Below are 57,671 nucleotides of genomic sequence, written 5' to 3' on the forward strand. Positions count from 1 at the left end.
AAAAAGTAAAATGAATAAAGATAATTTTTAAGCGGCACCGCCGTCTTTTTTTGTTGAGGAAATTAAATTTTTTGGTGGAATATTTAAATGCTTTCAGCAGACTGTTTCAACCAATCGGCTACGCCTCTTGGGAAACAGGTTGCATCACACCTACTAAGACTCACTACGTTCGTCAAGTTAGGTGTAGACGTATAGCATGAGATATAATCATTATTAATTAGCAATTTTAAAATTATTTCATTTGTTTAGGCTATACCCTCGGAGGTTATACCCGTTCGACTCACTACGTTCGCTCAGGGTGACTGCAGTTGGAAGATTTTTTGTAAAAAATAATTGCAAAGACTAGGTTAAATATAGGTCAGATCCTTCGACTCGGAAATAAATTCCTCGCTCAGGATGACTATTATTAGGTATATGCCCATAGAGGTTCAATGAATTAATACGTTTTGTTTTTCAGAGTCTTCGGATTAGTGGAGAGAATGTAGTATCAAAGTTAATGGAAGCTGGTAGCTTCCGCTACGAGGATAATTTGTAGGCAATATTGTCACACGCCTGACGGCTGAATTTAATTGTACCCACATTGCAAATTAAATAAATATTAATTCCAACAAAAAAGAACAGTCGAAACTGCTCTTTTAATCTTTCTTATAAAAATCTAAAATCTATCTTTTAAATCCCTAAACTTCTTAAATTCTTCCAAACTTTTTGCCATAAGAAATGGATTTATTTCTTTTTCTTTTCCAATTGTAGTTGGTAGTGTACAACCGCCTTTTGCAACCACATCTCTTGCTAATTCTAGTTCTTCTTCCACTCTTTTATTTTCTCCAAGGCTTAGTACAAATTCCAAATTTGAAACTGTGTATTCGTGGGCTGGGTAGACTTTTGTATCATCGGGAAGTTTTCTAAATCTCTCCATGGTTTCATAGGCAGATTTATAATCTCCTGTGAAGACTCTCCCTACTCCTGCTGAAAATAATGAATCGCCGCAAAATAGATTTCCATCGACTAAATAAGAAACATGATCTTCTGTGTGACCGTTAGATTTTATAATTTCAATCCTCATGCCCATGATTTCGATGTAGTCTCCATCCCCTACTACTTCGTCTTCTGTGCAAAGATTTTTAACTTCTGAAGGTCCATAGACCACCGGGTTATATTTTTCTTTTAAAATTTTTACTCCACCGGTGTGGTCCCCATGCTTATGGGTTAGTAGTATGGCTTTTAATTTTAGATTTTCCTTTTCAATTTTTGAAACTACTTCTTCAGCCATCGATGGATCTACAACTAATAATTCCCCATCCTTTTCAATGGTCCAGATGTAGTTGTCATCTAAAGCTTTTAAATATCCAATCATTTAAATATCTTTAGCCTATCTTCAACATTGCCACGATCTTTTGGTTCTGGTTCTTCTAAGATTTGTCCAAATGGCATCTGTCCCACCAAGATCCAATCTTTTAGCACGTCAAACATCTCTTTAACCACATCGTCTATAACTGGATTGTAGTGTTGGATGCTTGCGCCAATTCCAAGATTTCTAAGCTCAGTCCAAATATTTATTTGAAGCATTCCATTTGCAACGTGGCTCCATTCATCAAATCTATCGCTGTATGCCGGAAATTGTTCCTTTAGGCTTTCAACTTTTTGTTTATCTATAAAGTATAGAACTGTTCCGTAACCTTTCTTAAATGAATCGATCTTTTCTCTTGGAACTTTGCCACCAAACGCATCATAAATCGCATCCCATAGTCTGTCTTGATACTCTCCAAGAGCAAGCACCACTGATTGTGATTTATTGTTAAAGGAATCTGGAACTTGGTTTACCACTTCTTTTACAAGATTTATAACTTCTTCTTGTGACACCGGGATATCCTTGCCAATACTATAATAACTTCTTCTCTTCTTTAATCCTTCGTGCATTTTTTCCTTCCTTTCTCAATTAAAAATTTCTTTACAATAATTTTTTACCCTTAAATTTTTTATTAAAACTTTGGCGATATTTTGTAAAAATGTAAATTTGCTTAAACAAAAAAAGCCGCCGAAGCGACTTAACTTTATAATTTTAAATTTTAAAATCTCTTTATCTTATTTTTGTATCTCAGATATTTCTTGCCATACCTAGTTTGCAATGCTCTTTCTTCTTTCAAAGTTTGTGAGATTACAAGAAGCACCGTCACTATAAATAAAAATATAAATGAAAGCCTGGTCGTGGTCACAAGATGTCCCGCTGTGATTAACATAAGTGCTTTGTAAAGCGGATTTCTATTTATTGTGTATGCGTCCTCTCCGTCAAACTCCTTCATCTTGTCAGCGTTTGGACCTCTCATGCTGTCCTTTATGGTTGCAACTACATAGATTGTTAGGAGAAGTCCATAAACATATAGAAAAATTCCTGGGTACTTCATAATATTTCTATTTAAATATCCTGGCACCGGTCTTACTAAGTCCACTACTAAAAGATTTATATTGGCAATAAATATTAGGATGAAGTAGAGTTTGTTCCTCTTTATATCTACTAACTCGCCTGTCCTTTTTAAATCTTCGCCAATCTCTTTTCTTATTGCAAATAGCATTATTAAATATAGTATAAATGCGGATATTGGTACGTACTTCATATGCTCTTCCTATATATTCTATAAGTTATGTCTATTGTTGCTCCGAATTTTTCTATATCATTTTGCATCTTTTTGTTGTAGTCCCAAATGGTTGAGCCTTCTAGATATCTATAACCTTTTTTCGCAGCATTTTTAAAAGATTTAAAATACATGGCTGAGGTCACACCCTTATCTCTGTATTCAGGTATTACAAAAAGCACAAAAACTCTAAGTCTTTTTATTGATTTTCTTCTTAGTAAAAATTTTATTCCTTCTAAAATTCCAAGTTTACCTTTGAAATCCTTAAGTATTTCATTGTAATCTGGTAGGGCTAATGTAAATCCTATCGGCTCGCCTTCGTTATTTCTAGCAATCATGATGAGATCTTCATCTGCATAAGGTTTTATGGCATTTACTATATTTGTTATTTCTTCTTTACTAATTGGACTGAAGTCTTCCCATTCTTCTGGCATTCCCTTTTCAAGAACTTGGTAAACAGATTCCGTCTCTCTTTTAAGATTGTTCTTCATGTCTGCCGTGTAAACCTTGTATCCGTATCTCTCTTCAATCTTAGGTAGAAGCACTTCAAGCTTTGCAACTTTGTCTTCTAGATCATTAATCTCTGCTCTGTATGCGTAGACATCGTGGTACTTTTCAAATCCAAACTCTGTGAAATGATCGTTGTAGTATGGCGGATTGTACTTGTTCATTATGGATGGCATCCTATCAAAATTGTCGATGATAAATCCTCTATTGTCATCCCCTCCTGGAAGAGCAACCGGTCCCTTTGCTGTGTCCATTCCTTGAGATTTAAAAAACTCAACCGCCCTATCCAAAAGTTTTTTTGAAACTTCTAAATTATCTACTGCTTCATATTCTGCAATATATCCAACTTTTAATCCGTTATAATCATTTAATTTTGTGTCTACAAATGCAATTAGCCTTCCTAGGCAATCTTCATTTTCATCTGTAGCCATAATGGTTATGTATGGAAACATACCGAGGTCATTATTTTGCCCTTTTATATATTTTAAATAATCTTTCTTTATCGGATAGACAAAGTACGGATTATCTCCATAGACTTTTTCATAGATTCCGTAGAATTTTTCAAAGTCGTCCTTAGTTTTTACTTCTTTTATCTGTATCATTTAATTCCCTCTGTAAAAAAATGGAGCTACTGAAGGGGCTCGAACCCTTGGCCTGTGCGTTACGAGTGCACTGCTCTACCAACTGAGCTACAGTAGCATAAGGGGATTCTCCCCCTATAATCATTTAAATATTACCATATCGGAGCTTATAATATCAAGAACCGACATGGTAACAATTATCATAAAATTTTAATCTAGAACTTCTATATTTTTAACTACCACATCTTCTACAGGTTTATCCATAAATCCTGTTTCAGTGTTAGCAATCGCATCAACTATATCCATTCCTTCAACTACTTGACCAAATACTGTATGCTTTCCATCTAACCAGTATGCTCCACCTAGTTCTGAATAAGCCTTTACAACTTCGTCAGGAAATCCACCCTTTTCTCCAAGTTCTTTCATCTGTCCGATGATATCTTCCGTAATCTTTGGTCCTTGTACGATGAAGAACTGGCTTCCATTTGTAGATGGCCCTGCGTTTGCCATAGAAAGAGCTCCTCTAATATTTCTAAAGTCGATGCTAAATTCATCTTTAAATGGTTTGTCCCAGATGGATTCACCGCCACGTCCTGTACCTTCTGGATCTCCACCTTGAATCATAAAATCTTTTATAACTCTGTGAAAAATTGTATTGTCATAGTAACCATTCTTTGCATGGGTCAAGAAATTTTCAACCGCAAGTGGTGCTGCTTCTTCTAGCATCTTAACCTTGATATCTCCAAGATTTGTGTGAATTATCGCGAATTTATCTTCTTTATTTATTTCTAATTGTTTCATATTTTCTCCTTATTAATTTTCACTTATATAGTTTGCCATATTTTCTGTAAATTCATTGGTCCTTCTGTTATATACTTCATACCCAATGAGTAAGAATATTCCTTTTAAGATGGAGCTTAGACTCATTGCTGCCCAGATTCCACCTACCATGTAGATTGGCATAAGAAATTTTGCCATTGGAATTCTAAACACGTTGAACACTAGCCCCACCAGTGCAGGATACTTAGTAAGTCCAAGACCACTCATCATTCCTGTGGTTCCTATTTCCAAAGTCATAAACAATTCCGATGGAGAGATGACCATGAGGTACAATGCTCCTATTCTTATGGCTTCTTTGTCAATTGGAATGAAGAATGTGAATAGTTCTTCCGCCTTTGTAAATAGGAGTATCGTTGCAAATCCTCCGATTAAAGAAATTATAACGAGACCTTTTCTTCTAGCTTCTTTTAATCTGTCAAACTTCTTTGCACCGTAATTTTGTCCGAAGAATGCAGCAAAGGCACTGGCAAATCCTTCACTACTCATCCACGCGATACTCTCTATCTGAGATCCTATTGAATAGGCAGCTATCGCCGCAGCTCCATAGCTTGCGATGTAGATGTTTAAGTAGAGACTTACCAAGGCGTGAATTATAGATTGAGCACAGGCTGGCACTCCAAGTTTTAAAACTCCTTTTACATAGTTAAAAGATACTTTTGAAAAGTATTTAATCCTTACGAATATTTCTTGTCCCTTTATTCCCGCATACATAGTTAGGAAAAATCCAACTGCTTGTGCAAGTACCGTTGCAAGGGCGGCACCTTTAACTCCCATCTTAGGAAATGGTCCGATTCCAAAGATTAAGATCGGATCTAGTACTATATTTATAATTAAGGAAACGATTGAAACTATAAAAGGCGTTACCGAGTTTCCCTTTGCAAGAAATGATGCATGAAGCACCGGATTTGCAAATAAAAATATAAGTCCAATAGTAACTATTACAAAATAATCTATTGCAAGAAGTTTTACACTCTCTTCCAAATGGAATATATCTACCAGATTTTCTTTAAATATCAAATAAAATGCTGTGATTAGGACGCAGATGATTAAATTTACAGTGGCAGAAGCCTTGAACACTTCCTTTGCTTCTCTTTCATTGCCCCTCCCGTAGGCTTGACTTAGTCCAACTGAGACTCCAGTCTTCCCGACGAGCATAAGCGAATTGGCAATCCAAACAAAAAAACCACAGGTTCCGACTGCTGCTACGGCATCTGTGGAAAGTTTACCTAGCCAAATCAAATCGATAAATGAATATGCCATCTGTATAAATGCCGTTCCCATAAGTGGCAAGGACATCTTGATCAGGGTTCTATAGATCGGTCCATTTAGCAGGTCTATCTTTTTTTTCATCTATTCACCTTCAAATGGATTGGTGTCTCCTTGATCAGTTATAATAATCGGTCCATCCTTTGTAATTGCAAGTTGATGTTCGTATTGGGCGGAGAGTTTTCCGTCTCTCGTTCTAGCAGTCCAACCGTTCTTGTCTATCTTTAAATTAAATGTGCCTTCGTTTATCATCGGCTCAATGGTAAACACCATTCCTTCTTGGATTCTAAGTCCACGACCAGCTTCTCCATAGTGGAGCACCTGTGGATCTTCGTGCATAGTCTTGCCAATGCCGTGACCGACAAACTCTCTTACCACAGAGAATCCTTCTCCCTCTGCGTAGCTTTGAATTGCATGTCCAATATCTCCAAGTCTATTTCCAACCTTTGCTTCTTTTATTCCAAGGTACAAGCATTTTAGGGTTGTGTCCATTAGATGTCTAGCTTCTTCGCTTATATCTCCAACTGCATAGGTCCATGCTGAGTCTGCAAGAGATCCATTTAAGTTTACAACCATATCTATGGTTACAATATCTCCATCTTTAAGTACGTACTCAGTTGGGAATCCATGACAGATTTCGTCGTTTACTGATGCACAGGTTGCATACGGAAATCCTTCGTAACCTTTTTGTTCTGCTGTTGCTCCAAATTCTTTTAAAATACTTTCTACATAGGCGTCGATTTCAAGTGTTGTGACTCCCTCTTTAATAAATGTTCTAAGTCTTCTGTGGACTTCTGCTAGGACCTTGCCAGCTTCGATCATGCCTAAAACATCTTTTTTTGTGTATATATTAACCAATTAAATCCTCCTCTTCTAAAATTTTCTTCATATCTATATCATTTTTTGCAAAGTCCAAAATCTTTTCGTTGAGTTCTATGGACTTTTTAATTGCAACTACAGCTTCTGCTCTTTTGCCAAGCTTTTCGTAAGAACATCCAAGATTGTAGTATAAATTTTCTGAATCTGGGTTTTCTTCTATTCCTTCCAAAAGTATTTCAATCGCACTTTTATAATCCTTCTTTGAAATATATATTGCAGACATATTTAGGTAGATGTCATCTTCTGTAGATTCGTCCAGCGCCTTTTTATATTCTTCAAGTGCTTCTTCAGGTTTTCCCATCTTGTATAGGACCACCCCTCTGTTGTAGAGTGCTCTGAAATAAGATGGACAAATTTCAAGAGACTTGTCTATATACTTAAGCGCCGTGTCATATTCACTTCTCTCTTCATAGAAAGAACCGAGATCGTTGTAAGAAACATAGTCATAATGATCTAGCTCGATGCATCTAAAGAGACATTCCATTGCGTCGTCCTTCTTTCCCATTCTATCTAAAATATGGGCGAGGTAGTAGTACGCTCTGTCATAGGTTTCATCCTTTGAGATTGCAAGTTCATAATATTTCTTTGCCATGTCCAAATCATTTTTAAGATCGTAGTAAACAGCGATCCCATAGTAAGAACCTGGGAGACTGTCGTCGATTTCTATAATCTTCTTAAAAGTTGCTAGTGCCTTTTCGTTTTCGCCTTCGATTAAATAGATGTCTGCGATTTCAAAATATGAATCTGTAAGCTCCTTTTTAGTCTTTGCAAACTCCAAAGATTTTATATATGCCTCTTGTGCTTTTATATATTCAGATTTAAGCAAAAATTCATTTGCCATGATTATATAGTTGTTATACTTTTGTTTCATAATGTCACCAAAACTATTATAACACAAAGGCTACAACTGGTAATAATATCGTAGCATAAAGATTGTTAAATTTTTTTCTAAGATTTGCTGTAAACACTTAAAACGATACTCCATCTATGGTAAAATAAAGATGGTGAGAAAATGAGTAGGTACCTAAGTGCAGATATTTATTACAAAGAAAAGTATCATGAGAAAGTAGCAAGGCTATCTCTAAGTTCTGGACTTAGCTGTCCAAATAGAGATGGAACTTTAGGAAATACTGGTTGTATCTTCTGTTCAAAGCTTGGTGCCGGTGACTTTGCAGCAAACTCTAAAGACTCTATAAAAGATCAAATAGAATCTCAAATAGAATTTTTAAAGAAGAAATGGAACGCAAAAAAATATATAGCATATTTTCAAAGTTTCACAAACACTTATGGAGATGTGGACTACCTTCGCAAGATTTTTTACGAAGCCATAGAATATCCCGGAGTGGTTGGACTTACGATTGCAACTAGAGCCGACTGTTTAAGCGACGAAATTTTAGAACTTCTAGATGAATTAAATAAAGTTACGGATCTAAATATTGAACTTGGACTTCAAACTGTAAACGAGAAGACCATCGAATATATTAAGAGAGGCTACTCTCATAAAACTTTCGATAAAAATGTAAGGAAGTTAATAAATTTGGGTATAGATGTTACAACTCACGTAATCTTCGGGCTTCCCGGTGAAGATGAGACGGATTTTATGAATACTATCGACTACGTAAATGAAATTCATCCTCTAGGAATAAAGATTCATTCTTTCTACATAGAAAGAGGTTCCAATATATACGAAGAATACGTAAGAGGCGAAGTGTCTACCATAGATATGGATACTTATGTAAGATCTGTAGTCAACGCTATCTGCAGATTAAAAAGGGATATTGTACTATTTAGAATAACGGGAGATCCAGTTAAATCTCTCCTAGTTGAACCTAAATGGTGTCAGGACAAACTAAAAGTAATCGCCACTATTAACAAAACCCTAAAGAATTTAGGTGTACCACTTTTGAAATTGGAGGAGAAATGAAAATTAAAAAGGTAATCTTATCACTAGCACTAATGCTTGTACTCACTGCCTGTGGAAAAACAGACAACGCAAACAAAGATACAGGCGCAGGTGAGAACGACACTGTAAGAGTCGCAATTCAAACTGAACTCGACGGACTTAACCCAACTAAGATAACTGCAGGAGATACAGAAACAGTCCTAGATCAAATCTTCGACGGACTATTTGACACAGATAAAGACGGTAAATTAGTTGGAGATCTAGCAGAATCTTATGAAGTTTCTGATGACGGTCTTGTGTACACTTTTAAATTAAAACAAGGTGTAAAATTCCACAACGGAAAAGATTTCAAGGCAGAAGACGTAGTCTATACTTATGATCTACAAGCAGGACTTACTTCTAAGGAACCTCTTTCAACTAAGTTCGAAATTATTAAGAGCGTAGAAGCAGAAGATGACTACACAGTTAAAGTAACCTTAAAAGAAAGACAAAATTCATTTATATATCTTACTTTGAAGGCTATTCTTCCAAAGGGATACGAAGATCAAGATACAAACCCTGTGGGAACTGGACCATATAAATTTGTATCCTATGTACCTGGAGAAATTTTAAAACTAGAAAGATTCGACGACTATCACAACAAAGATCACATTGCAAAGATCAAAAACTTAGAAATAATTAGAATGAAAGACTCTCAAACTATGTTAATGGCTCTTCAAAATGGAGAAATCGACGTAACTCCTGGTCTATCTTCTGAAGAAGCAGATCAAGTAAAGGACTATGCAAACATCATCGAAGGACCACAAAACTTAGTTCAAACCTTTGCTTTAAATAATGACTTCGGTCCACTTAAGGACCCTAAGGTAAGAGAAGCTCTTAACATGGCAATAGATAGAGATGAACTTATAAAGACAGTAGCAGGCGGAAGAGCTGCAAAAGTATTTTCTAACTTCTCCCCTGCACTTCCAAAGTACTATAACGACTTGGGAGAATATTACAAATCAGACAAAGAAGCTGCTAAGGCACTTCTAAAAGAAGCAGGATACGAAAATGGATTCGATCTTGTATGTAAAGTTCCATCAGATTATAAATTCCACGTTGACACAGCAGAATTTATCGCATCAGAACTTAGACAAGTTGGAGTAAACATGATCATCGGACCAATTGAATTTTCAACTTGGTTAGACAAAGTTTATAAAGGAAGAGAATTCGAAGCAACTATCATAGGATTTATCGGATATCTTGACCCTAACCAAATCCTAGAAAGATACACATCAGATAACAAATCCAACTTCATCAATTTCAAATCAGCTAAGTTTGATGAAGAAATGAACCTTGCAAACACTGCAAAAGATGAAAACGAAGTAATAGAACACTACAAAAATGCTCAAAAGGCTCTAGTAGAAGATAATGCTTCAGTATTTTTACAAGACCCTAATATTATATTAGCAATGAGGAAAGGACTTAGTGGACTTGAACTATATCCTATTCAAAAGAGAAACTTTGAGGATCTACAGTTCACTAAATAAAAAAGATGAAAATATTTGTAAACAAGCTCATCTCCGTAATATTAACCCTATTCTTGGTAAGCATCATGATATTTTTGGTATTTCAAGTGCTACCTGGAAATCCAGCGGAAATAATACTTGGAGTTGAAGCTGACGAAGCACAAATTCAAAAACTTGAAAAAGAACTGGGCATAGATAAACCTATGCCTGTAAGATATTTGGAATGGATAAAAGGACTTGCCCGTTTGGATATGGGCAAGTCTCTTAAATATGGAGTCAGTGTCAAGGATCTCTTCGTCAAGAGATTTCCTGTCACACTATTTTTAACTCTCTATTCACTATTTCTAACTGTGGCAATAGGAATTCCCCTTGGAATTTGGATAGCCTCGAAGGAGAACACCTGGTACGGAACACTGGCAAGTTGGATTACTCAACTGGGCATATCAATACCAAGCTTTTGGCTGGCATTTATGCTCATAATGGTATTTTCACTTAAACTCAAATGGTTTCCAACCTTTGGTTACAACGCAATGGGTGGAAGTTTCTTGGATAAACTTCACAAGTTTTTCCTCCCTTCCCTAGCGATATCTCTTTCAAATATTGCTACCATCGTTAGATATTTAAAGAGTTCCATTTTAGATCAAGTAAGGCGTGACTATGTGAGGACCGCTAGAGTTAAAGGACTTAAAATAAATAAGATTCTATACAGACACGTCCTTCGTAATGCACTTATACCTGTAATTACAATTCTTGGAATCATCCTTACATCAAGTATCGGTGGCTCCATAGTAATCGAAAATGTATTTGCTCTACCTGGACTTGGTTCCCTTATAGTAGAGAGTGTATCCAGTCGTGACTTCCCACTTATCCAATCTGTCGTAGTTGCCATCGCCTCTATGGTTATCCTGATAAATTTCTTTGTCGACATACTCTATAGAGTCATAGACCCAAGAATCAGAGGTGAATGATGAAGACGAATAAATTTGGAATCAAACTGGGAAAGATCATCATAATATTTTTTGCCGTAGTGTTTGTAGTAAGTTTCTTCTGGACTCCCCACAACCCTTATGAAATAAATTCTGATATAAAGTTCACCCCGCCGAACTCAACCTACCTCTTCGGTACGGACAATTTCGGTAGAGATATTCTATCTAGACTTATGGTGGGCACCCACTCAGCCTTCTTACTATCAGTAGGAGCTGTCAGTGTCGCATTTATAATCGGACTTTTAATCGGTGGATTTAGCGGATACTTAGGTGGCAAAGTGGACGAAGTGCTCATGAGAATAATAGATGCCCTTATGGCTTTTCCAGGAATACTTTTTGCAATCATGTTAGTTTCAGTATTTGGACCCGGAATCGAAAACACGATAATTGCTCTTGGTATCATGGGAGTTCCATACTTTTCAAGGGTTACTCGTTCAGGATTTTTGCAAGTTAAGAAGAGAGACTACGTTCGTGGTGCAAAGGCAAAGGGAGCAAACGGCTTTCACATCGCCATACACCACATAATTTTAAATATAAAAAACCAACTTACCGTTGCGATAACCCTCGCAATCAGTTCGACGATTATTTCAGAAGCGGGACTAAGTTACTTGGGACTTGGAATAAAACCTCCTACTCCTTCCTGGGGCAGGATGCTTAAAGAAGCCCAAAGCTACTTCAACCAAGCTCCATGGTACTTCTATTCAACTGGGATTATTCTATCCCTAATGGTATTTGGATTTACATTACTTGGAGATGCCCTTCGCGACAAGAGATTTAAGGAAAAGAAAAAATGATGAAGAAACTATTAGAAATAAAAGATTTGACTGTGGGATTTGATTTCCAAGGTGAAGTTAAAAATGCAGTCAATCATGTATCTTTTGACATTTATGAAGATGATTTCGTCGGACTTGTTGGAGAAAGTGGCTGTGGTAAATCTGTAACAGCTCAAACAATTTTGGGCATCCAACATCCAAACGCCAAGATTATTTCAGGAGAAGTTAATTTAAAAGATGAAAACCTCCTTAATTTTACAGAAGATGAGTGGATGAAGTACAGAGGTAGAAGTATTTCAATGATCTTCCAAGAGCCGATGACCGCACTAAATCCACTTATGCGTGTTGGAAGTCAAATAGAAGAAGTTCTTAAGATTCACTACGATTTTGATAAGAATAAAAGACGCGAACTGGTATATAAAACCATGGAAAACGCAGGACTAAGAGATGTAAAGAAACTCTACAATATGTATCCTCACGAACTTTCTGGAGGAATGCAACAGAGAATCATGATCTGCGTAGCACTTATAGCAAACCCAAGAATATTAATAGCAGATGAACCAACCACAGCTCTAGATGCGACGATACAGATGCAAATTTTAAGTCTCTTTAAAGAAATCGAACAGATCTACCACGGCGGAATATTATTTATAACCCACGATCTTACATTGGTATCTAGAATCTGTAAGAGAGTACTCGTAATGTATGCAGGAAGAATCGTGGAATCAGGTCCTGTGGATGTCATCATAGATAATCCGATGCATCCATATACAAAGGGACTTTTAAAAGCGATTCCGTCCTATAAAAAGAGAAACGAAAAACTTTACAATATTCCAGGACAAGTGCCAGCCCTAAGGGAAAGAAAGAACGAATGTTGTCCGTTTTATGATAGATGCGAGCATAGTATGGATATATGTAAAGAGTCCTTCCCAGGACCGACAGAAGACTCTGGAAGAATCGTCTATTGTCACCTATACGGAGGTAACAATGGCTGAAATATTAAGAATAGACAATCTCACAAAAGAATATAAAATAAAGAAGGATAGCATCTTTGAACCGACGAAATATTTTAAAGCATTGGACGATGTGAGTCTAACTGTAAATAGAAACGAAATCTTCGGCTTGGTTGGAGAAAGTGGCTCCGGAAAAAGCACCCTAGGCAAGGCAATACTCAAATTAATAAAACCAACTTCTGGCAAGATTTATTTTGAAGGAAAAGATATAGAAACCTTTGATAAAAAAGAACTCTTCGACTATAGAAGAAAGGTTCAAATGGTATTCCAAGATCCATATTCATCACTTAATCCTCAGAAGAAGATAGGTTGGTCGCTAATGGAGATACTTGATATTCAAAAGATTGGGACAAAACAAGAGAGAATCAAAATGGCAGAAAAAATCCTAGAAGACGTGGAGATGAGACCATCAGTTATGGAACAGTATCCAAACGAACTCTCAGGAGGACAGAGACAGAGAATCTCTATCGCATCAGCGTTAATCGTAGAGCCAGAACTCGTGGTAATTGACGAAGGAGTAAGCGCCCTTGACGTATCAGTGCAAGCCCAAGTTTTAAATCTTTTAAATGAACTTCAAGAAAAATATAATTTCACTTGTATATTTATATCCCACGATTTAAACGTAATCGAATACCTCTGCGATAGAATCGCCGTGCTCCACAATGGAGTATTGCAAGAAGTCTTTAACGCAGAAGAATTATTTGAAGAAGGACGAGCCGAATATACAAAGAAGTTGTTTGAATCGGTAAAGATGAAACTGAGATAAGTAAATAAAGTATAAAAAAAGCAACCTGGATAATTTCTTTGGTTGCTTCATTTTTTTTGCTCACTAATTTTATTAGTAAAACGAGAATAGGCATGTGCTAATCGATAAGCATTAAATATATAATAGTTGCGCAAATAATATTATTAAATTAATGATAAATCTTTCGAATAATCTAATACCAATATGTCTTACAATCTATTGTTCTAGATAATATTTTATAATCTACCATGTATCTTCTTAATAGCGCATAATCAATATAGAAATTTTTTAATTTCTCATTAATTTCTTTTTCAGTATATTGTACGTTTTTTTCAAAGGTTAAATTAGCTATATAATTAAATAATTCTATCTTGTCTTTTTCTTTCTTCGGAATTTTTTGAATTTTATTATCTTTTATCCATTTGTTTATGTTTTGTGTATCCATGCCTTGTCTCCTTCTTAAATTCATACTCCCTAAGACCTGTCATTGCGAAATTATATAACTCTGGAACATAAATTCTTGCGTAAAGCTTAATAAGCGAAGCTATACAGCTATCATTTAAACCCGATAGAGCTGGAATTTCTTCTAATAGTTTTTTCTTAATACTAATAAAATCAATATAATCATCTTTATTTCTAGCAATTTCAAAAAATATATCTAATAATTTATCATGCTCTTCCCATGTCAAATATTGGCTCAAACTAAATACTGCTGGAAAGATTGGGTTTAGCATACTATGACCTAAATACTCAGAAATCTCAAAAATTGCATGAACTATTAACTTTGGATCATAAGTGAAACCTTCCACCATTCTCTCATATATAATATCTCTATCTGGCAAACTTTTCATTCTATATCTTCTCACTTCCTAGATCACTAAATCAATGACGGTTTTAATTGCAACTTTAAATACTTTTTTTGATATCCATGATGGAATGCTACGGTCTTCAATTTTAGAATTTGTGCGATTAAATTCACTATTAATAGTTAACTTTTGATTGATAACATAATCACTATTACAACTAGCAAAGCCTATATTTGGAAAACTTGTAGTTCCTAGCAAAATTAAAGATAATAATATAATAATAATATAATAATTAATCTTTTTTTATATTTTTCCACCATGATTTAAATTATATTGTTATTAGTTTTAATTGTCAATTGTTCTATGTAAATGGACTATTTTAAAAAATCATAATAAATATTATTAAATATCCTATACATAACCTGACCATATTCTATCTCCTTCAAATTTTCTTTTACGAGTATGGCAGTCGAGTTCTACAAATCAGCCTTCATTTCATTCGGCTTCTTTGGAACTCTTTGCACGAAACCTGCTGCGAAATCAAAGATTTCGTCTAAGGCTTCGAGGCTACAATTATCCTCCCAACTACAGTCACCCTGAGCGAGAAACCGAAGGTTTCGAGTCGAATGGGTATAAGCTATTTTTAACCAAGTTTGGGCAAGTGAAATAATATTTTAATTTTTGATGCTCTACGTTGAGCATGGGAAATAAAATAAAATTTCATGCTATCCGGATAGCATTTAAATCTCCCACGAAGAAATAATTAAATTACATAAAAATAGATGCTCTACGTTCTACACCTAACTTGATAATCATTGTGAGTCTTAGTAGGTGTGCCGGAACTATTTCCCAAGAGGCAGAGCCGATTGGTTGAAACAGTCTGCTAGAGCATCTAAAAATAATATATTCAAGTAAAACTATTGAAATTTAATAATCCAAACTGAACCTTATTCATGGAGAGATCCTTCGAATCGAAACCTTCGGTTTCTCCCTCAGGATGACTCGGTGAGTGTTATCCTAAAAAATGTTTTTTTGCAAAGGTCATATCTTGTACAAGTTCCAATGTTCCTAGATATTCTCCTTTTTCATCTCTTACTGCGATGTAATTTACAAATAGTGTTCTTCCTGCTTTTTCCATCCAGATTGGGACGTTGTCCTTTCTTCCATTTCTAAAATCATCGATGATTGCATTTACAATCGCTTGTACCTTTGGCGGATGGCAGGTCATGACATTTCTATCGATTGCCATCTTCGGTCTCTTCATCAACTTTTCTCCCTCGTTGAAATATTTGTTGATGTTATTTTTATCTACGAAGGTTATTTCTGCTGGTATTGAATTTAAAACAGAATTTAATTCATTGATATTCATATGTCCGCCTGATAGGTACACTTCATTTTCAATCTTTAGTTTAAATTCTTCTTTAGCTTCTTCAGCTTCATCCCAGATTTCATTTACTCCAAAGGCGATGTCATAGTCCTTCATATCTTTGTAAATTCCTATCCAATCCTCTTTTTTAAAATGAACCGCACAGTTTGGGAATAGAATCTTTTCTTCTTTGTAGATCATCTCTTCGATTCTCGTAAGAAGTGTTTTAAATCTTTCTATATTTTCTTCTGCCTTATCCTTGTTTGAAAGAAGTTTCTTCAGTTCTGCTCTGATTTCGTCATCATGGGTCCACATTACATTGGATGGTCCTACTATTCCAAATCCAGCTTCGAGATGAGGATATAGGAGATCTCCCTTTTTTGCATAGTGGATGCTTAAATTTCTCATTTCAAGAAATGCATCGTAGTAATTTTCTTTCTTTTCAAGGGCAACTTTTGCTTTTTCAATTAATTTTCCTAGGGCTTCATTTTCAAGATGGAATATATTTAGCGGATGACCTTTGGTGTTTACTAGTTCTTCTGCAATTTCAAACTTCTTTTCAAATAATCCTGTATCGATTTTATTTTCCGTATTTTTTATTAGGTCCATGCTTTTACTAGGATCTTCGTCTTCCTTGTGAAATAAGGCTGAGTGTATGTCGCAAAGTTTTTGTATTTCTGAAACAGGAGTTCCTTCTCTTATAAGGCTTTCTTCCGCTGCCATGATTTCTGTGGCATCTACTCCTTCGAAATTCTTTTTAAAATCTTCCCTTACAGCTTCCAAGTCTTCTCCTGCACCTAGTCTTTTTAAGTAGGATTTGATCAAATCAATTCTTTCTTCTCTGTTCATTTTCTTCTCCTTTCATTTATTTCTATCTCTTAATGATAATTTTACCCAATTAGAAAATATTTTTGCGTTGTTTTAACAACGAATTAAAAAATAATATTCTTGTCTATAATTTTAAATTTATTCTTTTTAAATTCTAAGATCCCTTCTTTTTGCATCTTTGAAAGCTCGTTTGACATGGCAGATCTGTCCACAGATAGGTAGTCAGCCAACTGTTGACGATTATATGGAATGGAAAACGAAAGTGAGTTCTCCTTCTTCACCCATTCCGAAAAGAATGAGAGCAGCTTACCCCTAATGGTTTTAGGTCCTGTGTGGAGAATTTTCCTTGAGAGATTTAAATTTTTAAAAGAAGCTATTCGTATTAGATTAAGTATTAGTTGGTCGTGAAAATTGCAAGATTTCTCACAGGTTTTAAATATTTCATTGGTCCTTAAAAATAAAATTTCAGATTTTTCATTTGCATACACATTTATCATCAGTGGCTCATCATTTAATATTGAATAGGTCTCTGCAAATATTCCTCCAGGCGAAATCACACCAAGCACCGTGTTGTTACCCCAAAGGTCTGCTCTTTCCACTACGACACTGCCAGTTATAACTATTCCCATGTACTCTGTTTTTTCCCCTTCTCTAAGTATAATCTCACCTTTTTTAAAAGTTTTCCTATAGTTATTGATACATTTAAGAAGAAGATCTACTTCATTTTCTTCTATATTTTTAAAAATTTTGGACTTTAAAATTATTTCTTTCATTCTCTAACCTTTTTTATTTTTGTTGTTTTAACAACGGAACTATCTTTAAAATAATTATATTCTATAAATAAGTTATTTAAAAGGTAAATTTTAGGAGGTAATTATGAATAATCAAATGTTTTGTTTTCAATGTGAACAGACTTCTCGTTCACAAGCTTGTACCGGATGTGCTGGTGTATGCGGAAAATCAGCTACCGTTGCAAACTTGCAAGATAAATTAACAGGAGCGCTTATAGGTCTTGCTCAAAGTGCAAAAAACACTGGACTACCAAGAAAAGAAACCTGCAAAATTATTTTGGAAGGGCTTTTCACTACTGTAACAAATGTAAATTTCAACGATGATACCGTAAAGGAAATGATAGATAAAGTTCTAGAAGAAAGAAAAAGCATCGTCCCACACTGTTCCAAATGCGATAAAACTTTTGGAGAATACGATGATTACGACCTTAATAGACTTTGGTCTACAGATGAAGATATCCGTTCTTTGAAGTCTTTAATTCTCTTTGGTATTCGTGGCATGGCTGCCTATGCATACCACGCAATGATCTTAGGTTATAGTGATGACGAAGTGGACGAATTCTTAGTACGAGCACTTGACGTAATTGGTAATGAAGATTTAAAAATGGATGAACTACTTCCAATAGTTTTAGAAGTTGGTAAGGTAAATTTAAAATGTATGGAACTTTTAGATAAGGCAAACACAGAAACTTTTGGAAATCCAACTCCAACAGAAGTGAGTCTAGAAGTAGAAAAAGGACCATTTATAGTTATCACTGGTCACGATCTATACGATTTAAAACTTCTTTTAGAACAAACAGAAGGTAAGGGAATAAATATCTACACCCATGGAGAAATGCTTCCTGCCCATGGCTATCCAGAACTAAAGAAATACTCCCACCTAAAGGGAAATTTCGGAACTGCATGGCAAAATCAACAAAAGGAATTTGATAATATTCCTGCACCGATACTATTCACAACAAACTGCCTAATGCCACCAAAAGAATCTTACAAGGACAGAGTCTTTACAACAGAAGTAGTTTCTTTCCCTGAGCTTACCCATATAGGTGAAGAAAAAGATTTTACACCAGTTATAGAAAAAGCTCTTGAACTAGGTGGATATACTGAAAATAAAGAATTCACTGGTATAAATGGTGGAAAAAGTGTAACCACAGGTTTTGGCCACAATACAGTTTTAAGTATTGCAGACAAGGTAGTTGACGCTGTAAAGAGTGGGCATATCTCTCATTTCTTCCTTGTAGGTGGTTGCGACGGAGCACGCCCTGGAAGAAATTATTATACAGAGTTTGTAGAAAAAGCTCCTAAAGATTCAGTGATTTTAACCCTTGCTTGCGGAAAGTATCGTTTCAATGATTTAAATTTAGGAGATATCGATGGAATACCAAGACTACTTGATGTTGGACAATGTAACGATGCCTATGGCGCAATCAAAATTGCTCTAGCCCTAGCAGATGCATTTAACTGTGGAGTAAATGAACTTCCTCTTTCCATGATTTTATCTTGGTATGAACAAAAGGCGGTATGTATCCTACTAACACTTCTATATCTCGGAATTAAAAATATAAAACTAGGACCAACACTTCCAGCATTTCTTTCAGAAAATGTACTAAACTACTTGGTAGAAAATTATAATATTTCACCTACTGGAAGCGTTGAAGATGATCTAAAAGCGTCTCTAAATTAATATAAGCCCTTAGGGGCTTTTTTTATTTTTAAAATTATATTCTAAAATTTTTCAAAATTTAAAATTATTTTCCGACTTATTCGTTTCATAAAAAAAAGAACCTTTCGGTTCTTAAATTTATTTTTTAAATTATATTCCTAAGAATGCTTCTGCCATTAAAAAGTATACCATTAGTGCCAATGAGTCTATGATGGTTGTAATCAGTGCTGACGCCATGATTGCAGGGTCTAGATTTACTTTCTTAGCAAGTATTGGAAGAAGCGCTCCTAGTAGTTTTGAAAATAGCACTGTAAATAGTATTGTTACTGATACCATTCCCGCTAGAAGTGGTCCATTTGATGTAAATAGCCAAATCCTAAAAAAGTTTGCAAGGCCAAGGGTTGCTCCTGCTATCATTCCAACTCTGATTTCTTTCCATATTACTTTTAATCCGTCTCCAAAACCGATTTCTCCTGTTGCCATGGCACGGATAACTACCGTAGAAGCTTGTGATCCTGCATTACCGCCTGTGTCTGTTATCATTGGAATAAATGATGACAAGACTACGTACTGTGCGATAAGTGCGTCGAATCTTCCTATGATTGCTGTGGTTGCTGTCGCTGAAATCATAAGTATTAAAAGCCAAGGAATTCTATTCTTAGCAAGTTGCCATGCGCTTTGATCCAGGTATTCATCGTCAGATGGTGCTACCGCTGCCATCTTGTGAAAGTCTTCTGTAGCCTCTGCTTCAACTATGTCCAAAATATCGTCAAATGTTATAATTCCGCATAATCTATGTTCATTATCTACTACCGGAAGTGCTAGGTAACCATATCTTGTGAAGATGTCTGCTACTTCTTCTTGGTCGTCCTGTGTAGTTACGAAGATGACGTCTTCTTCCATTATATTTTTAATAATTTGTGTTTCATCTGATGTTACTATCGTTCTTAAAGATACAAAACCGATTAGCATCTTGTATTCATTTTCAACGTAACATGTGTAGATGGTTTCCTTATCTATTCCAACTTTTTTGATATAGTCAAGAGCTTCCTTAACTGTCATCTCTGGCTTTAAGGATACATACTCTATGGTCATTATAGATCCAGCTGAATCTTCAGGGTATCTTAAAAAGTCGTTTATTAGTTTACGCCTATCTGCCGGTGCTTTTTTAAGAACCTTGGTAACTACGTTAGCTGGCATCTCTTCTATAACGTCGACCATATCATCGAAGTATAGTTCATCTAGGATTGAGTGAAGCTCTTCATCTGTAATAGAGTTTATAATTCTCTTTTTGTTGTACATTTCCATGTAGGAAAATACGTCGGAGCCCATATCCTTTGGAAGCATTCTAAATACTAAAAGCATCTGTTTATCTTCTAAGTCCTCTATTACTTCTGCAATATCGACTACGTTCATTTCAGATACTACTTGTTTTAATTCTTTTAAGTTTTTTTCTTCTATTAATTTTAGAAAATATTCTCTTAATTCAACATATTCTTGATAATCCATATTTCACCCGACCTTTCCTATCTATTTTAACAGAGTTTAGAAATTAATAAAAGGCTTGATATAAACCAAGCCTTTTTATTAATATTAATTTTATTTTATTTATTTGATTTTAGCAAGTGCTTGATCAAGGTCAGCGATTAGATCGTCAACATTTTCAAGACCTACTGAAAGTCTAACCATACCGTCTGTTATACCAGCTTTTGCTCTTTCTTCAGCTGTGTATGGGCTGTGAGTCATAGTTGCTGGATGTTGGATTAGAGTTTCACAGTCACCTAGTGAAACAGCTAATGTACAAAGTTTAACAGAGTTCATAAGAGTTCTTCCTGCTTCGATTCCGCCTTTAAGTTCGAATGAAATCATAGCGCCTGGAAGTCTCATTTGTTTCTTAGCAAGATCATAGAACTTAAATGATTTAAGTCCTGGGTATTGGATAGAAGCTACTTGTTCATGTTTTTCTAAGAATTCTGCGATCTTCATTGCGTTTTCGCAGTGTCTTTCCATTCTTAGGTGAAGAGTTTTAAGTCCTCTGTTGATTAGGTATGCCTCAAATGGGCTTAGTACAGCTCCTGTCATATCTTTTAGACCAACTAGTCTTGCTTGTGCAACTAGTTCAGCAGATCCTACAACGAATCCGGCGATAACGTCTCCGTGTCCGTTTAGATACTTAGTTGCTGAGTGAACTACTAAATCTGCTCCTAGTGAAAGTGGTTTTTGAATATATGGAGTACAGTAAGTGTTATCTACTATAACCATTCTTCCTTCTTTTTCATGAGCGATCTTAGATATTGCTTCGATATCGCAGATGTCCATGTTAGGGTTTGCAGGAGTTTCTAGATAAACTATTCTAGTGTTGTCTCTTATTTTAGATTTTACTTCGTCTAGGTCAGCCATGTTTATAAATTCAACATCGATTCCTAGTCTAGTAAGTCCATGTTCTAAGAAAGCAAATGTACATCCATAAAGAGTCTTAGATGCTAGTATATGGTCTCCAGCTTTGATAAATGGCCAGATCGCTGATGTAATAGCGCCCATTCCAGATGCAGTTGATAGAGCAGCTTCTGCTCCTTCAAGTAGTGCAACTTTGTTTTCTACCATTGAGTTGGTTGGGTTTCCAAGTCTTGAATAGATGTATCCATCTTCTTCAAGTGCAAATCTTCTTCCACCTTGTTCAGCTGAATCAAATATAAAAGTTGATGTAGCGTAGATTGGAGTAGCAAGTGCGCCGTATTGATCATGTACAGTGCCTCCGTGAATTGCTTGTGTTCCTACTCCCATTTTCATTAGTTCGTCTCTTGTGTTCATTTTTTCCTCCTAAAATTAAGCTAATTTTGCATCTTTTGGGGCAATGCCCTTGTCTATAAATTCTTTTGCTTTTGACTGTGGCATATCATATTCATAGTTCCATTTATCTTTAGGTTCTGTAAATGGAATGTAAACAGAGATTATAGCCACAATCGCAAGTATAAATTGATACCATAAGAATGGCATGATTTGGAAGGTACTTACTGCGCCTTCAGTTAATTTTGCTGCTATAAGAAGTTGAGCTCCGTAAGGGATAAATCCTTGCATTACGCAAGAGAAAGTATCAAGAAGTGAAGCTGATCTTCTAGGGTCCATCTTATATTCGTTTGAGAATTCTTTTGCAACAGGACCAGCGATGATGATTGCTACAGTGTTGTTTGCAACCGCTGCATCAAGAGCACTGATTAGTACTGCAGTACCAACTTCAGCTGATTTAGGTCCCTTTAAGAATTTCTTAGTCTTTTGAATTATCCATTCAATACCACCTTCGTTTCTAACCATGTAAGCTAGACCACCAGTTAACATTGAAAGTAAGAATATTTCAAATACTCCAGAGAATCCTGTATAAATATGTCCAGGAAGTTCAAGAAGAGTAAATGAATGTGTAGCAATACCAATAATACCAGAAAGTAAAATACCTGAGGTAAGTACTAAGAATACGTTGAATCCAAGTAGAGCTGAAACAAGTACAACTATATATGGAATAACTTTTACAAATGAGTATTCGTAAGGTCCGCCTTGGGTAACTACTTCAGGTTTACCAAAGATAAGAAGTAGTACAAATGTGATTATAGCTGCAGGAAGAGCTAGTTTAAAGTTCATCTTAAACTTATCTCTCATTTCAACGTTTTGGGTACGTGTAGCAGCGATAGTAGTATCAGAAATAACTGATAGGTTATCCCCAAACATAGAACCTCCAACTAGAGCTCCTATAGTAAGTGGCATGCTTAGTCCACCTTGGGTAGCAAGTCCAACTGCGATTGGACACATGGTAGTGATGGTACCTACGGATGTTCCAGTTGCAAGAGAAATAAGTGCTGCCATAAGGAATATACCAGCAGTTAAAAGTTGTGGAGGTATGATACTCATACCTAGGTTTACAGTACTTTCAACTCCGCCCATTGCTCCAGATACTGTAGCAAAAGCTCCTGCAAGTATGTAGATGATACACATGATTATAATGTTTTCATCTCCACATCCTTTAACGAAGTTTGAGAATTTAGAATCGATAGATCCTTTAAACATTATAAATGCGAATATAATACCAACTAGCACTGAAATAGGTGCTGGTACTACATAGAAAGCCATCGGAACTTCTTTGTAATTTAAGTAAAGTCCTACGCCAAGGTAGAAAAGTACGAAAATTAGAAAAGGTATCAAGGCTTTGCCATTAGGTCTTACTTTTTTGTTTTCCATTTTTTCCTCCTTAAATAAAGAAATAATTTTGTCCATCTGAATTTATTATACAACGAAGAAATAGTTTTCACAATATTATTTTATAAATAAATTATCCGATAACCATATTACTTCTCTTTTATACTAAATCACAATCCCTAATTTGCGTTATTTTATTATAATAATAAATATTATAAATTTTTATTCTTAAACTCTAGCTATTTGCTGTCTTTTATTAGTTTAAAGTCTGATATATTTCTATATCTGTTAATTAAATCTTACTATTTTTGTGATTTTTAGCTTTTTTTATTTATTTGTTATTGCAATAATATTATGATATTTCCAATTAACTTTGGCATTTTTTATATATGAATATGATATCCTTTTCATAAATTTGTTTAAAAATTTTTTTATTTTTAAAGATTATTTCTTATAAAAATTTTAACGTTTTATTTCCCCATATAATGATTTAAACTATTATTAATAGTATAAATATTATTCGAGGTGTTATTTTGGAATCAACTTTGTTAATTTTATTTTGTTATATATTATGGGGACTTTTGTCCATATATTGGTCCCTATTTTCAAATATTGATCCGATTGCGGTTCTATGTTTTAGGATTACCTGGTCCTTGGTATTTTGCTTTTTAGTTCTTCTCATTAAAAGAGAAATAAAGGATATAAAAAGCGTTATAAATGACAAAAGACAGATGTTTTTTCTATAACGAAGAGTTTACAAAACTCCACGCCTATATGTTTCTATTCGTTGGGCTTAGCGTAGGTATATTTTTATTCGACAGTCTAAAGACTTTGAAGAAAGAAAAATTAAAAAAAAAAAAAAATACAAGCCTAGTTATAGACTTGTATAGAAACTGTCCCCTTTTTAGAGACTAGTTTTTTTATTTTATTAAAATGATTTTTTAAGGATTTCAAGTACTGCTTCTTCTGAAAGTTCTACAAATCCTCTGATATTTCTTCTCTTATGTTCTATGGTCATCTTTGCCATTTCTTCTAGTTTATCTTCTGTTACTCCTGTATCTCTTAAGTGCATTGGAATATCTAGTGATTCAAAGAATTTATATAGGGCAAGTATTCCAAGTTCTGCTGCTTTCTTGTCATCTCTTTCTTCTACTTCAAATACTTCTCTTGCAAATCTTGCAATCTTAGGTGTGGTTTCTTCATTCATGCAATATTCGAGCCATCTTGGTGTGATGATTGCAAGTCCTACCCCGTGAGTGATATCAAAGTATGCTGATACTTCATGTTCAATTGGATGCACTGACCAGTCTGCAGATTTACCTGTTGAAAGTAGTCCGTTTATTGCCCAGGTTGATGCCCACATCAAGTTTGCTCTTGCTTCATAATTTTCTGGTTCGTCCATTGCACGTCTTCCGTAATTAACGCAGGTTTTTAAGATTGCTTCTGCAACGCCGTCTTGGAAGTAACAGTCATCCAAGGTGAAGTAGTTTTCCATGGTGTGGCTCATGATATCTGCTGTTCCTGCAGCTGTGTGATACTTTGGAACTGTGAATGTATATTTAGGATTCATAAGAGCAAACTTTGGAAGTACATGGGAATTTGCAAAGGCAAGTTTTTCCTTGGTTTCTAAATTTGTTATTACTGCGCTGTCATCCATTTCTGATCCTGTTGCTGATAGGGTAAGCACAACTCCTATTGGTAGTGCTTCTTCTATCTTCGCTTTACCAGTTAGTATATTCCATGGGTCGCAGTCCAATTTATATCCTCCAGCGATTAATTTTGCACAGTCGATGGTTGATCCTCCGCCCACTGCTAAAATGAAGCTGATATTATGTTCTCTTACTAATCTTATTCCTTCTCTTGCAGACTCTACCCTTGGGTTTGGTTCGATTCCCGCAAGTTCAAAGTATTCGATTCCGTCCTTCTTTAGTTCTCCTACGATATCGTCGTAGATACCATTTTTCTTTATGGACCCAGTTCCGTAACAAAGCAGAACCTTGTTTCCATATTTTTTAATTTCTCTTCCTAGATTTTCAAGTTGATCTTCACCGAATAAAATCTTTGTCTTTACGTCGAAAATAAAATCTTTCATAATTCCTCCCTATTGTTCTTTTATTCTCTTGTATCTCTCTATATTTTCATCGCTTAAAAATTCATAAGCGTTATTTATTTTTTGGAACATTTCCTTGGCTCCCTCTTCCTTATTTAAATCGGGATGATACTTCTTTGCAAGCTGTCTGTACTTTAATTTTATTTCGTACTTATCTGCGTCTGTATTCAAACCAAGAATTCTAATGGCTTCTTCGTAGGACTGTTTAAATCCAATGCCCGTATAGTTTTGTCCACTACTATTTTGATTTCCACCATAATTTCCTTGATAGTTTCCTTGATTATAGTAGTAACCGCCTCTATTAAATGCGTCGAAAAATCCTCCTTCTCCGAAGAGATCTTCAAAATTTATATCGTCGCCAAAGGTATAGTAGGTTCCGCCAAATGAAGAATTAAATCTCTCTTCAAATTCTTTTTCTCTTTCTTCCTGTTCCCTCTGTCTTCTAAGTCTTTCAAGTTCTTCGATATGCGCCTTATATTTTTTGCCGTAGTCAGAAATCTTGTCAAAGGTCCTCTTCTTTCCAAGTAGGTAGTAATCTGCCCTGTCGTAGAAATATTCCGTCGCCATGTACTGAATATATTTTAAGTAACTTACGCCTTTTACTCCCAAGATCGGCACCACCAATGATAGAAATATGATGGTCATGATGTACTTATTTCTTGTGACCGAATATAAAACTATAGGATTTAAAAGGAAGAATATAAGTAGACATCCTCCTCCCAAGAATAGGGCCGCTAACATCTGTTTAATTCCATTAAAAAATGATGTGGCAAGTTCAACCATAAATATAATTATATTTAAAAATACTTCTATAAATTTGCCGACGCCATTTAATATATGTCCTAAAATCTTCTTCATTTTCACCTCATTTCATCCTTCAAAAACTTTTCTATATCTCTTCTATCTTCTTCGACTAGGTCGTAGTTTCCTGCCAAGAATTCCAAATGGTGTGTAAGCTCATGGCAGAAAGTCTTTCTAAGTTCTTCTTTTAGAGCTTCCCTCGGCAAGAATCCATACATCTGCATAAATGATCCGTAGAAGATTGCAATCTGTCTTCCAGTGGCATCTATTTTGTAAAGTCCTAGCACCAGCATGGTTTTATTTATATCCTGTGGATGGTACATTATCCCTTCTTCCAGCACTATTCCACCGTTTAAATGGTCAAAATACTTTTCCGGGATATCTTCTACTATCTCTTCTAAAAGTTCTTCAACTTCATCTATTCTACTTAGATCCAACTTTTAAACCTCCGTTTTTAAGACCGACAACATTTATATTTAATTTCAAATATTCTTTAAGAATCTTTATAATTTCATCGGTTACTTCTTCCCCTGGCACCAGTATTGGACTTCCAGGTGGATATGGAATTACAAAGGAAGTGGATATCATTCCCTCTGTATCTTCTAATTTTACCCATTTTGATTCTTTTCTAAAAATTTCGCAAGGTTTATTTACAATTTTTTCTCTGTAGGAAAAGTCGATGGATCTTGGATAATCATTTTTGTAATTAGAATTTTTAAAAGCTTGTTCTAATTTTCCTATGGAAACTTCATCGTCTGAGGCAGTTATTATAAATACAGCACAAAATGGTGTCGCCATCTCCGCCCTTACTCCATAATCTTTTATCGCTCTTTCGATTTCATACCCAGAAATATCTTCCTTTGAAACAACGAGCCTCGTCGGATCAAATCCATCCCCTTCTAAAAATTCAAAGCCTTCCTTCTTTAAATTTTCTTTTAAAGTTTTAAGCCTTTTTATATTTTTATCTAGTCTTTTACCTCCATCTTTCTCCATAAAATCCAAGGATTCTTCCATGGAAATAAGCATAAGGTACGATGGAGAGGTGGACTGCAAAAGTCTCATGGTCTTCTCTAGTAATTCAACTGAAACTCTATCTGTATACACATGCATAAATGCCGATCCAGTTAAAGAAGGCAAGGTCTTGTGAGCGGACTCTATGGCTATGTCGCAGCAGTCCTTTGCAGAGAGTTTAGAAAGTTCCGGTAAGAAATTTAAATGTGCCCCGTGAGCTTCATCCACTATTAAAATAGTACCGCAATTTTTGCACATTTTAAATATTTCTTTTAACGGAAGTACCTTCCCAAAATAGTTTGGACTTGTAACTACCAAGACTCTATATTTTCTCGTCTCTAATTTTTCTTTTAAATCGTCTAGGTCGATTCCCACAGGCACATTGAATCTCTTATCTATTACAGGATGAATATAGGTTGGCTCAAGTTCTGATAAAATTATTGCGTTATACACTGACTTGTGACAAGTTCTCTCCACCAATATTTTATCCCCTTTATCCAAAGTTGCCATTATCGCAGACATTATTCCAAGGCTTGACCCTTGTGTTAGGTAGTAGGATTTTTTGCTTCCATAGATTTTTTTAAGTTCCTCCATGGATTTTAAAATTGCACCACTAGGTTCTAATAGGTTGTCCGTTTCATCCAGTTCTGTCACATCGTAATTAAATTTTAAATAATTAAATTCTCTTCCCTTATGACCAGGGGTTGAAAATGATATATCTTTCGATACGGATTTTACACTATCAAATATAAATTTATTCATACTTCCTCCAATACTATTATAACAGGAATTGTTATGGTAAAATACATTTGAGGAGGTAATTATGGCGTCAATATATACTCATGATAGATTTGGAAGACAAGTCGTTAAAATCATGCCGGAGATAACCTGTGGGCTGACAAACAGAATACTTTTTCAGTTTGGAAATCAAGGACCGGATCTCTTTTTCTTTAATTTAGGTTTAAAAATAAACGGCAAGAATCCTGGAACTGCTATTCACGACCAGCCTTTTAAGGATTACTTGGATAGAAATAAAGAATATGTAAAATCTTTAAATAGATGTTCCGATGAATTCTATTACTTTGCAGGTTCAATCTGCCATTTTATTCTAGATAGCTACATACATCCAGCGGTGGAAGCAAATGTAACTAGTTCATATTCCCATATGGATATTGAGATAGAGCTAGATAGACACTATATGTTAGAAGATGGAAGAAACCCTCACAAATTTAATATGTCTACGATTATTCCCCAGCCAACTATAGCTCCAAAGGTAGTGCATGTCTATGATTCCTACGGAGTAAAGTTAAAAGATGTCTACGACAGCATTGCCGGTTTTAAAAAATATAGAAAACTATTCCATACCGGAACGAATATAAAAGAATTTTTCTTAAAATCAGTTATGGTATTAAGCGGCAAAAAAGAATTTACAGGACAGCTCATTACCCACAAAGTTCGACCTCAGTCAAAAGAAGTAAATAAAGTTTTAGTTGGAAAGTTTGACGAGGCACTTGAAAACGCACCGCGACTTATAAAGAATGCCTTAGACTACATCTACAACGACGGCGAACTCGATCCTCAATTTTTAAAAGATTATATGGGAGAAATTAAATGAAACTTACGAAAAGTGAACGCAACTGGATTTTGTATGATGTCGGTAACTCTGCATTCATACTCCTATTTACAACCATAATTCCAATTATGTTTAACTCTCTAGCTAAAGGACATCTAAAAGATTCCACCTACCTAGCCTACTGGGGTTATGCAGTTACTATTAGCACCATACTTACAGCCCTTGTGGGTCCATACTTCGGAGCATTAGCGGACAAATTTTCACTTAGAAAGAGATTCTTTATAGTATTTATGACCCTCGGAGCTTTGGGATGTTTTTTATTTCCATTTACTGATTCTTGGATGGTTTTCTTAGCACTTGTAATTATTTCCAAAGTAGGTTTCAATGGATCATTGGTATTTTATGATTCAATGCTAATAGATATAACTTCAGAAGATAGGATGGACAATGTTTCATCCCTCGGATTTGCATACGGATACATAGGCTCTGTAATTCCATTTGTAATATCAATTTTAATATCTGTAAAACACGAAGCCTTGGGCATAGGCATGGATCTAGCTATGAAGATGGTATTTACCATAAATGCCCTTTGGTGGATACTATTCACCCTACCTCTACTAAAAGTATACAGACAAAAATATGTGAGAACTGAAGAAGAAACAGATAAGATGCATCTGCTCCAAACCTTTGAAAAAATAAGAGGGGACAGAAAAATATATATGTTTTTATTTGCATTCTTATTCTATATAGATGGAGTCTACACAATAATTTCAATGGCAACAGCCTACGGAACTTCCCTTGGACTAAGCTCCAACGGATTAATCCTTGCACTTTTAGTTACCCAACTGGTAGCTTTCCCATGTGCCATCTACTTCGGTAAGATTTCTAAAAAATATGAAACTGGAGTTTTAATTAAAATATGTATATTTGCATACCTATTAATTTCTATATATGCAATATTTTTAAATAATATAGTTCAATTTTGGATCCTAGCAGTAAGCGTTGGAATGTTCCAAGGAGCTATTCAAGCCCTATCCCGTTCCTACTATGCAAAGATAATTCCAAAGGAAAACTCTGGAGAGTACTTCGGAATCTACGATGTATTTGGAAAAGGTGCGGCAATCATAGGTACACTAGTAGTATCACTTGTGACACAGGCAACAGGAAACCAACATCTTTCAATATCCACCCTATCCATTATGTTTTTAATAGGAATTGTATTATTCTTTAAGACGGATAAAATAGAAAGCAAAAATTAAATTAAAAAAAGTAAATATCAAAAAAGTATAAAAGGGACCTATCCTGGTCCCTTTTATGTATCTGGAAAGAAAAAAGATGATTGGGTTCTTTACAAACCCAAAATCATTTTATCATCTTAAATCTATCTTTTCAATACCAAATCAACAATTTAGCGTGAAATAATTTTATTTTTCACAAAGTTATTTGGATATTTTTAAATATTATTAAAATTTTAGAACTTTTCCATGTGAATCTTAGATTTAATATCTATTTCTTCTCTTCTTCTTACTCTTTCATCACCAGTCCCAATTGGAATTATGGTAAGCACTTTGTAATCCTTTGGCACTCCAAACTCTTCTTTAAAAAATTCTTGGTACTCTCTTCCATCTTGAGTTTCCCCTTCCCTTACGTTTACCCAGCAAGTAGAAAGTCCATTGTCAACTGCACAAAGTCCAATATAAGAAGAAACAATTGCACATTCTTCCACCCAATTTCTAACTGTATCTGCATTTGTCATAACTAATATGCACATTGGCGCATCTTTTAGATATTGAGTTCCAAACATTTCCATGTCAGCGAGTTTCTTAAGGTTTTCCTTCTCGGTTACGATTACAAATTCCACAGGACGAGAAGATGCATAGGAAGGACCCATAATTGATAGAGAAAGTATCTCTTCTATGGTTTCCATGCTTGGTAGTTCTGGTTTATATTTTCTAATACTTCTTCTCGCTTTTATTATTTCTTTTAACATTTTACCCTCCTAAAATATTTCTTAATACCTATAATATACCCAATTCTAAAATTAATTTCCTTTTTATTATCAAATTTATTTAAAAAATAAAATATAGTTTAATGAATACAAATCTCTTCTAACACATTTTTATAATAGAGTGATATTTTATTTATCCGTTATAAAAAATACTTGTTAAAAAATTAAAAATAATATAGAATTAAATTAGAAAAGCTTTTCACATTAGCATTTTACTATGTTTGTTTAAAGCTTTACACTGACATGTGAGGTGATTAATTGGCAGATTTGAAACCAAAAGGCAATAGAATAAAAATTATTACAGGTCATTTTGGTTCTGGTAAGACTGAATTTTCTATCAACTACTGTCTATTTTTAAAAAAATATTATGAAAAAGTGGCAGCAATAGACTTAGACATAATCAACATGTATTTTAGGATTAGAGAGAAGACTGAGTTCCTAGAAAATAATGGAGTAGAAGTCTACGGTTCAATCATGAAAAAGATGCAGGCTCTAGATATTCCTGCTGTGGATCCGCAGATTTTAATGCCCCTTGAGAGAGAAGAATATCAAGTTGTAATGGATATTGGAGGCAACCCAAAAGGCTCCTTATCCCTAGGTAGGTACAGAGAGCTTCTACATAGATCAGGCTACGATAACTATTTCATCATAAATAGAAATAGACCTGAGACTGCTGAAGTTTCAGACATTATTGCTTTTATTAAAAGTACAGAGGCTCATTCTCAAACGAGAATAAATGGACTTATCAATACAACTCATATGCTAAAAGATACTACCGTAGACGATGTACTTTACGGTCAAGAAATAGTCGAAGAAGTTTCAAAACTTTTAAATATTCCAGTTGTCTACACAGCTTGTATAAGACCTGTTGCAGAACAACTTGAAAAAGAAAATTCGATTAAAAACGAAATTTTTCCAATCGACTTATATTTCAGAGACGATTGGATGATTTGAGGAGGAAAAAATGGCAAAAGGTAGAGTAGAATTCAATGAATCAAGATGCAAAGGCTGCGGTCTTTGCGTAATTGCGTGCCCAAAAAACGTAATTGAAATCGATCCACACAAGATCAATGGTAAGGGTTATAGCCCTGCAACAGCTGCAAGACCAGAGGACTGTATTGCTTGTCAAAACTGCGCAATAACTTGTCCTGATTCAGTTATTTCAGTAATTAAAATAGGTTAGGGATGGTGATAAAATGACAAAGGTATTAATGAAAGGTAATGAAGCTGTAGGTGCAGCTGCTATAAAAGCTGGTTGCAAATACTTCTTTGGATATCCAATTACACCACAATCAGAAGTTCCAGAGTACTTATCAAGAGAACTTCCAAAAATTGGAGGTTGTTTCTTACAAGCAGAATCAGAAGTTGCTGCTATAAACATGCTTTACGGAGCATCAGGAGCAGGTGCAAGAGTTATGACTTCATCTTCTTCTCCTGGAATCGCACTTAAACAAGAAGGAATTTCTTACATGTGTGGAGCTGAACTTCCAGCACTTATAGTAAACATGATGAGAGGTGGTCCAGGACTTGGATCTATCCAACCATCACAAACCGACTATTTCCAATCTACTAGAGGTGGAGGAAATGGTGACTACAGAACAATCGTACTTAGCCCATCTACTGTTCAAGAAATGGTAGATTTAGTTATGCTTGGATTTGACCTTGCTGATAAGTACAGAAACCCAGTTGTTTTAATGGGTGACGGTGTTATCGGTCAAATGATGGAACCTGTTGAATTTAAAGAAAGAACAGAAGAAGAACCAGCAAAACCTTGGGCAGCTACAGGTAGAGGAACTAGAAAAGAAAACAATATTATAAACTCAATCTATCTATCTGCAGATGAACTAGAAGTACACAACCATCATCTAATTGAAAAATATAAAACTATCGAAGAAAACGAAACAAGAGTTGAAGAAGTAGGTCTTGAAGAAGGCGTTGAACTTGTACTCTCTGCTTATGGTACTTCTGCAAGAATTTGTAAATCAGCTATGGGAATCCTTGAAAAGAAAGGATACAAAGTAGGACTTATAAGACCTATTACCTGCTGGCCATATCCATATAGTTCATTCAAAAAAATTCCAGAATCTTGTAAAGATATTCTAGTTGTAGAAATGAACCACGGACAAATGACAGACGATGTTAAGATCGCTACAGAAGGTCGTCAAAACATCCACTTCTTCTGCAGACTAGGCGGAAATATTCCAACAGCTGAAGAAGTAGCAGAAGCTGCACTTAAAGTATTGGAGGCTAAATAAATGAAGAAACCAGTATTAAAAGAAAATGAAACTTGTCTATACACATACTCAGAAGGCTTAACTGACGAAGTATTCCACTACTGCCCAGGATGTACTCATGGTATCATCCACAAATTAGTAGCAGAATGTCTAGTTGAAATGGGTCTTCAAGACAAAGCTATAGGCGTATGCCCAGTAGGTTGTTCAGTACTTGCTTATAAGTACTTCAACTGCGATATGTATGAAGCTGCTCACGGTAGAGCTCCAGCAGTTGCAACCGGTGCAAAGAGAGTTCATCCAGATAAATTTGTATTCACCTATCAAGGCGACGGAGACTTGGCTTCTATAGGTACAGCTGAAATCGTACACGCTGCTCATAGAGGAGAAAAGATCTCAACAATATTTGTAAACAACGCAATCTACGGTATGACAGGAGGACAAATGGCTCCTACTACTCTTATCGGTCAAGTAACCACCACTTCCCCATACGGACGTGATGAAGACTGGTCAGGTAAGCCACTTAGAATCTCTGAAATGCTTGCAACCATAGACGGAGCAAAATTTGTAGAAAGAGTTTCAGTTGATACTCCTGCAAATATCAGACGTGCAAAACGCGCAATCAAAGAATGTTTCCAACTACAACTTGATAATAAAGGCTTTGGTATTGTCGAAGTCCTATCTACTTGTCCTACTAACTGGGGACTTCCTCCAGTAGAATCACTTCAATGGTTAAGAGACAATATGATTCCATATTATCCACTTGGTAATTTTAGAAGAGGTGAATAAAATGACAAGAAAAATAGTAATGGCAGGATTTGGTGGTCAAGGTGTAATGGCAATGGGACAACTTATTTCCTATGCCGGCATGCTTGAAGGTAAACACGTATCTTGGTATCCATCTTACGGACCAGAAATGCGTGGAGGAGCTGCAAACTGCTCAGTAGTAGTATCTGAAGACCCTGTAGGATCTCCAATCATAGCAGTAGCAGACGATGTAATAGTAATGAACGAACCATCTCTTTCATTGTTTGAATCACATGTAAGACCTGGCGGAAATTTATTTATAAATTCATCACTAGTAAAAAAAGAAACCACAAGAACTGATATAGAAGTTCACAAAATTCCAGTAAACGACATCGCAATAGATTTAGGTAACGCAAGAGTTGCAAACATGGTTATGCTTGGTGCATATCTAAATATAACTAAGCTTGTAAAAGTAGAATCTGTAATCCAAGCATTTACAAAAGTTTACGGAGACAAGAAGAAGAAACTTATTCCAATAAATGAAAAAGCTATCGAAGCAGGTGGAAATGCAGCAGGCAAAGAATATGTAACTGCAGCTGAAAATAAAGTTGAATCTAAGACTCCAGAACACTACAAACACCTAAAGGGTGGCGAAGAAGAAATGAAGATTAATTATCTAAACGACGTTAGACAAATGGATAAGGCTCAAGAAGAAAAGATCTTCTCTTCTGAACTTAATATAGTTAAACAAGCAATTCTTAACGAAGTAGAAAGTATCAACTACTTCAAAATGTCTTCTGAACAACTAATTGGTGAATCTAAGGAAATATTTTTATCACTTGCTCATCAATCAGAAGAACATGTTGACTATCTAAACAAATTAAAAAATAATATAGAAAAGAATGAAGCAACTGTAATAGAAAAAGTTAAATCTTCTCTTGAAGGTAAAGCCTTTGAATGGGGCAAAGTTAATCCAGAAAATGCAACCATGGTACTATCAGTATTTAACCTTGGAATGAACATTAAGAAGGTTAACATCAAATTCTATGAAAAGGCAGCTGCAAGATCAGAAGTACCTGAAGCAAAAGGACTTTACAAAGAACTTGCATACTGGGAAAACTTCCAATTAACACAAATCGCTAAACAATACGAAGAACTTAAGAACGAATGGTGGTCTGACCAATCATACGCTCCATTCTAAACTTATTAATTTAATAATTGGGAACTTTAAACGCGAAAGCTGATGACTTCTACTTAAATGTAGAGCATCAGCTTTTTTTGTGCTATTATAATAATGAATTTAGTTGAAAGATTATTAATTACTTATACTCTAGAATAGCTTAAACTAAAAATAATTTATACAAAATAATTTAAAAATGAAAAAATAAGGAGAAAAAATGTTAAATTCAATCGCATATATTTTTATCCTAGGATGTATACTTTCCTACTTTATGAAAAAGATAAAACTTCCCGCTCTTTTCGGGATGCTTATAACCGGGATGATCCTAGGACCATTTGCACTAAATATTCTCGACGAAAAGATTCTAAATATTTCTGCAGAGCTTAGAAGAATCGCCCTAATAATCATCCTTGCAAGGGCTGGATTTACCCTGGATATCTCCGATCTTAAAAAAGTTGGTCGTCCTGCAGTACTACTTTCATTTGTACCGGCAAGTTTCGAAATCATGGCAATGGCAATATTTGCTCCACTACTTCTAAAAATTGATTTAATAGACGCACTTATAATGGGAGCTGTCGTTGCAGCGGTAAGCCCCGCAGTGGTGGTTCCAAAGATGATATATCTAATGGAAAATGGATATGGCAAGAAGAATTCCATTCCTCAAATGATTATGGCGGGCGCATCGGTTGATGATATATTTGTAATCGTTCTATTCACATCATTTGTCTCCATTGCAAAAGGTGGAAATGTAGATATAATGAGCTTTGTAAATATTCCTATTTCCATAGCAACTGGGATAATTTTAGGTTACGCAGTCGGAAAACTTTATGGGATATTTTTAAAGAAAATTAAGATGGAACACACCATCCAAACTATGATTACCCTATCCATTGCATTCTTACTTGCATCCACCGAAGAAGTTCAAAATATAATTCCAATCTCTGGACTAATTGCAGTAATGGCACTAGGAATTGGAACACAAAATACCAACTTCGAAGCCGCAGCAGAAATTTCAAGCGGTTTTAGGTCCCTATGGTCCGGAGCAGAAATACTTCTCTTCGTACTAGTAGGAGCGGAAGTAAATCTTGGATATGCTTTAAAACTAGGGCCTATTGCACTAGTTACAATTATTTTATGTCTAATGATTAGAATGGTTGGAGTCTATGTTTCTGTCCTAGGAACCAAACTTAACCGTGGTGAAAGAATTTTTTCTATGCTTGCTTACACTCCAAAGGCAACGGTGCAAGCTGCAATAGGAGCAATTCCTCTTGCCATGGGACTTAAATGTGGACCGCAGGTATTAACTGTGGCAGTCCTTGCAATACTATTTACCGCACCATTTGGCGCATTTATGATCGACAGATATAAATATTTACTAAAATAAAAATAGAGCAGTTTCCTGCTCTATTTTTGTGTTGATAATTTTTATTCTTCTATAGAAATCTTGGTTGCACCTTGGATGTTTATATTTGTATTATAGTACTTTGTAAGCGCTTTTATCATATATTCTACATCCATAACTCCAGCAGTTTCATAATTTGAATGCATTGCAAGTTGTGGTAGTCCAATATCTACAGCATGAAGTGACACTTGTGTGTTTGAAAGATTACCTAGAGTTGATCCACCTTGCATATTGCTTCTGTTTGCAAAATGTTGAACCGGAACTTCTGAAAGTGCACAGATCTTTTTAAATACAGCTTGTGAAAAAGCATCTGAAGTGTATTTTTGATTTGCAGCTTCTTTTATTACGATTCCTTTGTTCATGAAGGCTTTGTTTCCATCGTCGGTTAACTCTGGATGGTTTGGATGAACTGCGTGGGCGTTATCCGCACTTACTAAGAATGATTTAGCAACCGCTCTTAGATAGTCTTCTTCAGAATATTCAAGGGCTGAATTGATTCTTCTTAGTGTGTCTTTTAAGAATGTACTCATCGCTCCTTGTTTTGTGTTTGATCCAACTTCTTCGTTGTCGAAACAAGCATATACATTTACTGCCACATCGTTTGATGCTGCTATAAATGCTTTAAGTGATGTGAAGGCACATTCCAAGTCATCAAGCTTTGGTGAAGATACAAATTCATCTTTATATCCCCATACTTTTCCTTCTTGTCTGTTTACAAGGAATAGATCCTTTGAAATAATTTGATTTTCTTTTACTCCAAGTTCTTCTGCGATCATCTTGTTGTAGTCGCCTTTTTTCATTGCTCCTGTTGTGAAAAGTGGAAGTAAATCAACTTGTCTATTGAATTTATATCCGCTATTTACTTCTCTATTCATGTGGATTGCAACATCTGGAATAATTAAAATATCCTTGTCTATATATAGAAGTTTTGAAACTATTTCATTATTTTCTTCTACCAAGACTCTTCCAGCTAATGTGAGAGGTTTATCTAGCCATGTCCAGTCTATTGGACCGCCATATACTTCTACATTTAGTTTTATATAATCTCCAGGTCCTTCAAGTTCTGCTACGCTTTTAATTTTAAATGTTGGTGAGTCAGAGTGTGAAGCCACTAATTGGTAGTGGTAGTCTGAAATATTCTTTCCTACTTTGAAAGCTAAGATACTTGAATCGTTTCTAGTGGTGTAGTAGTTTTTGCCTTTTTCAAGATTCCAGCTTTCGCCTTCTTTTAATTCTACAAAATTTTCTTTATCAAGGTATGATTTTACAGTATCTACTGTGTGAAACATACTTGAGCTTTTTTTAATAAATTCTAATAATTCTTTTGAACTTTCTATATAGTTCATGATTCCTCCTTTTTAGAATTTAGTTTAATCTCTTGTCTTCTCTTGCTCTTATTATTGGTAGTATAACTCCTAGTCCAAGAAGAATAACTGGTGTACAGATGTTAAGCACAAGTTGGAATGGATCGTCTGAGATGATTCCTAGAGCACAACAGAATGCTGTAACTATGAAACACCAGATACCGAAGAACAATGCGGCTCCATTGTTTTTCATAAACTTAAATTCTCTATCAAACTTATCATTTTTCTTTCTAAGGGCAATATATGCCAAGAATACCCACAAATAACGAAGTGGCATCGTAACTGAGTTAAGTTTAGTTAACTGTCTTAATACTGTCGCTGCTCCTGGTACCAAGATTTGTGCAAGGATAATTGATCCAGAAAGCACAACTACAAGTTTGATACCATTGATATATGCACCATACTTGTTTTTCTTTAGAAGTCTTCTTGGAATAAATTGGTTTGTTCTTTCATCATCAAGTAGCATTCTAAGTGGAGCATCGATACTTACAACAAGTACTGCGAATTGTCCAATTAGGTTACATAGTGCATATATAATTAGAATTGCGTTACCAACTCCATAGTATTCTCCCAATTTTTGGAATGCCCAATAAGATCCATTAGCTGCATAAGAGTCAAATGTTGCTTGGTCAGCATTTATAACGCTAGGGTCAAACATCATTCCCATTGCAATAGTTCCGAAAATTGCAGAAACAACTACCATTATAGCAGCAAATATCATTGCTTTAGGGAAATTTTTTGCTGGATTACCATCTACCTTGTTTACATAAGGGCTTAACTTTTCAATTCCGCCTACAGCAAATACAAGTATTGATAAACTTGTGAAATATTTCATATCAAATGTAGGAATCAAATTAGTTAAAGACCAATCCATCTTTAAGTATCCGCCGTTAGGGTTAAGAGTTGGTGCTGCTAGCATAAGAAGTATATATAAAATACCCATTACAAACATACTAGAACCAGCGATAGCTGCTAAATTTTTAAGCGGATTAAGTCCTCTACTTGCTACCCAACAGAAGAATAAAAATACGCAAAGTGTTGCTAACTGAATATAAAGTGTTGGTATTGTGTCATATGCTTCTGCGCTTTGAAAGAACATCCAACCCATAGCCTTTAATCCACCAGAACCTTTTGAAGCTATATAAGTAATATGTACAGCCCAATAAGTCCATCCTGCGTAGTATGCGATCTTGTCTGTGGTAGTTGCTCTCATCCATGAAGTAACTCCTCCACCTTCGTTTTTAAATGCGGAACCAAGTTCTCCAACCATAAGTGCGTATGGAATAAAATAAAACGCGAACATTAGGATCCATGAAAATATTACTTGAATACCGTTAAAGAATACGAAACCATTAGTAACGTTTCCAAATCCCCATAAAGTAGAGAATACCATAAAGCATAGTATCTGCCACTTAATTTTCTTTTCTGAATCTTGCATCTTGTGCATCCTCCTAAAATTATTTTGTTAATTTTATTTTATCTAAAATATGATTTAATGTCTATAATTTTTGTAAAAAAATGAAAATGTTTTTATAAATCTTTTATTTATATTTATTTGGTCTTTTAAATATAAAAAAAATATTTTTACAAAATTTAAAATCGCAATTCTTTGGCTATATAACTAATAATTTTCACTGAGGAATATTTAAAACAAAATAAAATCTAATCAAAATTTATAAATAAAAAAAAATGGATGAGACCTTTTCGAGAAAAGGTTGTCATCCATTTAAAGCTCTATTAAGATAAATTAATTTAAATTTTAAATAGCTATTTTTTTGAAACCGTGTCCTTGTATTTCCGCAGTTTCTGATACAGACATAAATGCTTTTGGATCTACAAGTTTTACATAATTCTTTAGTTTTACAAGTTCCATTGAGGTACAGATACAGTAGATTATTTTTAACTTCTTGAATTGGTATGCTCCTTCTCCGTCGATAAGGGTAACTCCTCTTCCAAGTTTCGCTTGAATCATCTCTGTTACTTCGTCCCATTTTGAACTTATTATAAGTACTTGTTTCTGTTTACCTACACCTAGGTGAATCTTGTCAACCAAAGTATATCCAATTATAAACGCAATAAGTGTATATAGTGCTTTGTCGATTGAAAATACAAATGCGGATATTGCTATTACTATTCCATTAAGAGCAAGTAGTCCTGAGCCTATGTTTACGTTCCAGTACTTCTTTGCTATTGCACCTAGAATATCGAATCCTCCTGTGGAGGTCCCATATCTAAAGGTGATTCCATTTCCAATTCCTGAGAATATTCCTCCGAATATACTTGCCAAGATTAAATCATGTGTAACTGCAAATCCCTTTGGAAGTATTGCGGTCCACATTGCAATGTATAGAGATGTAAATACTGTAGAAAGTATAGTAAAGAATATAAATTCTCTTGATAGTAGGAATACTCCTATTATTAAAAGAGGAAGATTAAGCGCAAATACCAATATGGATAGTGGTATTCCTGTCGCGTGTTCTATTAGTATACTCATTCCGTTTACTCCGGCAGCTATCATTTGGTTTGGTCTTATAAACATAACTATGGAAATGGTTATGAATAGACAACCGATGAGTACCGCCATGAATTTTTCAAAAAATGTTTGTTTGAAAATCATTTTTTCAATCGATTTAAAATTTAAATGTTTTTCCATGCTAACCTCGTATTTTATCATTTTCCATTGCAATTCTAAGATTGTTGGAGAGTGATGCAATCTCTATACCTTCTGCTACAAATCTCTTAACTATTTCTTTTCTAAGCCTTGAAACTGTTTCAAAGTTTAAATCCACATTCGCCGTCCAAATGGTAACTCTTAGGTTTACTCCATATTCAGATAGCTCATTTATAAATACGGTGGTGAAATGACTTCCCACCCTTTCGTCTATTGGTCTAATGTCCAGTACGTCCTTGTCACTTTCTACACATTCTACAATTATTTCCATAGCTCTATCTATATCCGCTGTGTATGCAATGGTTATATCTAAAAATCCACCGGATATCGGATCAACTATGTGGGAGTTTTCCAAGACTTCCTTATTCATCACTGAGTTTGGTACTATAAGTCTAGAGTTTGTAAATGTCCTAATAGTTGTATGTCTTAGAGAAATATCTTCTATATATCCAACTATCTTCATGTTTACAAAATTGATTCTATCTCCAACTTCAAATGGTCTGAATACTGAAATCATAAATCCAGCTATCAAATCTTCTAAACTCTTTTGAAATGCAAATGCAAGCACCGCCACAATGAGAGATGAACTCATTAGTATGGATCCTGCCATGCTTTGGAAGGTCTGAGAAAGATTACCAATCTTAAAGATCATAACGAGAATTATAAATCCTTTTATAAGTGTATTTAAAAAGTTATATGAGATCTTGCCAGTCTTTCTAAACTTCTTAAATATATAATCGGTTATCTTTATCGCTAATAATCCTATTAGAATTGTGAGTGCTATGACAGTTATATCCATCATCATAGGACTCATCTTCGATGTAATTGGCTCCGCAGCTTTTTCTATTGGCTCTTTTATCTTGTCTATTTGATCATTCATTTTTTCACCAACTTATAAAAAATTGTACAACGTCCTTCTTTAACTTTCAAGATATGCACGTCACCATGTTATTAAGGAGCTTAGATTACTTGCTAAATTTGGCAATTATATCTTCTAGAGATAGTTCTTCTTGATCTCCTGTCTCCATATTTTTAAGTCCAAAGACGTTGGATTCTAATTCATTTTCTCCTATTACTAGGGCGTACTTAATATCTAGTGCGTCTGCATATTTAAACTTCTTGCCCATCTTACCAGATTCTGTGTAGATGGTGGTGCTGATGCCTGCCTTTTGAAGTTTAGCTAAAATTTCTATAGATTTTTCGATGGTGCTTTCCATTGGTATGATTATGATGTCAGATACCTTGTTACCTTTCTTCTTGATTAGATCAAGTTCTTGCATCTTTGAGAAGAGTCTAGTAAGTCCTATGGACATACCAACTCCTGGCATAAGGTTTGTGGTGTAGTATCCAGCTAGATTGTCATACCTTCCTCCTGATGATACTGAACCGAGTTCTCTGTGATCATCTAGGAATGTTTCATAGACTGTTCCTGTGTAGTAATCGAGACCCCTTGCAATCTTTAGATCAATCTTGAAATAGTCGTCATCAACTCCGTAGGCTCTCATGTATTTAACTACAGCTTCTAACTCTTCTACTCCTTGTTTGAAATCTTCGTTATCGCAGTCTAGTTTTTTAAGGGCGTCTAGAATTTCTTCCTTGGTGCCGTCTATTCCTATAAATGAAATTAGTTTTTCGATATTTTCTGAACTCATTCCAATCTTATCAAGCTCTTCTTTTACATTGTCCACGCCAATCTTATCAAGTTTATCCACGATTCTCATCACTTCTTCTGAAGATTTAACTTCTAAGCTTTTGAAGAATCCATTTAGAATCTTTCTATTGTTTATGTGTATTGTGAACTTTCCAAAGTCGAATTCTCTAAAGATTGAATAGATAACAGCAGGACATTCCGCATCGTTTACAAGAGATATCTTTCCATTTCCAATGATGTCTATGTCACATTGGTAGAACTCTCTGTACCTTCCCTTTTGCGCTCTTTCTCCTCTATAAACCTTGCCTACTTGGTATCTTTTAAATGGAAAGTGTAAGTCTGAAAAATGTTCTACCGTATATCTTGCTAGTGGAACTGTAAGGTCGAACCTCATGGCGATATCTGTGGTTCCTTTGGTAAATTCATAGACTTGCTTTTCAGTTTCTCCGCCGCCCTTTGCAAGAAGTACCTCTGCCTTTTCAAGTACTGGAGTATCGATTGGCAAAAATCCGTATTTTTCAAAATTCTTTTTGATTATATCTAATAAATTATTGAATACTACTTGGTCCTTTGGCAAAAGTTCCATAAATCCAGGTAGTGTAGATGGTTTTACAATAGTCATTTTTCCTCCCTTATATTATAAGTTTTCCAACATTGTATAAATATGCCGATATCCTTTCAAGGGATGTTAGGCATTTGTCGAAGAGCAGTCCACTTTCTGGATCGCATTCTCCGTTTTTCATTCTTTCTATATGAGTGTTTCTATAATTTGTAACGAATCCGTCCACCCTGTTGGTGAAAAATCTTAGTCTATTTATTCTTTCTGCATATGTGATATCTTCGCCGATTGTATTAAACATAGTGTTTATAGAGTTTTGGATAGATTCCATTTCCTTGACTGCCTTTTCTGTATAACTTAGCTTTCTTTCGTCGGTTGCCTTTGCAATATCTGCTGCAGCTTTTATATGGTCCCCAATTCTTTCGATATCTCTTACGATTCGCATATATCCTGTGAAATTCCCTGCCATGTTCTCATCCATTTGAAGGGATAGACAGTCGATAATATGCTTAGTAATCTTTGAATTTAAGAAATTTAATATATCTTCGTTGTGGAAGATTAAATCATATTTCTTGTGATCGAAATTAACTAGAAGTTCCATCGCCATTTTAAAATTGTCCTTCGCAATGGCTAGCATTCTGTTGGTTTCTGCTCTAATGTCTGTGATTTCTACTGATGCATCTGTAACAGCTCTTCTAGGATTGATATATTGAAGCGCCATTTCTTCTTGTTCCTTGTCATCCCCGCTGACAACCATAGTTGCAAGCTTAGCTAAATGTCTTGAAAACGGAAGAAGTATTAACGTAGCCATAATATTAAAGAATGTGTGCATATTTGCAATCTGTGCCGCTGGTAAATTTCTAGATATACTTTCGATAAATGTATCAATCGGAACTACAAATGAAATTAAAACAAATATAATAGTTCCTATAAAGTTAAATAGTACGTGAACTGCTGCAGTTCTTTGGGCGTTCTTAGAAGTTCCAATTGCTGATAGAACAGAGGTTATACAAGTTCCTATGTTAAATCCACAGATGATGTACATAGATCCTGTAAGTCCTATTAGTCCTTCGTTGGCAATGGCTTGTAAGATACCAAGGCTGGCTGCAGATGATTGGATAAGTCCTGTTACAAGTGCACCTACTAAGATTCCTATTATTGGATTTGACATGGTAATCATAAGTTGTCTAAAACCTTCATACTCTCTAAGAGGTGCCATGGCTGTACTCATGAGTTCCATCCCCATAAAAAGAAATCCTAGACCTAGGATTACTTGTCCTAAATATTTAACAGAATTTTTACTCACAAATCGGTTTAAAATAAATCCTATAAATGCAAATATTGGTGCAACCGCTGTAATATTTAAAGCAACCAGTTGTCCAGTTATAGTAGTACCGATATTGGCTCCCATAATAACTCCAACCGCTTGTTGAAGTGTCATAAGACCTGCGTTTACAAATCCAACTACCATTACAGTAGTACCTGATGATGATTGTATTGCCGCAGTTACAACGATACCTACGAGAAGTCCTCTAAAGATTGACTTAGTCATCCCTTCTATTATCTTGTGAAGTCTATCCCCTGCTACCAGTTCTAGACCATTACTCATAAGATCCATGCCATATAGGAAGCATGCAAGTCCTCCGAGAAGGGCGAAAAAATGAGTGATATCCAATTTAATCCTCCATTACAAATTGTTTATAAGTTCTTTAACATCTTTCTTATCTATCTTTAACTTGGTTACAGCTACATCATAGGCAGCATCGTCACCAAAATCTTTTTTGACCTTCTTTAGATATTCGATATCTTCATCGCTTAAATTGTGTACCAAGATTCCATCCATTATTGTTTTTGCACATCTGATATCCATATCGTACTTGTCCATGAGAAACTTGACCCCATTTACAGGACCTAAATCTCTACTTAATCTCTTTAAATATTCGAGATCCTCATCTGAAACAGCGTTTATCGCTTCTTCACATTTTTTCAGTTTTTTTTCGTCTTTTGCATTGCCTTCAACAACCATATGTCTTCTAAATAATATGAGAAGCATCACCACCGAAAGGGCGATGGTTATAAAGAGCAAACTTAAAATAAAAGTAGGCATTTAATCTCCTTTATCTTGTAAAAATTACCCCACTGTGATACTGTAAGTATCGAAGGAGGAGCTATGGCAACAAGAGTAAATTTTTATAATTTATTAGTAGATCTTTCAGAATATACAGTCCGTGCTTCCGATATGTTAAGGCGCAGCCTTATAGATTTCCAATACGAAAACGTAAAGTACCTAGTGATGGAAATTCATGAAATCGAAAATGATGCGGATAAAGTCTACCACCAAATTCAAAAACAAGTTGAAAAACAGTATATACTTCCACTTAACAAGGAAGATATTCTCCATCTCGGTCATTCCATCGATGCTGTAATCGACGACATAGAAGATATCCTGATGGCGATCTATATGTATGACATCAAAGAGATAACAACGTCCACATATACTTTTGTAGATATAATCGTCGACTGTTCCAATAGCATCGTTCTACTTATAAACAGCCTGAAGACCGCAAAAAAATATTCGGACATAGAAGATTTAATTAAACATATAAGAAAACTTGAAGATAGAGCCGACAATGTATATATAGAGTCTACTCAAAATATATTTTCAAACCTTGAGGCAAAAGATATTTTAAAGCATAACACATTAAGTCTAAAACTTGAGTCCTGTGTCGACACATGTCAACATGTTGCAGATACAGTTGCTAATATCTTTCTTAAGAATGTTTAAATTTAAAGCATTATCTCAATATTTATTATATAATATAATTTACAGTTAAACAATTTATTTTGAGGTGACAATGAAAGCAGTAGAAAAATTATTAGATAAATACAAAAATAGTCCCCTTATGATCTTTATTGACAAATTGCTCTTTAGAATCGGGGACAAAAATCTGCCAGCGATGGCTGGATCTCTAACTTTTTTTACCATTCTTTCAATATTTCCATTTATAATCGCCTTTTTAAATATTATTTCTTTTGTAGAAATATTTAATCAAAGTGAATTTGTAAATTTTATGACGGTGCTGCCAGAAGAAATTTATTCAATTATTTCAGAATTTATTTCTCAACTGAATAAAGCGTCGAGCACCGGGCTTCTATCGGTTTCATTGATCCTGGGTATATTTTCTGCATCCAGTGGAGTTAAGCAGCTTATCATAAATATAAATTATGCCTATGGAATAAAGGACAATAGAAATTATTTTTTAAGAAGACTTATAGCAGCAGTCTTTACCCTACTACTCATGGTTATGATAGTACTAATATCAATTACATCAGTAGTTGGAGAGATGGCTATTACAAAGGCTATTCTATTTCTACAGATAGATGCATCAAACTTTTACAATGTGTTTAAAGCTTTGAGAAATTTGGTTCCCATAGCTTATATGTTAATAATATTTATTATGATGTACTACTTTACGCTAAATAAGAACATCAGAAGAAATATAAAGATAACAGAAGTTCTACCGGGAGCTATATTTACAACCATAGGACAGAATCTTTTCAGTGCCCTATTCGGTGTGTACCTACAGAACTTCGCTAAGTACTCGGTGACCTATGGATCCCTCGGGTCCATATTTGCATTCTTAACTTGGAGTTACTTTATGAGCTACACCATGCTCATCGGCTCTGAGATAAATGGAGTTTTGTACTCGATGAAGTATTTTAAAACTCAGAACCTGCATCCGAGATATGAATCCGTGTTTTTTAAAAAAACTGATATGTGAGGAGACAAGATGAATAACGATTTAGAAAAAATAAAATTAAAAGATAGACAATTGGAAAGAAAAAGAAGAGCGAAAAGAAGAAAAGAGAGAGCAAGAAGAAGATTTTACTTCGTAGTAACAATTATCGTGCTACTTATTTTTAGTCTTACTTTGAGGAAGAGACCTTCTAGAGCTACGAAGAATTTAGAAAGTAACTCAGACTATGTAGCTACATTTCTAAAGATAAATATGAGAGAAAATCAGCTAAATCCTATTAACTTCAACATCAAAAAAGACGATGTAAAGGCTCTTAGCTATATCGCAGAAGTGAGAGCTTCAAGAATTAAAAAGAAATTGGTTCCTGGAGAAAATCATATCACCACTGCTGCAAAGTATGCCTACGATACTAAATGGGTAAGAGATGTAACCACTGGCAAAGTTTCCTATGAAGGAAATAAAAAACTTGTATTCTTAACCTTTGACGATGGTCCAAACACTACCATCACTCCACAAGTTTTAAAAACTCTAAAGGCAAATGGAGTTAGAGGAACCTTCTTCGTTGTTGGAAGAGCCATAAATGACAAGTCCAGCAGATATTTGAAAGAAGCTCTAGTAGATGGAAATGCAATTGCAATGCACTCCTATACCCACGACTACCATCTTCTTTATCCAGAAAGATCTGCAAATGATAGCCAAGTTTCAAAAGAAGCTGACCTTTTATCAGCGAAGCTAAAAAGTATCCTAGGAGAAAATTTCGCATCCCATGTGTGGAGATATCCAGGAGGACATATGTCCTGGGACAATATTGAAGGCGCTGACTCAGCTCTAGCAAGCAGAAAAATAATTTGGATAGATTGGAACTGTCTATCAGGAGATGCTGAACCTAAATCAGTAAGACCTTCTACTCCAGAAGGAATGGTTAGATATATCGATAGATCTCTACATCAAAATGAAGAGACGAGAGTGGCGGTAGTACTTATGCATGACGCAATGAATAAACAACACACCGTAAATGCACTACCAAGTATAATAAATTATTTCAAAGAAAGAGGCTATGAATTTGCCCTTCTTAAATAAAAAACGATAAAAATTTTCCCCCGTTAGTCGGGGGATTTTTATATTTTTGTTTTTTATATAAGCGATTATTTTTACATTTTTAGAGACTATGAAATTATCTTTCTTATGTTTAAATAGTCTTTTAAATTGCAAAACAAAAGAGAGGTCGCCCTCTCTTCTATTTTTTTAATATCTTATTAATAGTTATTAATAAGTCTTACAAAATTTATATTTATTAATATTTACATTAAATTTTATTTGTTATCTTCTAACCATCTTGTTGCAAGTTGTGCTAGAGCTGCCACTCCTAGTGGCATTGCTTCTTCGTTAAATAGTACTTCTGGATGGTGTAGTGGTCTTCTCTTTGATTCGTCTTCAACTGGATTTTGTAGAACAAAGAAGAATGCTGGTACTTTGTTTGCATAGTATGCAAAGTCTTCTGAACCACTTTGTCTAGGTATTTCTTGTAAGAATAAGTCTTTATCTATTTCTTTTAAATATCCTAGTGCTTCTTCTGCAAGTTCTGTATTGTTTATTAATACTGGGCAGTCGCTTAGGAATTCTAGTTCTGCTTCTCCTCTATAAGTCTTAGCTATATCAGATACTAGTTCTGGTAGTCTCTTCTTGATGTATTCTCTTGTTTCATTTGAGAATGTTCTTACTGTTCCTTCGATTACTGCTTCTGCTGGTATTACGTTGATAGCTCCATTTGCTACGAATTTACCCATAGTCACTACTGCTGATTCATCAAATTTGATTTCTCTTGCAATTAGTTCAGGTACTCCTGTTACTATTTTAGCTCCTATAAATACTGGGTCTATTCCTACGTATGGCATAGATCCATGACATCCAACTCCCTTGATCTTTATTCTGAAGTTATTTGCAGAACTCATCATTACGCCTTTGTTGTAGCCGATTCCTATTCTGTCTGCATGTGGCCATACGTGTAATCCCATTGCTACATCTACTTTTGGATTTTCTAGTATGCCTTCATCTACCATAACTCCACCACCTGTTAGAAGTTCTTCTGCAGGTTGGAAGATAAATTTTACTTGGCCTTCTAGTTTGTCTTCATTTTCTTTTAGTAGTCTTGCTGCTCCTAGTAGGATTGTTGGATGGATATCATGTCCGCAGGCATGGCATCTGCCTTCTATTTTAGATGCAAAGTCTAGTCCAGATTTTTCTATTATTGGTAGTGCGTCCATATCTGCTCTTAGTAGTATGGTCTTGCCACCCTCCTTACCGATTACAGCTGTTACTCCACCTTTTGAAAAATCATGTCCTTCAATTCCATATTCCGCTAATTTTTCTTTAACGAATTTAGCAGTTTCTGGTAGTTCATATCCTAGTTCTGGGTGTTGATGTATATGTCTTCTTATTTCAACTAAATCTTTATATATTTCATTAGCTCTTTGTAAATAATTCAATTTCTCATCTCCATTAATATTAGGATAGTTCATCGTATACGTATTGAGCGAATAAACTATATCCTTTTATAAATTGTGCTTCGTCTATTGCAAATCTTGAATTGTGATGTGCCCATTTTTGTCCGTCTATTTCCATTGGGTTAAATAGGAATACAAATGATCCTGGCACTTTTTCTAAGTACCATGCAAAGTCTTCTCCAGGCATTACAGGATCTTTTAAATCTCTTACATCTTCTGGGAATAGTTTTTCTGCGGTTTTCTTAATTTTTCTTGCCACTTCTGGATCGTTTACTAGTGGTGGTGGTTGCCAGAAGAAATCATACACTACTTCTCCTCTGTAAGACTTAGCTATTCCTTCAGCTATTTCTCCAATTCTCTTAGCTATAATATCTCTGTCTTCGTTGGTTACCGCTCTAACAGTTCCTTCAAGTTTTACTTCTCCAGGAATAACATTGAATGCAGTTCCTGCGTGGAATTGACAAACAGATACTACTGCTGGTCTAGTTGGAAGAATTTCTCTAGAAACTATTTCTTGTAATGCCATAACTATGTTTGATGCAATTACAATAGGGTCAATTGATTCTGCTGGGTATGCTCCGTGAGCTCCTTTACCTTTTACAGTGATTTGGAACTTGTCCATACAAGCCATCATTGAGCCTTCTGAGAAGAATAGTTCTCCAGATTTTTTACCTTCTGTAGTTAAATTACCTACGTGTACTGCAAGGATTTCGTCAACATCGTCAAGTACACCTTTTTCAACTACGTCTACTGAACCTACGCCTAGCTCTTCCGCTGGTTGGAAAATGAATTTAACATTTCCCTTTAATTCATCTTTAAAACCATTTATTAATTTACATGCTCCAAGTAACATAGCGGTGTGAGCATCGTGTCCACAAGCGTGCATGCAATTGTTTTTAGATGCAAATTCAAGTCCTGTTTCTTCCTTAACTGGAAGCGCATCCATATCTGCCCTTAGAGCGATAGTCTTGCCGCCAGATTTACCTTTTATCTCAGCGATAACTGCGCTTTTTGCAATGTTTCTGTCGTAGCTAATTCCCATTTCATCAAGCTTTTTGCAAACAAAGTCGATAGTGTTGTCTAGATCAAATCCAACTTCTGGGTTTTCATGTAAATGTCTACGCCACTCTATAACTTCCTGCTCGATTTTTTTAGCTTCATTTAAGATATTCATATCATTCTCCAATACTATTTAAATCTTTTACTTCTTTCTTATAATTATATTTTTTATTATTTCTTTTTTCTGTAATGTTCAAAGAATCCAAATCCAACTGTTCCAAATACTGCAGCAGGTACAACTACATATGCAGGTAGGCTAGTAAATCCTAATAGAAGAGCTACTAATATAACAGCAAAAGTACCGAATTTTAAATTCTTAACAGCGTTCATTCCAAACATAGCACCAAAGATTGCTGGTGATACGTATGTAAAAGCTTCTCTAACTATAGGTGGGAAAATTGAAATAAGTGTTGCACCACCGATAGCACCAATAGTAACAATTATTAAGTTAGTTAAAATTGATCCAGAAATAGCGATAGTAGATACAAGTTCAGCCTTCTTAGTTCCTGGTTCTACTCCTACAGCTTCTTGAGAAACAGCTGAAGCAGGTACACGTACGTTACCAATGTTACCAGATAGAACTCCAAGATATGTTCCTGGTAGACCTAGAATTGGGAAGTATGAAACTGGTTCAATAACTGCGTATACTAAGAATATAGAAGCAATAAGTCCCCAACCAGAACCAATGTCTGACCAAGATGGTTTAGCTCCATAAATAACCCATAATAAAATAGATGGGGTAAAGCAAAGTAATACACATAGTAGGTTTATAAATCTACCATATTTAATAATCGGTCTAGTAAATTCTTGTTCATATTGTTTATTTAAATCCATAATTTCACCTATCCCTTAAATACCATTTTCTTGCAAATCATACCAAGAACCATAGCAAGAATCATAACAAGTCCAAGGTTAAACTCCTTAAGTTTAGGATGTTTTTCTCCAAATTTTTCGAAAAGAATCATAAGAACAGCTGAAGAAACAGCAACTACGATTCCAGTAGGGTCTTTAAAATCTCTAATAGCCTTAAAAATTTCATTTAAGAACATGTAGGCAAAAGCACCTATAATAGCTGTAACAGAAAGAATTTGAATTCTTGCAGGGTCTCCTCTAGAAATCTTTTCTTGGATAACGTCTAGCTTATCAGCAAAAGCACCAGAGAAGAAAATCCAAGCACCACCATTAAGAGCCATAACCCAAGTAGCGTTTGCGTAGTTAATTAGATTGTAATCTGGAGCTCCAAGAGTAGTTCCTTGAGCCTTTGCAGCCATTGTAGCAGCAGCAAGTTCTGTAGGAGCAGCTCCTATAATAGAAAGTCTCATCCATGAAAGAGGAGAACCTATAACACCCATTAGTCCAACCATAACGAAGAATACTCCAAGAGCAGGACCAATAGCTGAAGTCATCCCTACACGGAAAGCTTGATCAGCTTCTTCTTTAGAAAGATCTACCAAGTGGGCAGCATTTCTAGCTTTTTTCGTAAAAATAATAGCTTCTAGAGCAACAGCTATTAGAACAACCGCCGCACCTAGCCACATTATTCCTGAGTTAGCGATCTCCATAAAATTATCGCCAGTGTATTTTGGTATCATATTAACCTCCTTAAAATTTTTAATAATTGAATACCGTAACAATCGTTTTCTCATTAAGTAAAATATTTAGCCTTTGTATTCAACCTCCTTATAAATATATTTTAACTACTTATTCATTATAACATGAATTAGGTCAAAATAGTACTTCGACACAGTGAAAAAGCAATTATGAAGCGTTGCAATTCCAAGACTTTTTTCTCTTTTTCGCAAAATTCAAGTATGTGTTCCGCTTTATTTCAGTAAATACCGAAGAAATATTTTAACAAATTCCATTAATTTGTTTCAAATTTTTATTTATAGTTTTGGAAATTGTTTTACTTCTTTGATTATATTTAATCGATCCCTAAGTCATAAATGATAAAAATTTTAATTTGTAAAAAAAAGAGACTTCATTAGAAGTCCCTTAATTATTTTTCTTATTTTGCTTGTTCAAGAGCTTTGTTAGCTGCATCCTTGTAAATTTCAAGTGATATAGTTGCTCCAGATACTGCTTCTAGTGCATCTACAGATCCTTTTTCTACAAGTTGTTTTGGATATTCAGCTGCTCCTACTAAAGATTGTTGAGCTTTGTCATACATAGCTTGATCTTTGATTTCTCCGTCAACTTTTCCGTAGTCTTCACCTTTTTCAGTTCCGTCTGCATCGAAGTTCTTAAGAGTTGCATCAGTAATCTTTCCGTTTTCAACAGTGATTGTTGTTTCCATGTATCCGCCGTGTTCATCTTTTTCTGAAACTCCTGTGTAAGTTCCGTCTTTTAGTTCTGCTTGAGCTTCAGTTTGTGTTCCAGCATTTGCTCCTTCATTTTTCTTTTCAGCGTTGTTTTTGTTTCCACAAGCTGTAAGTACTAGTGTAAATGCTAAAAGTATTGGTAGTAATTTTTTCATTTTGCATTCCTCCTTTTTCGTTGTTATAAAATATTACAAGATTTTTTTGAAATTTTCAATACATAATCATGATTAATTGCTAATGTGAAGAAACTTTCAAATTTCTGTAACATTTTGAAAACAATACATAAAAAAACTCAACCCTTTTGGATTGAGTTTTAATTATATATTTTTTATTCAGTGATCTTCTTTTCTTTAACTTCTTCTTTCATTTGTGAGATGAAGTCTTCGATTTTTACATCTTTTACTTCTTCTCCAGATCTCTTTCTGATGGATAGAAGTCCTGATTCTACTTCTTGTTCACCGATTACAAGCATGTAGTTTACTTTTCTAAGTTGAGCTTGTCTAATCTTGTATCCAACTTTTTCTGCACGAGTATCCATTTCTACTCTGAATCCACTTGTCTTTAGTTTATTCTTAACTTCTTCTGCATAGTCGTGGAATTTTTCTGATACTGGAATGATTTCAACTTGTACTGGTGCAAGCCATAGTGGGAATTTACCTGCGAAGTGTTCAATTAGAATTCCCATAAATCTTTCGATTGAACCTAGTAGTGCTCTGTGAAGCATAACTGGTCTTGCTTTTTCTCCATCTGCGTTGATGTATGTTAGTTCGAAGTTTTCTGGCATTTGGAAGTCAAGTTGGATAGTTCCACATTGCCATGTTCTTCCGATTGCATCTTCTAGATGGAAGTCGATCTTAGGTCCGTAGAATGCTCCGTCTCCTTCGTTGATTGTGTATTTTAATCCTCTTTCTTCAAGGGCATCTTTTAGATTCTTTTCTGCGATATTCCAAGCTTCGATAGTTCCCATGAAGTCATCTGGTCTAGTTGAAAGTTCGATTTCATACTTAAATCCAAATGTGCTATATAGAAGTTCTGCAAGGTCTATCATCTTGAATACTTCGTCTTTTACTTGTTCTGGTAGACAGTAAACGTGAGCATCGTCTTGAGTAAATGTTCTTACTCTGAATAGTCCGTGAAGAGCTCCTGAAAGTTCATGTCTGTGAACTTGTCCAAATTCAGATAATCTTATAGGAAGATCTCTGTATGAGTGAGCTTTTTCTTCATATACTAGGATTGATCCTGGGCAGTTCATAGGTTTAACTGCGTAGTCTTCTCCGTCGATCTTGGTGAAGTACATATTGTCTTTGTAGTGATCCCAGTGACCTGATCTGTGCCATAGTGCTTCGTTTAGGATGATTGGAGTTTGGATTTCTCCGTAACCATTTTCAAGAAGAACATTTCTCCACCAGTTTAGAAGTGTGTTCTTTAAAATCATTCCGTGTGGTAGGAAGAATGGGAATCCAGGTCCTTCATCTCTCATGGTGAATAGATCTAGTTCTCTACCGATTCTTCTGTGGTCACGCTTTTCAGCTTCTTCCATTCGTTCTATATATTCATCTAGTTGTTTCTTCTTTTCAAAAGAAATTCCGTAGATTCTTTGAAGCATCTTGTTGTTTGAGTCGCCTCTCCAATAAGCTCCTGCTATTGATAGAAGTTTAAATGCTTTTATTATTTTAACATTTCCGATATGTGGTCCTCTGCATAGGTCAACAAAGTTGCCCATCTTGTAGATTCCTACATTTTCATCTTCAATTCCTTCTATAAGTTCAACTTTGTAATCTTGTCCTCTTTCTTTGAAAAATTCAATTGCCTTATCCCTTGGCATAGTTTCGAAGGTTACTTCGTGAGCGTCCTTAACTATCTTTTGCATTTCTTCTTCGATCTTTGGCAAATCTTCTGGGACGATTTTGTGTTCAAGATCGATGTCATAGTAGAATCCATTGTCTATTGCAGGTCCTATTGCAAATTTAGTTTCTGGCCATAGGTTCATAATTGCATGGGCAAGTACGTGAGAACTGGTGTGCCAGAAAATCTTCTTACCTTCCTTATCTTCAAAAGTTAAGATCTTAACTTCTGCATCACAATTAATAGGATCGTTTATTCCTAAAACTTCGTCATTTACCATTGCTCCAAGAGCATTTCTTGCAAGACCTTCTGAAATAGATTTTGCAACGTCATAAACTTTTATTCCCTTTTCAAATTCTTTTGATGATCCATCTGGAAAACTTATTTTCATCATTTCCTCCTTAAATATAAAAAAAGATCATACATCGAAAGGACGTATGATCGTGGTTCCACCTTGGTTCGCCTGTGTAGGCCTTAGTGAATTTAACGCATTTCTTACGCTGCATATTACTGCAGAACTCCGGGGTAGTCTTCGCCTCTAGGAATGTGGAGCATTCTCAGCTGGTTTTAGCTCCTCTCTGTAAAATTCTTGTAGAAGTTACTCTTCCCATCCGTCAATATAAATAATCTAGCACTAATTTAATTCTTTGTCAAGCTTACACTAGATTTTCTTCTCGACAAATTTATTATACCCATTACCATCATTCCTATAACAGAATTTATAACGATTGATCCGCCGGGTCTAATATCGTAGTAGTAAGAAATTATTATTCCTACCATGGTGTAGATTACTCCTAAAAGAACTGAAAGTAGTACAGTTGTCTTGTAACTTCTGCTTACCATTAGCGTGGTTGCAACAGGAAGTACGATTAGAGATGCAACTAGAAGTGCTCCTACAATCTTGCAGGCAAGTGCTATTGTTATTGCAGTTAGTAATGTGATGATTGAGTTTATATATCTTACATTTACTCCTGCAAGTCTAGCCAAGTTTTCGTTTATTGCAATGTCCAAAAGAGCTCCATAGTACCTAATTGAGAGGTATAGCACAAGGACAAATACGATTCCTATGAAGATTAAATCTTGTTCTGTAACTGCAGAAATACTTCCAAACAGGTATGATTCAAAAGTATTACCTCCTGGTGCAAAGTCAGATAGCACCGCCGCAAATCCAAGTCCAGTACTCATGATTACCGCCACAGCCATATCTCCATATTGAGGAAATTTCTTCCTTATAATTTCTATTAGAAATGCTGCAACTATACAGATAAATACTGCTCCTATTACAGGATCTAGTCCAAGGATAAGTCCTAGACCAACCCCTGCCAAGGAGGTATGGGAAAGAGCATCTCCAATCATGGAAGTTTTTCTATTTACCATGACTACTCCGATTAAAGGAATCATGATTGATAGCATTAGTCCTGCTAAAAGCGCCCTTCTCATAAAATCAAATTCCAACATCTACAAGTGCCCCCTCCCTCATATCTAAAATTCTATCTAAATTTAAGTGATTTTTAATGAATTCACATTCGTGGCTAACCATTAAAATGGTTATACCTTTTTCCTGATTTAATTTTCCAATCATTTCCATAAAATGAACTTTGTTTTCCATGTCCACTCCAGATGTAGGTTCATCCAAAATTAGAAGTTTCGGATCTTTTACAAGAGATCTCGCAATCATAACCCTCTGTTTAAGTCCGCCAGAAAGTTCATTGAAAGGAGTGTTTTCGTATTCCAAAATATCTAGAGCCTTTAGTTTGTCCCTAGTCATCTCCATAAGCTTCTTGCTCGGTTTCTTTATAAAACCAAACTCCCTATAAAAGTTTAAGCTCACAAGTTCCTTTACTGTAACTGGAAAGCTGATTCCATTGGATCTTTCCACCTGTGGTACATATCCCACATCTTTAAAATCTTTTATATTTTTTAAATCTTCCCCAAATAGTTTTATATTCCCTGAATAGCCATTTAATTCCCTTAGCAAAATCTTAAGAAAAGTTGATTTACCCTACAATGTCAAGCAATTGTTACATAAAATTAGACGATATTTCTATCGCCTAATTTATATACAAAACTTTTATTTTAACTTTTTTATACGTTCACTTTCTGTTAGAATCCTCATTTGTTCAATAGCAATTGCATTTAATTTTTCTATCCTTTCGGTTGCATCCATTCCCTCATTTATAAAAACAGCATTTAAGTTCTCAAGATTTGATAAACACACTAATTGTGATATATCAGCATAGTCTCTCATATTTCCTTTTAACTCCGGATTACTTTCACGCCATTCTTTTGCTGTCATTCCAAACAAAGCTACATTTAATATATCTGCTTCACTTGCATAGATATAGTTTATTCTTTCCTTTGATAATTTCTCAGGGACAAGTTTATTCTTAATTGCATCTGTATGAATTTTGTAATTTATCTTAGCTAAATTCCTCTTGATATCCCAACCTAATTGTTTTTGTTCTTCTTCTTTTAAGCGCTCAAACTCTTTAATAAGATAGAGCTTAAAATAAGGTGATACCCACGATGCAAATTCAAAAGCTATGTCTTTATGTGCATATGTTCCACCATATCTTCCTGCTTTGGCAACAATTCCGATAGAATTCGTCTTATTGACCCATTGTTTAACCGATAAAATAAAACGATTAAAACCTGCTTCATTTTTAATTCCCTCGAATTCGGTGGAATTAAAATTCGCATTATACATTTCTTCCCATATTCCTAAAAATTCAATTGTATTTTTATTCCTTAGCCATTTTTCTATTAGTGTCACACCATTTTCAACATTTCTAACCATGTCGGTTAAAGAAATATAATCTCTATTATCTATGGCAATAATGCTAATTTCTGATCCTTCCACATTTATTTTAGACACAAAAATCACCTCACAATATCTCATTTTAACTATAATTATATCATTTTTTTGTTTGTTCCTAAATATTTACCCTATCAACTCATAGTAAACAGCACTATTTATTTCTGCAAATTTTCTCGCCATTATTTACATTTTGGCATATTAAAATTAAAGCTGGCGAGATTATGAGTTACTTTTAATGCTATTCATCTATTTTTCTACAATTTCTATTTCTCCACTTCTTGATACAACTATTTTATCAATAGAACTATCTACATAGGATTTCAATAAATTATTCTTATCTAAGGAATTACCATCGAATTCTTTCTTCAAATCAATCTTCTCTGATTTTAATTCTTTCAACCTACTCTCCAATAATATCTTTTTATCTTTGATAAAAGTTTTTTCCTTTAAGTAGTCCTCTTTTGAAATATTTTTCTTTTTATAATTTTCATAAATGATTTGTAAATTACTGTTTAATATGGATATTTCCTTTAAAATCTCTTCTTTTACATTCTTGTGTTCTATAACTTTCTCTTTATTTAATGTGTTTTGAATCTTAAAACCTTTTAATTTTGGTTTTATAAGTTCAATAATATCTTTCTCTTTGATATTGTTTGGTGTTTTCTCAGCTTTACATAAATTACAATAATAACTTTTATACTTGTATATTTTATCTGAATTCTTCTTTTGTCTACTGTCACATCGAAAACTCATAGGTCTACCACATTCTTTACAAAATATCTTACCAG

Annotated in this window: 55 protein-coding genes, 1 tRNA gene and 1 pseudogene (1 of these 57 running past the window's edge); 19 read left to right on the forward strand and 38 right to left on the reverse strand. The window is 34.9% G+C overall.

The features are described 5' to 3' along the window. Positions 1–655: 655 nt before the first annotated feature. The 9 genes from gloB to HMPREF1252_RS01975 form a co-directional block, all read right to left on the reverse strand. A complete protein-coding gene (gene gloB, locus HMPREF1252_RS01935) occupies positions 656–1,354 on the reverse strand; it encodes a hydroxyacylglutathione hydrolase (protein ID WP_023059226.1) in 699 nt (232 codons plus the stop codon). Further along, positions 1,351–1,917: a nitroreductase family protein gene (locus HMPREF1252_RS01940; protein ID WP_023059136.1), complete on the reverse strand. Its 567-nt coding sequence runs from the start codon at positions 1,915–1,917 to the stop codon at positions 1,351–1,353. Before HMPREF1252_RS01940 ends, gloB begins: the two co-directional genes overlap by 4 nt. Before the next feature lie 149 nt (positions 1,918–2,066). Next, on the reverse strand, positions 2,067–2,612 hold the full coding sequence (locus HMPREF1252_RS01945) for an isoprenylcysteine carboxylmethyltransferase family protein (RefSeq protein ID WP_008901706.1): 546 nt from the start codon (positions 2,610–2,612) through the stop codon (positions 2,067–2,069). After that, positions 2,609–3,739 carry a GNAT family N-acetyltransferase gene (locus HMPREF1252_RS01950; RefSeq protein WP_023059300.1) on the reverse strand — a complete coding sequence of 377 codons (1,131 nt, stop codon included), beginning with the start codon at positions 3,737–3,739 and terminating at the stop codon, positions 2,609–2,611. The genes HMPREF1252_RS01945 and HMPREF1252_RS01950 overlap by 4 nt, the downstream gene beginning before the upstream one ends. A gap of 21 nt (positions 3,740–3,760) precedes the next feature. Continuing rightward, positions 3,761–3,836: transfer RNA gene (locus tag HMPREF1252_RS01955), tRNA-Thr, on the reverse strand. A 92-nt stretch (positions 3,837–3,928) separates the two neighbouring features. After that, positions 3,929–4,519 (reverse strand): peptidylprolyl isomerase, encoded by a 591-nt coding sequence (locus HMPREF1252_RS01960; protein ID WP_023059169.1) that lies wholly within the window; start codon positions 4,517–4,519, stop codon positions 3,929–3,931. A gap of 12 nt (positions 4,520–4,531) precedes the next feature. Further along, positions 4,532–5,908, reverse strand: a complete 1,377-nt coding sequence (locus tag HMPREF1252_RS01965; protein WP_023059245.1) for an MATE family efflux transporter — start codon at positions 5,906–5,908, stop codon at positions 4,532–4,534. Next, positions 5,909–6,682: a type I methionyl aminopeptidase gene (gene map / locus HMPREF1252_RS01970; RefSeq protein WP_023059320.1), complete on the reverse strand. Its 774-nt coding sequence runs from the start codon at positions 6,680–6,682 to the stop codon at positions 5,909–5,911. Continuing rightward, a complete protein-coding gene (locus HMPREF1252_RS01975) occupies positions 6,675–7,574 on the reverse strand; it encodes a lipopolysaccharide assembly protein LapB (protein ID WP_023059154.1) in 900 nt (299 codons plus the stop codon). Before HMPREF1252_RS01975 ends, map begins: the two co-directional genes overlap by 8 nt. Positions 7,575–7,715: 141 nt before the next feature. Here HMPREF1252_RS01975 and HMPREF1252_RS01980 point away from each other — a divergent pair, with 141 nt between their 5' ends. From HMPREF1252_RS01980 to HMPREF1252_RS02005, 6 genes are read left to right on the forward strand one after another with little or no spacing between them, the layout of a single operon-like run. Further along, positions 7,716–8,627, forward strand: a complete 912-nt coding sequence (locus tag HMPREF1252_RS01980; protein WP_023059190.1) for a TIGR01212 family radical SAM protein — start codon at positions 7,716–7,718, stop codon at positions 8,625–8,627. Further along, positions 8,624–10,135 carry an ABC transporter substrate-binding protein gene (locus HMPREF1252_RS01985; RefSeq protein WP_023059328.1) on the forward strand — a complete coding sequence of 504 codons (1,512 nt, stop codon included), beginning with the start codon at positions 8,624–8,626 and terminating at the stop codon, positions 10,133–10,135. The genes HMPREF1252_RS01980 and HMPREF1252_RS01985 overlap by 4 nt, the downstream gene beginning before the upstream one ends. A gap of 5 nt (positions 10,136–10,140) precedes the next feature. Continuing rightward, complete coding sequence (locus HMPREF1252_RS01990) at positions 10,141–11,082, forward strand: ABC transporter permease (RefSeq protein ID WP_023059221.1); 942 nt, start codon at positions 10,141–10,143, stop codon at positions 11,080–11,082. Next, a complete protein-coding gene (locus HMPREF1252_RS01995) occupies positions 11,082–11,894 on the forward strand; it encodes an ABC transporter permease (protein ID WP_023059149.1) in 813 nt (270 codons plus the stop codon). Before HMPREF1252_RS01990 ends, HMPREF1252_RS01995 begins: the two co-directional genes overlap by 1 nt. After that, complete coding sequence (locus tag HMPREF1252_RS02000) at positions 11,891–12,868, forward strand: ABC transporter ATP-binding protein (RefSeq protein ID WP_023059349.1); 978 nt, start codon at positions 11,891–11,893, stop codon at positions 12,866–12,868. Before HMPREF1252_RS01995 ends, HMPREF1252_RS02000 begins: the two co-directional genes overlap by 4 nt. After that, positions 12,861–13,652, forward strand: coding sequence for an ABC transporter ATP-binding protein (locus HMPREF1252_RS02005; protein ID WP_023059409.1), 792 nt, complete (start codon positions 12,861–12,863; stop codon positions 13,650–13,652). The genes HMPREF1252_RS02000 and HMPREF1252_RS02005 overlap by 8 nt, the downstream gene beginning before the upstream one ends. A 172-nt stretch (positions 13,653–13,824) precedes the next feature. Here the strand turns inward: HMPREF1252_RS02005 and HMPREF1252_RS02010 are convergent, their stop codons facing one another. The 4 genes from HMPREF1252_RS02010 to HMPREF1252_RS02025 all read right to left on the reverse strand — a co-directional run bounded on the left by HMPREF1252_RS02010 (position 13,825) and on the right by HMPREF1252_RS02025 (position 17,404). Further along, on the reverse strand, positions 13,825–14,076 hold the full coding sequence (locus HMPREF1252_RS02010; RefSeq protein ID WP_023059358.1) for a DUF2087 domain-containing protein: 252 nt from the start codon (positions 14,074–14,076) through the stop codon (positions 13,825–13,827). Next, on the reverse strand, positions 14,039–14,482 hold the full coding sequence (locus HMPREF1252_RS02015) for a hypothetical protein (RefSeq protein ID WP_023059308.1): 444 nt from the start codon (positions 14,480–14,482) through the stop codon (positions 14,039–14,041). The genes HMPREF1252_RS02010 and HMPREF1252_RS02015 overlap by 38 nt, the downstream gene beginning before the upstream one ends. Before the next feature lie 967 nt (positions 14,483–15,449). Then, positions 15,450–16,652: a DUF438 domain-containing protein gene (locus HMPREF1252_RS02020; RefSeq protein ID WP_023059254.1), complete on the reverse strand. Its 1,203-nt coding sequence runs from the start codon at positions 16,650–16,652 to the stop codon at positions 15,450–15,452. Between the two features lie 83 nt (positions 16,653–16,735). After that, positions 16,736–17,404, reverse strand: a complete 669-nt coding sequence (locus tag HMPREF1252_RS02025) for a Crp/Fnr family transcriptional regulator (protein ID WP_023059170.1) — start codon at positions 17,402–17,404, stop codon at positions 16,736–16,738. A 103-nt stretch (positions 17,405–17,507) separates the two neighbouring features. On the opposite strand from HMPREF1252_RS02025, the gene hcp reads away from it, so the two are divergent. After that, a complete protein-coding gene (gene hcp, locus HMPREF1252_RS02030) occupies positions 17,508–19,106 on the forward strand; it encodes a hydroxylamine reductase (protein WP_023059194.1) in 1,599 nt (532 codons plus the stop codon). Between the two features lie 129 nt (positions 19,107–19,235). Here hcp and mgtE read toward each other — a convergent pair whose 3' ends face one another. The 3 genes from mgtE to HMPREF1252_RS02045 form a co-directional block, all read right to left on the reverse strand. Continuing rightward, positions 19,236–20,594 (reverse strand): magnesium transporter, encoded by a 1,359-nt coding sequence (gene mgtE / locus HMPREF1252_RS02035; protein WP_023059234.1) that lies wholly within the window; start codon positions 20,592–20,594, stop codon positions 19,236–19,238. Positions 20,595–20,693: 99 nt separating this feature from the next. Next, positions 20,694–21,896, reverse strand: coding sequence for a methionine gamma-lyase (gene megL, locus HMPREF1252_RS02040; protein WP_023059314.1), 1,203 nt, complete (start codon positions 21,894–21,896; stop codon positions 20,694–20,696). A 15-nt stretch (positions 21,897–21,911) separates the two neighbouring features. Continuing rightward, complete coding sequence (locus HMPREF1252_RS02045; RefSeq protein WP_023059382.1) at positions 21,912–23,312, reverse strand: Na+/H+ antiporter NhaC family protein; 1,401 nt, start codon at positions 23,310–23,312, stop codon at positions 21,912–21,914. Between the two features lie 675 nt (positions 23,313–23,987). Between HMPREF1252_RS02045 and HMPREF1252_RS02050 the strand changes: the two genes are divergently transcribed. After that, positions 23,988–24,185 (forward strand): hypothetical protein, encoded by a 198-nt coding sequence (locus tag HMPREF1252_RS02050; RefSeq protein WP_023059339.1) that lies wholly within the window; start codon positions 23,988–23,990, stop codon positions 24,183–24,185. A gap of 13 nt (positions 24,186–24,198) precedes the next feature. Here the strand turns inward: HMPREF1252_RS02050 and HMPREF1252_RS02055 are convergent, their stop codons facing one another. Genes HMPREF1252_RS02055 through HMPREF1252_RS02070 form a run of 4 tightly spaced genes read right to left on the reverse strand, consistent with a single transcriptional unit; the run spans position 24,199 to position 27,954 of the window. Then, positions 24,199–25,362 carry an iron-containing alcohol dehydrogenase gene (locus tag HMPREF1252_RS02055; RefSeq protein WP_023059189.1) on the reverse strand — a complete coding sequence of 388 codons (1,164 nt, stop codon included), beginning with the start codon at positions 25,360–25,362 and terminating at the stop codon, positions 24,199–24,201. 9 nt (positions 25,363–25,371) lie between these two features. Continuing rightward, a complete protein-coding gene (locus HMPREF1252_RS02060; protein ID WP_023059140.1) occupies positions 25,372–26,238 on the reverse strand; it encodes a DnaJ domain-containing protein in 867 nt (288 codons plus the stop codon). 2 nt (positions 26,239–26,240) lie between these two features. Further along, positions 26,241–26,618 (reverse strand): metallopeptidase family protein, encoded by a 378-nt coding sequence (locus HMPREF1252_RS02065; RefSeq protein ID WP_023059231.1) that lies wholly within the window; start codon positions 26,616–26,618, stop codon positions 26,241–26,243. Beyond that, positions 26,605–27,954 carry an aminotransferase class I/II-fold pyridoxal phosphate-dependent enzyme gene (locus tag HMPREF1252_RS02070; RefSeq protein WP_023059362.1) on the reverse strand — a complete coding sequence of 450 codons (1,350 nt, stop codon included), beginning with the start codon at positions 27,952–27,954 and terminating at the stop codon, positions 26,605–26,607. Before HMPREF1252_RS02070 ends, HMPREF1252_RS02065 begins: the two co-directional genes overlap by 14 nt. Before the next feature lie 61 nt (positions 27,955–28,015). On the opposite strand from HMPREF1252_RS02070, the gene HMPREF1252_RS02075 reads away from it, so the two are divergent. Together HMPREF1252_RS02075 and HMPREF1252_RS02080 are read left to right on the forward strand one after the other, a co-directional pair. Beyond that, entirely contained in the window at positions 28,016–28,807 is a 792-nt protein-coding gene (locus HMPREF1252_RS02075; RefSeq protein WP_023059276.1) for a zinc dependent phospholipase C family protein, read from the forward strand. Beyond that, positions 28,804–30,024: an MFS transporter gene (locus tag HMPREF1252_RS02080; RefSeq protein ID WP_023059202.1), complete on the forward strand. Its 1,221-nt coding sequence runs from the start codon at positions 28,804–28,806 to the stop codon at positions 30,022–30,024. Before HMPREF1252_RS02075 ends, HMPREF1252_RS02080 begins: the two co-directional genes overlap by 4 nt. A 212-nt stretch (positions 30,025–30,236) precedes the next feature. Here the strand turns inward: HMPREF1252_RS02080 and HMPREF1252_RS02085 are convergent, their stop codons facing one another. Continuing rightward, positions 30,237–30,755, reverse strand: coding sequence for a nitroreductase family protein (locus HMPREF1252_RS02085; RefSeq protein ID WP_008901677.1), 519 nt, complete (start codon positions 30,753–30,755; stop codon positions 30,237–30,239). Between the two features lie 276 nt (positions 30,756–31,031). On the opposite strand from HMPREF1252_RS02085, the gene HMPREF1252_RS02090 reads away from it, so the two are divergent. The 6 genes from HMPREF1252_RS02090 to HMPREF1252_RS02115 all read left to right on the forward strand — a co-directional run bounded on the left by HMPREF1252_RS02090 (position 31,032) and on the right by HMPREF1252_RS02115 (position 36,315). Beyond that, positions 31,032–31,727, forward strand: a complete 696-nt coding sequence (locus tag HMPREF1252_RS02090) for a hypothetical protein (protein WP_008901676.1) — start codon at positions 31,032–31,034, stop codon at positions 31,725–31,727. 10 nt (positions 31,728–31,737) lie between these two features. After that, positions 31,738–31,956: a ferredoxin family protein gene (locus HMPREF1252_RS02095; protein ID WP_008901675.1), complete on the forward strand. Its 219-nt coding sequence runs from the start codon at positions 31,738–31,740 to the stop codon at positions 31,954–31,956. Between the two features lie 13 nt (positions 31,957–31,969). Beyond that, the gene (locus tag HMPREF1252_RS02100; RefSeq protein ID WP_008901674.1) at positions 31,970–33,028 is read left to right on the forward strand and encodes a 3-methyl-2-oxobutanoate dehydrogenase subunit VorB; all 1,059 of its coding nucleotides are present in this window, start codon (positions 31,970–31,972) and stop codon (positions 33,026–33,028) included. After that, positions 33,029–33,793 (forward strand): thiamine pyrophosphate-dependent enzyme, encoded by a 765-nt coding sequence (locus HMPREF1252_RS02105; protein WP_008901673.1) that lies wholly within the window; start codon positions 33,029–33,031, stop codon positions 33,791–33,793. A 1-nt stretch (position 33,794) separates the two neighbouring features. After that, positions 33,795–34,952, forward strand: a complete 1,158-nt coding sequence (locus HMPREF1252_RS02110) for a 2-oxoacid:acceptor oxidoreductase family protein (RefSeq protein WP_023059213.1) — start codon at positions 33,795–33,797, stop codon at positions 34,950–34,952. Between the two features lie 196 nt (positions 34,953–35,148). Further along, positions 35,149–36,315, forward strand: coding sequence for a sodium:proton antiporter (locus tag HMPREF1252_RS02115; protein WP_023059145.1), 1,167 nt, complete (start codon positions 35,149–35,151; stop codon positions 36,313–36,315). Between the two features lie 41 nt (positions 36,316–36,356). Here HMPREF1252_RS02115 and HMPREF1252_RS02120 read toward each other — a convergent pair whose 3' ends face one another. The 7 genes from HMPREF1252_RS02120 to HMPREF1252_RS02150 form a co-directional block, all read right to left on the reverse strand. Beyond that, entirely contained in the window at positions 36,357–37,679 is a 1,323-nt protein-coding gene (locus HMPREF1252_RS02120; protein WP_023059210.1) for a M18 family aminopeptidase, read from the reverse strand. Between the two features lie 19 nt (positions 37,680–37,698). Beyond that, entirely contained in the window at positions 37,699–39,135 is a 1,437-nt protein-coding gene (locus HMPREF1252_RS02125) for an amino acid permease (RefSeq protein WP_023059195.1), read from the reverse strand. A 321-nt stretch (positions 39,136–39,456) separates the two neighbouring features. Further along, on the reverse strand, positions 39,457–40,350 hold the full coding sequence (locus HMPREF1252_RS02130; RefSeq protein ID WP_023059369.1) for a YitT family protein: 894 nt from the start codon (positions 40,348–40,350) through the stop codon (positions 39,457–39,459). Position 40,351: 1 nt separating this feature from the next. Continuing rightward, a complete protein-coding gene (locus HMPREF1252_RS09185; RefSeq protein ID WP_023059251.1) occupies positions 40,352–41,248 on the reverse strand; it encodes a mechanosensitive ion channel family protein in 897 nt (298 codons plus the stop codon). A gap of 85 nt (positions 41,249–41,333) precedes the next feature. Beyond that, the gene (gene hisS / locus HMPREF1252_RS02140) at positions 41,334–42,641 is read right to left on the reverse strand and encodes a histidine--tRNA ligase (protein WP_023059176.1); all 1,308 of its coding nucleotides are present in this window, start codon (positions 42,639–42,641) and stop codon (positions 41,334–41,336) included. 10 nt (positions 42,642–42,651) lie between these two features. After that, positions 42,652–44,253 carry a Na/Pi cotransporter family protein gene (locus tag HMPREF1252_RS02145; protein WP_008901665.1) on the reverse strand — a complete coding sequence of 534 codons (1,602 nt, stop codon included), beginning with the start codon at positions 44,251–44,253 and terminating at the stop codon, positions 42,652–42,654. 12 nt (positions 44,254–44,265) lie between these two features. After that, complete coding sequence (locus tag HMPREF1252_RS02150; RefSeq protein ID WP_008901664.1) at positions 44,266–44,685, reverse strand: hypothetical protein; 420 nt, start codon at positions 44,683–44,685, stop codon at positions 44,266–44,268. A gap of 63 nt (positions 44,686–44,748) precedes the next feature. Between HMPREF1252_RS02150 and HMPREF1252_RS02155 the strand changes: the two genes are divergently transcribed. The 3 genes from HMPREF1252_RS02155 to HMPREF1252_RS02165 all read left to right on the forward strand — a co-directional run bounded on the left by HMPREF1252_RS02155 (position 44,749) and on the right by HMPREF1252_RS02165 (position 47,416). Further along, positions 44,749–45,363 carry a DUF47 domain-containing protein gene (locus HMPREF1252_RS02155; RefSeq protein ID WP_023059353.1) on the forward strand — a complete coding sequence of 205 codons (615 nt, stop codon included), beginning with the start codon at positions 44,749–44,751 and terminating at the stop codon, positions 45,361–45,363. Positions 45,364–45,433: 70 nt separating this feature from the next. Continuing rightward, a complete protein-coding gene (locus HMPREF1252_RS02160) occupies positions 45,434–46,360 on the forward strand; it encodes a YihY/virulence factor BrkB family protein (protein WP_023059292.1) in 927 nt (308 codons plus the stop codon). Positions 46,361–46,369: 9 nt separating this feature from the next. Continuing rightward, a complete protein-coding gene (locus HMPREF1252_RS02165) occupies positions 46,370–47,416 on the forward strand; it encodes a polysaccharide deacetylase family protein (protein WP_023059393.1) in 1,047 nt (348 codons plus the stop codon). Positions 47,417–47,649: 233 nt separating this feature from the next. Here the strand turns inward: HMPREF1252_RS02165 and HMPREF1252_RS02170 are convergent, their stop codons facing one another. The 10 genes and pseudogenes from HMPREF1252_RS02170 to HMPREF1252_RS02215 all read right to left on the reverse strand — a co-directional run. Continuing rightward, positions 47,650–48,822, reverse strand: a complete 1,173-nt coding sequence (locus HMPREF1252_RS02170) for a M20 family metallopeptidase (RefSeq protein WP_023059171.1) — start codon at positions 48,820–48,822, stop codon at positions 47,650–47,652. Between the two features lie 19 nt (positions 48,823–48,841). Then, on the reverse strand, positions 48,842–50,014 hold the full coding sequence (locus HMPREF1252_RS02175) for a M20 family metallopeptidase (protein ID WP_023059250.1): 1,173 nt from the start codon (positions 50,012–50,014) through the stop codon (positions 48,842–48,844). Positions 50,015–50,070: 56 nt separating this feature from the next. Then, entirely contained in the window at positions 50,071–50,733 is a 663-nt protein-coding gene (locus tag HMPREF1252_RS02180; protein WP_023059365.1) for a hypothetical protein, read from the reverse strand. A gap of 8 nt (positions 50,734–50,741) precedes the next feature. Continuing rightward, complete coding sequence (locus HMPREF1252_RS02185; RefSeq protein WP_023059388.1) at positions 50,742–51,491, reverse strand: DUF5058 family protein; 750 nt, start codon at positions 51,489–51,491, stop codon at positions 50,742–50,744. Positions 51,492–51,907: 416 nt separating this feature from the next. Continuing rightward, on the reverse strand, positions 51,908–52,375 hold the full coding sequence (locus HMPREF1252_RS02190; protein ID WP_008901658.1) for an FMN-binding protein: 468 nt from the start codon (positions 52,373–52,375) through the stop codon (positions 51,908–51,910). Positions 52,376–52,548: 173 nt separating this feature from the next. Further along, complete coding sequence (thrS, locus tag HMPREF1252_RS02195; protein WP_023059293.1) at positions 52,549–54,459, reverse strand: threonine--tRNA ligase; 1,911 nt, start codon at positions 54,457–54,459, stop codon at positions 52,549–52,551. A gap of 245 nt (positions 54,460–54,704) precedes the next feature. After that, complete coding sequence (locus HMPREF1252_RS02200) at positions 54,705–55,523, reverse strand: metal ABC transporter permease (RefSeq protein WP_008901656.1); 819 nt, start codon at positions 55,521–55,523, stop codon at positions 54,705–54,707. Continuing rightward, positions 55,510–56,055 (reverse strand): annotated as a pseudogene (locus HMPREF1252_RS02205) (metal ABC transporter ATP-binding protein); the annotation flags it as partial. The pseudogene HMPREF1252_RS02205 and the gene HMPREF1252_RS02200, both read right to left, overlap by 14 nt. A gap of 81 nt (positions 56,056–56,136) precedes the next feature. Then, complete coding sequence (locus tag HMPREF1252_RS02210; protein WP_023059212.1) at positions 56,137–56,940, reverse strand: KilA-N domain-containing protein; 804 nt, start codon at positions 56,938–56,940, stop codon at positions 56,137–56,139. 189 nt (positions 56,941–57,129) lie between these two features. Continuing rightward, a protein-coding gene (locus tag HMPREF1252_RS02215; RefSeq protein WP_023059275.1) for a recombinase family protein crosses the window boundary here: on the reverse strand, positions 57,130–57,671 show its 3' end. 979 nt of this gene lie beyond the right edge of the window; 542 of the gene's 1,521 nt are visible here — the last part of the coding sequence; the start codon falls outside the window, past its right edge; its stop codon occupies positions 57,130–57,132.

It is taken from the genome of Peptoniphilus sp. BV3AC2 (genome assembly GCF_000478945.1).
In the GTDB taxonomy this organism is placed as follows: Bacteria; Bacillota; Clostridia; order Tissierellales; family Peptoniphilaceae; genus Peptoniphilus_B; species Peptoniphilus_B duerdenii.

Coding starts and splice junctions, on each gene's coding strand:
- HMPREF1252_RS02175 (WP_023059250.1), bottom strand. CDS start 50,014: ATGAATATCTTAAATGAAGCTAAAAAAATCGAGCAGGAAGTTATAGAG.
- HMPREF1252_RS02085 (WP_008901677.1), bottom strand. CDS start 30,755: ATGTTAAAAGAAATAATAAAAGCGAGAAGAAGTATTAGAAAATATAAA.
- megL (WP_023059314.1), bottom strand. CDS start 21,896: ATGAACACAAGAGACGAACTAATGAAAATGGGAGTAGGAACACAAGCA.
- HMPREF1252_RS02165 (WP_023059393.1), top strand. CDS start 46,370: ATGAATAACGATTTAGAAAAAATAAAATTAAAAGATAGACAATTGGAA.
- HMPREF1252_RS02190 (WP_008901658.1), bottom strand. CDS start 52,375: ATGAAAAAATTACTACCAATACTTTTAGCATTTACACTAGTACTTACA.
- thrS (WP_023059293.1), bottom strand. CDS start 54,459: ATGATGAAAATAAGTTTTCCAGATGGATCATCAAAAGAATTTGAAAAG.
- HMPREF1252_RS02160 (WP_023059292.1), top strand. CDS start 45,434: ATGAAAGCAGTAGAAAAATTATTAGATAAATACAAAAATAGTCCCCTT.
- HMPREF1252_RS02130 (WP_023059369.1), bottom strand. CDS start 40,350: ATGGAAAAACATTTAAATTTTAAATCGATTGAAAAAATGATTTTCAAA.
- gloB (WP_023059226.1), bottom strand. CDS start 1,354: ATGATTGGATATTTAAAAGCTTTAGATGACAACTACATCTGGACCATT.
- HMPREF1252_RS02015 (WP_023059308.1), bottom strand. CDS start 14,482: ATGAAAAGTTTGCCAGATAGAGATATTATATATGAGAGAATGGTGGAA.
- mgtE (WP_023059234.1), bottom strand. CDS start 20,594: ATGGATTATCAAGAATATGTTGAATTAAGAGAATATTTTCTAAAATTA.
- HMPREF1252_RS01960 (WP_023059169.1), bottom strand. CDS start 4,519: ATGAAACAATTAGAAATAAATAAAGAAGATAAATTCGCGATAATTCAC.
- HMPREF1252_RS02120 (WP_023059210.1), bottom strand. CDS start 37,679: ATGAACTATATAGAAAGTTCAAAAGAATTATTAGAATTTATTAAAAAA.
- HMPREF1252_RS01975 (WP_023059154.1), bottom strand. CDS start 7,574: ATGAAACAAAAGTATAACAACTATATAATCATGGCAAATGAATTTTTG.
- HMPREF1252_RS01985 (WP_023059328.1), top strand. CDS start 8,624: ATGAAAATTAAAAAGGTAATCTTATCACTAGCACTAATGCTTGTACTC.
- HMPREF1252_RS02020 (WP_023059254.1), bottom strand. CDS start 16,652: ATGAACAGAGAAGAAAGAATTGATTTGATCAAATCCTACTTAAAAAGA.
- HMPREF1252_RS01990 (WP_023059221.1), top strand. CDS start 10,141: ATGAAAATATTTGTAAACAAGCTCATCTCCGTAATATTAACCCTATTC.
- HMPREF1252_RS02150 (WP_008901664.1), bottom strand. CDS start 44,685: ATGCCTACTTTTATTTTAAGTTTGCTCTTTATAACCATCGCCCTTTCG.
- HMPREF1252_RS02100 (WP_008901674.1), top strand. CDS start 31,970: ATGACAAAGGTATTAATGAAAGGTAATGAAGCTGTAGGTGCAGCTGCT.
- HMPREF1252_RS02025 (WP_023059170.1), bottom strand. CDS start 17,404: ATGAAAGAAATAATTTTAAAGTCCAAAATTTTTAAAAATATAGAAGAA.
- HMPREF1252_RS09185 (WP_023059251.1), bottom strand. CDS start 41,248: ATGAATGATCAAATAGACAAGATAAAAGAGCCAATAGAAAAAGCTGCG.
- hcp (WP_023059194.1), top strand. CDS start 17,508: ATGAATAATCAAATGTTTTGTTTTCAATGTGAACAGACTTCTCGTTCA.
- HMPREF1252_RS01980 (WP_023059190.1), top strand. CDS start 7,716: ATGAGTAGGTACCTAAGTGCAGATATTTATTACAAAGAAAAGTATCAT.
- HMPREF1252_RS01945 (WP_008901706.1), bottom strand. CDS start 2,612: ATGAAGTACGTACCAATATCCGCATTTATACTATATTTAATAATGCTA.
- hisS (WP_023059176.1), bottom strand. CDS start 42,641: ATGACTATTGTAAAACCATCTACACTACCTGGATTTATGGAACTTTTG.
- HMPREF1252_RS02000 (WP_023059349.1), top strand. CDS start 11,891: ATGATGAAGAAACTATTAGAAATAAAAGATTTGACTGTGGGATTTGAT.
- HMPREF1252_RS02105 (WP_008901673.1), top strand. CDS start 33,029: ATGAAGAAACCAGTATTAAAAGAAAATGAAACTTGTCTATACACATAC.
- HMPREF1252_RS01940 (WP_023059136.1), bottom strand. CDS start 1,917: ATGCACGAAGGATTAAAGAAGAGAAGAAGTTATTATAGTATTGGCAAG.
- HMPREF1252_RS02095 (WP_008901675.1), top strand. CDS start 31,738: ATGGCAAAAGGTAGAGTAGAATTCAATGAATCAAGATGCAAAGGCTGC.
- HMPREF1252_RS02155 (WP_023059353.1), top strand. CDS start 44,749: ATGGCAACAAGAGTAAATTTTTATAATTTATTAGTAGATCTTTCAGAA.
- HMPREF1252_RS02075 (WP_023059276.1), top strand. CDS start 28,016: ATGGCGTCAATATATACTCATGATAGATTTGGAAGACAAGTCGTTAAA.
- HMPREF1252_RS02070 (WP_023059362.1), bottom strand. CDS start 27,954: ATGAATAAATTTATATTTGATAGTGTAAAATCCGTATCGAAAGATATA.
- HMPREF1252_RS02115 (WP_023059145.1), top strand. CDS start 35,149: ATGTTAAATTCAATCGCATATATTTTTATCCTAGGATGTATACTTTCC.
- HMPREF1252_RS02055 (WP_023059189.1), bottom strand. CDS start 25,362: ATGAAAGATTTTATTTTCGACGTAAAGACAAAGATTTTATTCGGTGAA.
- HMPREF1252_RS02005 (WP_023059409.1), top strand. CDS start 12,861: ATGGCTGAAATATTAAGAATAGACAATCTCACAAAAGAATATAAAATA.
- HMPREF1252_RS02125 (WP_023059195.1), bottom strand. CDS start 39,135: ATGCAAGATTCAGAAAAGAAAATTAAGTGGCAGATACTATGCTTTATG.
- HMPREF1252_RS02200 (WP_008901656.1), bottom strand. CDS start 55,523: ATGTTGGAATTTGATTTTATGAGAAGGGCGCTTTTAGCAGGACTAATG.
- HMPREF1252_RS01950 (WP_023059300.1), bottom strand. CDS start 3,739: ATGATACAGATAAAAGAAGTAAAAACTAAGGACGACTTTGAAAAATTC.
- HMPREF1252_RS02110 (WP_023059213.1), top strand. CDS start 33,795: ATGACAAGAAAAATAGTAATGGCAGGATTTGGTGGTCAAGGTGTAATG.
- HMPREF1252_RS01965 (WP_023059245.1), bottom strand. CDS start 5,908: ATGAAAAAAAAGATAGACCTGCTAAATGGACCGATCTATAGAACCCTG.
- HMPREF1252_RS02045 (WP_023059382.1), bottom strand. CDS start 23,312: ATGGAAAACAAAAAAGTAAGACCTAATGGCAAAGCCTTGATACCTTTT.
- HMPREF1252_RS02010 (WP_023059358.1), bottom strand. CDS start 14,076: ATGGATACACAAAACATAAACAAATGGATAAAAGATAATAAAATTCAA.
- HMPREF1252_RS01995 (WP_023059149.1), top strand. CDS start 11,082: ATGAAGACGAATAAATTTGGAATCAAACTGGGAAAGATCATCATAATA.
- HMPREF1252_RS02060 (WP_023059140.1), bottom strand. CDS start 26,238: ATGAAGAAGATTTTAGGACATATATTAAATGGCGTCGGCAAATTTATA.
- HMPREF1252_RS02080 (WP_023059202.1), top strand. CDS start 28,804: ATGAAACTTACGAAAAGTGAACGCAACTGGATTTTGTATGATGTCGGT.
- HMPREF1252_RS02185 (WP_023059388.1), bottom strand. CDS start 51,491: ATGATACCAAAATACACTGGCGATAATTTTATGGAGATCGCTAACTCA.
- HMPREF1252_RS02180 (WP_023059365.1), bottom strand. CDS start 50,733: ATGGATTTAAATAAACAATATGAACAAGAATTTACTAGACCGATTATT.
- HMPREF1252_RS02050 (WP_023059339.1), top strand. CDS start 23,988: ATGACAAAAGACAGATGTTTTTTCTATAACGAAGAGTTTACAAAACTC.